The following is a 57389-nucleotide window of genomic DNA, read 5'->3' as shown; positions in this document are numbered from 1 at the left end:
TGCATTGCTTATCTGTTTTTTTCTGGTCGTCGCTGTGCGCTTCAACCGAAATGATTTGTTGGTAAAACGTTCGCTCGGAGATGCGGCCTTTTACATCGGGAACGTAGAATTTTTGAGAGGTGCCCCCGTGGCCTTTCATTTACAGGCCCCTTTTAACGAACGCCTGCTTGTGACCATCGCAGCTGCGCCACTTCCGTTCGATCCGATGACATCCATCAATATCGTCAATGTCGTTTTTCTGCTCGCCTCGATCTGGTTTCTTTACAAGCTTTTGGAACACTTCGGGCTGGATAGTGACCTGGTTTGGGTGGGACTGTATATGTTCGTATTTTCTTTCCCGACATTTTATTACAGCACAATCGGCTATGTCGATTCCGGAGTCCTGCTAATGATATTCGTCGGAACGTATGCTATTTATAAAGAAAATCACCTGCTTTTTCTGCTTGCCGTGGTTCTCGGAGCCATCGCTAAGGAAGGAATCGCACTCCTGATCCCTGTGGCGATGGCCTACGCCTTTGCCCGAAAGGACAACCGCTGGTACTATTCGGCGGCAGCCGGGCTATTGCTGTATCTGGTGACCTGGGGCCTTGTAAAGAAATATATTCCTAATGGTCATGGCGATACCCCCGTGCTTTTCTGGCAACCGATTACCTGGCGTATCGTCGATAACTTCACGCGCCTGCACGCTTACCTGAGTTCGGTCCTGAGTTTCGGTATTCCCGGCGTCTTGTGCTGCTATTACCTGACCAGGTTCAGCGGGGCGGTAAAAAGTGCATGGAAAGAAGAATTGCCTCTCTGGGTCGGGACGATAGGAGGATATTTACTCTGGTTTTACACTCTTTTCTCGGCGCACACCGACGGCAGGTTTTTCTGGGTCGCCTATTGCTTTCCCATCGTTTTGTCGACGCTATGGTGGCGTCGTTTCGGGAAACCATATAACATATAGCCCCGCCCTCACGCCCAAATCAGCAAGTCGCTATTTCTTAACGTTTTATTGATCTGCATTTCCCAGAAATGTGTTGAATTAATTGTAATTTTAGAGGAATGCTTTATACAAATCTTTCAACTTAACCCAATAAAACCAAATGATGAAAGTTCTATGCAAATTTGGATTGGTATGGCTGCTCATTGCGCTGTTTGCAGGATGCGACGACCACGATACCCCGCAGGATGTTGTAAGACAGGACGGTTTACCGCTCAGCGGTTCGCAGGAGCTCCCGGCAAAGCAGACACAGGCGACCGGCTGGGCCAATGTTTCTTATAATAAAACTACGCACATGCTCACATTTACGCTTAACTGGGCCAATTTGTCCGGCATTCCCACAGGCGCGCACATACACGGGACGGCGGCGCGAGGTACCAATGCTGGCATTAAATTCGATTTCTTCTCACTAATCCCCAAAACCCAGACGGGCACCTTTTCATCGTCGGTACTGGTAGACGGGGTGAGTATCAATGAAAACGACCTGCTCAATGGGCTGTATTATTTCAATATCCACACACCGGCTAACCCGGGCGGTGAGATCCGCGGCCAGATCGAGTTTTATGACCAGCCGCATATTGTGGTTGCCAAAGGTTTGCCGCTCCAAGGATCGCAGCAGGTGCCACCCGTGGTTACTAGCGCGACGGGAACGGTGGATGTGATGTATAACAAAACGACCCATCTGCTGAGCTATTTCATTAAATGGAAAGACCTCACGGCAACACCGACCGGCTCGCATATTCATGGAACGGCCGCTCCTGGCGCCAATGCGCCTGTCAAACACGACTTTTTTACGAATTTCCCTAAAACCCTCTCCGGCGAATATTCGAATTCGGTCATAGTGGACGGAGTGATGATCAAGGAAACGGAGCTGCTCAATGGGCTGTATTATTTCAATATCCATAATATCATTCATCCGGGCGGAGAAATCCGCGCGCAGATCGTGTTCTGATTTTTGTAACAAGCCACAACACAATCCCGCCCGCTGTATCCGGGCGGGATTCTTTATTTAAAAGCAGAATACTAAAGACGAACGGCGTAATCTGAATTATTAAGACGTTTTTATGCTACAAATGGAATTGGCCGATAGCAACGGTCGTTGGTCGACAAGCCGACGTGCCTGCTTTTGCAATTCCGTAAGATGCTGTATCATTGTGTAATAACTCCTGACTAGATCGTTCCGCATGTTCCGACCCGTACATATTCTCCATGCTATTGCCCTGTATTTTTCCAAAAGCGGGCTGCTTTGCGTTGCATTGTGCCTGGGTTGCGTATATAGTGGATGGTCACAGCAGATCGATCCTGATCTTTCTTTGTTGATCCGGGAAGAAAAAGCGTTCGCCGCAAAAGCGGTGGAAACGGATGTACCGACCGCCTTTCTGGCCTATCTGGACAGTTCCGGAGTCATATTCAATGGAGAGAGCGCGGTGAACGGCATCGCACAATACGGCCAGGCGCCCAAAGGCGGGAAAGATCTTTTGAAATGGTACCCGGTTATTGGTCACGTTTCCCCGGGAGGCGATATGGGTTTTACATCGGGCCCATTCCAGTTTTTTGCCGATCGCGCACAGACTGCGGCAGGTTCTGGCTACTTTTTTTCGGTGTGGAAGAAGAATAGCGCCGGGCAATTCAAGGTGGTGCTGGATGGCGGGGTGATCCATTCTCAAAAAAATGCAGCCGAAGCATTCCAGCGCGATCCCGAACCGAAGAGTAATACGGCATATGCCTATATTTTACCGATTCCAAAAGTTGACGATCGCGACCCGCAACCCTGGAAGGCCGAAGATGCGTTTTCGGTAGCGGCGGCAAAGGATGCCGATCAGGCCTATAAGCAGTATTTGGCTGAGGAGGTCGTTTTGCTGAGAAGCGACCGGCCATTTGGCAAAACCAAAGCAGAGGCTCTTGGTACACTAGCGCAGCAGCAAATTCAATCATACCAATTTATCAGATCTGGACAAGGGATTTCCACAGCGGGCGACCTTGCTTATTGTTTCGGCAAGACAAAGTCCGTGAAAGACGGCAAAGCTGTTGTGGGATTCTTTACCCGCGTCTGGCAGCACCGGCCCGAAGGCTGGAAGATCGTTGCCGAGCAGGTTAGTCTGTTTCGTTAAAATTTAACGCATTCATTTTCACACCGGCCGTACAGCCGGTGAACGGAAGCATTGCGCCCGCTGCATTGCTTCGCCCACTTGCCGCGTCCCGTCCGCCGGCAACACATGCGTATTTTTTATCAATCCATATATTCCATGAAAAATATCTATTCACTATGGTGCATGTTTTTGCTGCCGGCAATGCATGCGATCGCACAGGACAGGATGGTGACCGGCTCGGTGACCACCCGGGACGATGGAACCGCATTGGCGGGTGTCAGTATCAAGGTTAAGTACGCGAATACCGGTACGCAGACCGATGGGAGCGGGGCGTATGCGATTAAGGTAGCGAGTGATACTACCGTTTTGGTTTTCAGCTACATTGGTTTTGAAACACAGGAAGTAAAGGTGGGCAACCGCTCGCAGCTGGATGTTGGACTGGCCGAGGATACGCGGCAACTGGGCGAAGTGGTGGTAACGGCCCTGGGTATCAGGCGCGAGGAAAAGTCGATCGGTTTCGGCGCGCAGAAACTGGATGGGGGAGAACTGAGCAACGTGCGTGAAGCCAACCTCGTCCACTCGCTTTCAGGCAGGCTCGCAGGCGTGCAGGTGGCGGGCAACACGGGGTCGATGGGCGGCTCGGCGAAGATCAATATCAGGGGCATCAATTCGATTTACGGTAATAATAACCCGCTTTTCGTCGTGGATGGAATGCCTATGGAAAACCGGAATACCAATTCGCTTGAACAGCAGCGGGGCGCGGGCGGTTATGACTTCGGCAATTCTATCCAGGATTTAAACCCCAACGACGTTGAAAATGTGACAGTCCTGAAAGGCGCCGCAGCCACGGCCCTGTATGGAAGCCGCGGCTCGAACGGCGTGATCGTGATCACTACCAAAAAGGGCGGCAAATCCAGAAAGCCGAATCTGAGCTACACATTTGGGTATAATATCGATAAAGTTTACAAACTGCCTCGGTATCAGAATAAGTATGGCGGTGGCTATGAATTTGAGAAATTGTACTACAAGGAGAATCCCGATGCATTTCCGGCCGATCGCAAGGGTAGTTACGACGATAATGACGGTCTGGGACCATACGACCTGTTGCCGCAGTACGCCACGGACGAATCGTGGGGGCCGAAATTCGAGGGACAACTTTACCGGCCCTATTGGAGCTGGGACAAAGACAGCGGTAACCCTGACTTTGGCAAAGTGGCGGCATGGAACGCGCAGCCGAACAATATCAAAAGCTTTTTTGAAACCGGAGGCACCTTTAACCACAACGTCTCGCTCGACGGTGCTACCGACAAAGGCTCTTACCGCATTTCCTATTCAAACTTTGATCAAAAGTTTATCCTACCCAATTCCAAACTCGTGCGTCATAATGCGAGCATTAATGCGAGCTACGAGGCGATCAAAAATCTGACGATTTCAGGAGCCGCGAACTTTGTGACGCATTCGGCCAAGGGCAGGCCGGGGACTGGGTACGGCGATGACGGCGGGAATGTGATGGTGCAGTTTACCCAATGGGGCCAGCGGCAGATCGATTTTAATAAAATGAAGGAGTATGAACTCCCTGACGGTACACAGCTTACATGGAACCGCAGCTCGTGGTTCAACCCTACGCCCCGCTACTCCAACAACCCGTATTGGGTAAGGCACAAAAACTACGAGAGCGACGGCCGCACGCGGGTTTTTGGAAACCTGGCTGCAAGCTATAAACTGGCCGAAGGACTTACCGCGGAGGCAAAATACATGACGGATACCTACTTTGAAACGCAAGAGGAGCGGGTCGCGATCGGCTCGCAGTATACTTCGCAATATTGGCTGAGTAAATACAGCCATCTTGAAAACAATGTGCAGGGGCTGCTTTCCTATAATAAATTTTTCAACAAAGACTTTTCCTGGAATGCCAACCTCGGTGTGAACCGCATGACCCGTACCGGCTCGACGCTCATTTCAAAGACTGTCGACGGACTGAGCTCAAATGTATTCAGTCTCGAAGCATCGATAGGGCGTCCGGATATCACGGATTTGAAGACGAGAAAGCGCATTAATTCGGTATTTGCCAGCTCGTCGCTGGGTTACAAGGATATGATCTTTCTCGACCTGGGCGCGCGGAACGACTGGTCGTCTACCTTGCCTTTGAAGAACAATTCGTATTTCTATCCCTCGGGGTCGGTGTCCTGGATCGCATCCAGCCTGATGGATGCCAGCTGGCTGAATTTCCTGAAACTTCGCGGGGCACTCGCGCAGGTGGGTAACGACACAGACCCTTATAATGTGACGCTTGCATACTTGCTTTATCAGCCTTTCGGGACCTATTCGCGCGTTTCGGTACCTAACACATTACCTAACCCGGATTTGAAGCCGGAAATCACTTCGGAATATGAGCTAGGCACCGAAATGAAGGTGTTTAACAACAGATTAGGGCTGAACTTGTCGTATTACAACCGGCGCACGAAGAACCAGATCATCCCCCTGAGCCGCTCGGCCGCAACGGGTGCCACTTACAAGTATGTAAATGCGGGCTTACTGGAAAACAAAGGCATCGAGCTTAGTTTGAATGCATCACCTGTTTTGACCGAGCATTTCAAATGGGACGTGACCTTCAACTGGGCGAAGAACAACAACAAGATCGTCCGGCTGACCACCGACCAGAAAACCATGGTGCTTGCCAACGCGTCGTTCGCCGTACAGCTCGAAGCGCGTGAAGGGGAGTCGTTCGGCTCCATTGTAGGTTATGATTTTGTGTATAATGAAAAGGGACAGAAGGTGGTGAACGAAGAGGGCGTCTACCTGCGCTCGGACGAGCAGAAGGTACTTGGCTCGGTGCTGCCGACGTTTACGGGTGGCCTTATCAATGCATTCCGTTATAAGGGTTTCAATCTTTCGGCGCTGATCGACTTCCAGAAAGGCGGCAGCTTTTTCTCGACCACGCAAATGTTTGGTCGTGAAACCGGTATCCTGGAAGAGACCGCAGCAGGAAGTATCCGCGAAGACGGCATCATTGCCGAAGGCGTGAAAGAGGACGGTACACCCAACGACGTGGTGATTTCAGCGCGCGATCATTACAGCAGCAATGGAAACGGCGGGTATAATATCAATTCAATCGACGTGGTGGATGCCGGGTATATTTACCTGCGCGAAATCAGCCTGGGTTACAGTTTCCCGGCCGGATGGGTTTCCAAAACACCTTTCACCAAAGTGCGTGTTTCGCTTACCGGCCGCAACCTGTGGTTGATCAAGTCGAATTCCAAGCATGTCGACCCGACTGCGATCACGAACTCCATTTCCAACTGGCAGGGGCTTGAAGGCGGCGCATTGCCTTCCGTGCGCTCGATGGGCGTGAATGTTTCTTTTGGATTTTAAATGAAAACAGCAATGAAAAATATCAGGAAAATAACCACGGCAATGCTGCTCACTTCGGCACTGGCTTGTACCGACGGTTTTGAGGAAATCAACACAGACCCTAACCGTGCCGACGAGGCCACATCGGCACAGCTGCTCACCAATGCCCAGTACAATTTTTCTACCAATATTACCGACGAGTGGAACAACGGCCGTTTCGGAATGTATTACGCGCAGTATTGGTCGTCCACCTACTATTCCGACGAGAGCCGCTACCAGATCAGGGAGAATGTCAACCAGATCATGTGGAACACCTTTTATACCGATGTGCTGAATGAACTGCATGAAGCGCAGAAGATTGAGAAGGGCTCACAATTGCCAGGCCAAAAGAACCGCCTTGCTATTGCGGAGATCATGAAGGCCTATACCTATCATTTCCTCACCGACATCTACGGCGGGCCCATTCCCTATGCCGAAGCATTGAATACCGATGACGTTACGCCTTCGTACAGCACCGGTGAAGAGGTTTATGGCGGTCTGCTGGCTACGCTGGACGAGCAGGTGAAAACGCTGGACGCAACCGAGCCAGGCTATGCCACGGGAGATGTTTTGTATGGAGGTAACGTGGATTCCTGGAAACGCTTCGCCAACTCATTGCGGCTACGCATTGCCTTACGGATGATCGACGTGAAGCCCGCTGAGGCCACCGAAGCTATCAAAAAGGCGCTCGATCCGGCCAATGGGGGCATCATCACTACGCAGGATCAGAGTGCGCTGTTCCGTTGGCTGTCGTCGCCTCCGAACAACAACCCTATGAACCAGTCCTTCAAGGTGCGTGTGGATTTCTCGATGTCGAAGCCCTTTATCGATTATCTCAAACAATATGGCGACCCGCGACTGCCGGTTTTCGCCCAGCCGCTTCTCAATACCAACAATTATGTAGGAGAAGTATACGGCCAGGAAAGCAGCAATGCCAGTTCTAACGGTGATCCGACGCTCGTGAGCCTGCCAGCCGATTATGCCGTGGGAGCCACCGCCCCAACGATCTGGCTCGATCTGGCCGAGGTGAAATTCATGCTTGCCGAGATACAGGCCCGCGAGCTGAAAGTGGGGCTCACGGGAACGGCGGCGCAGTATTATCAGGAAGGTATCGCGGCATCCATGCGTTTCGCAGGCATAGGTGAAGAAAACATCACTGCCTACTTGAAAAAAGTGCCTTACAATGCCGCCAAATGGAAGGACAGTATCGGCTCGCAGAAATGGATAGCGATGTACACCCAGGGCATCCAGGGCTGGCTGGAACGCCTGCGCCTTGATTTTAAGGATCCAATCACTGGCAAGGCCATCTTCGCGCTCCCCGCCGATGGCTCCCTGGACCCGGACGTTGCCGACATTTCAAAACGCATGAGTTACCCGCTCGTCGAAGCATCTCTCAATGGTGCCCATTATCGCACCGCATTGGAGAAGTTAGGAGGCAGAAATAGTAAGGGGGTGAAGAATTGGTGGGATAAATACTGATTATCAAACGGTCGCAACCTCTCTTTTCGTTGCGACCGTTTTGGGTAATTTTATCGCATGAAAAAAATATACACACTATCATCAGCTTTTACCTTCAATGCAACCGGCGAAAAAGTAAATGCGGTGGCATCACCTGCGACTCGGCCAGAATTAGTAGCTTCAAGAGCGGACTTTCAGTTTGATTTTCCGACCCTCAGCAAATACTATTCAATATATAAACTTCAAATTCGGAACGACCATAGGATACAGGGCTTGGTCGCTTTCAGACCGACGCCTGGTATTTTAGAATGCGCAAACATGGAAATTTGCAATGCGAACAAGCATGGAAAACCCGCATATAACGGTGTTGGAAAAGCTATCGTTGCGTTGTGTTGCAAAGTATCTCAGGACGAGGGCCTGGACGGGTTCATATATTTTGATGCAAAGAACAGATTGATGCCTTACTATCAGCGACTCGGCGCAAGAAATATCTTCGGGTTGAGAATGACTATTGAGCCTGTCGCAGCAAAGAAATTGATTGATTTATACTTTAAAAATGCTTAATTTTAGGTATGGAACCAGAATTGAAAAAGACTAAACGCAGGACAGTTTTATCAGAGGATGAAGATCCGAAAGGTCCGATGATGATATGGAACGGTCCCAGATCAGAAGAAGATATTCAATGGATGAGTAGTTGGGCCCTAGCTAGAAAGGCCGAACTTGAAAAAGAGAAAGCCCAATCGATCGATAAGACCGAGTAGGCTTTCATTAAATCAAAAACTCTTCAGGTACCGCACCGACAACGCCCGCCCGGGTAGGTTATAGCCGCGTTTTTCGTAGTAATTTTCGTCGGTCAGATTGTTTAGTTTCAATGTAATGGTATGGCCGCCTGAAATTTTGAATTGGGCGACGAAATCCAGCACCATGTATTGCGGATATTCGATTTCAGGATTGATGGGGTCGGTGTAGTCAATGTCCGTTCTCGTTCCGATAGCCCTTCCTGAAAGCCTCAGTTGCAGCCATTTTAAATTATCATAAGCCAATCCAAAATTGAAAGTATTACGGGCAACGTTTTGAATGTCGCGGCGTATTTCGGATGCGTCCGTGCCAACGATGAGCTCTTTTGCTTTGATTATGGAATTACCGTTCCAGAATGCTTTCAATGAATATCGATAATCGCTTTTTGCCCCAAAATCATAAGACAGCTCGGTTTCAAGACCAGTGATTTCCGCATCGGCCGCATTCACAAACGTCGCACGGGAGGTGATAACATCTCCGTTTTCCAACGGTTCGTTCACGACTTTGATAATTTTGGCAATGCGGTTTTCGACTTTCGTACTGTAAAATGTCACGTTGGCTGCGAAACCGGATTGCGGCTTATTGAAATCCAGTCCCAGATCCCAGCTCAGGCTGCTTTCGTTTTTCAGGTCGGGGTTGCCGGCCGTGATGGCAATGCGCCCTTTTGAATCGCGGATTTCATTGTACCCGGCCACGCTGTATGCGTCGGTAGTGACGAATGCCCGCCCGATGTTTGCTTTTACCCGGAGCGATGGCAGCAGGGCATAGGTAATACCGAGACTTGGGCTGGTGAATGGGGTCGTTTTTTTACCGGCCTTGTAGGTAGGCAGCAACGGCGTTTCCCGGACGTCGAACGTAATGTGATCGAGGCGGATGCCGGGTTGCAATGTGAGATTGCCGAAATGTAGCAATGCCTGGCCGAAGAATGCGTTGGAAATCAATGCGTACTCGGGTTGGGTAGGGGCACGCTCGGTGGTATCGTTGGTCCAGCGGCGGCTGTTGGTGGACGCGTTGAGGTAATCGTAACCTAAAATCACCGAATGCCGGCCGAGCTTCCATACATCCTTTACCTGGACGCCTTTCCATGCATTATGCCCTTGTGCGGAACGGAACGGTATAACGGCCTTGCCTGATACATTCTGCGTGTAATTCCGGGTGTTTTCCTCCGATGTATACACCTTTACGCTCGGACTGTGCTGCCCGATCTGCCCGGTTAAGGCAATGTCCAGGGCCTGGCGGTCAACATCTTTGGTGCTCGCTTCCGTACTTCCCGACGAGAGCTCACCGGGTGATTCCACATCCCTCGCCTGGAATTGCTCTCCGCGCACGTCCACACGCCAGTGCTCACTGATCTGATAACCCAGCCTCAGTGCACCCGAGAAGTAATGCAACTTGGTGAATGGCCGCCGTGAACCGTCACCAGTTGTTTCATCGGTTTTTGTCACGGGACGGTCAGCGTAGTTCTTCTGGCCATGTTTGTAGCCCAAAGCATTGCGTAGCCAATTGTCTTCTCCGATTTTGTAATCTTTGGACCTTTCGAGATAGCTGAATGACAAATCATAATCCAGTTTCGGGGTAATATTTCCACCGGTATTGAGCCCTGCCTGCAATGTTTTAAAACTGCCATATTCCAGAAATGCATTTCCTGTGGGCGTACCTTTGGAACGCTGGGTAATAACGTTGATCACGCCGCCCATCGCTTGTGAGCCATACAGCGACGATGCCGGCCCTTTCAGAACTTCAATTCTTTCAATGCCATTTAAATTGATCTGCGAAAGGTTGGTAGCGCCGGCAGGACGTCCGTCGATGAGCAGTAGTGTCCTCTGGTTTAAACCCGAAAATTGCGGGCGGAAACCCCTGATACCGATGCCCGAAGACAAGTTGGGGTACTGGATTACATCCACAGCCGCCGTTTTCCTGACAATGTCGGTCAGGTCCGCAGACGGTGTCATTTGAATATCTTCTTTGGAAATAATGTCCAGCTTTTGAGCAATCTTTTCCTTTTTGGTGTCAAAACGGGTAGCTGTTACGACCACCGGATCGAGCAGTTTCCGGTTCGAGGAGTCGGGGATGCTTTCTTGTGCGAAGGCGGCTGAAATTCCTAAAATTGAGAGAATTGTCCCGCTGGCGAAAGTGCGGGCGGTTTGGTAAAACTGGATATGCATTGGTTAAAATTGAAATGATTCAAAAAGGGTTATCATGCCGATCAGGATTGAGAATGCGCCGACCAGATAGTTGACGATCATCAGAAAACGCTCACGTTTTCCGGCAAAACGGCCGACGGAAAAGGCAAAGAAATAGCCGTAGGCCGACATGGAGAGAATAATGCCGACGCTTTGCAAAATGATGATCCATACGGCGGTCATCGCGTCGCGCGCGGCGAGCGTGAGCGCCACCGTGCATGCCCCGCCCGTGCCTGCGAGGCCATGTACCATTCCTACCCAGAATGACCTGCTGACTTTACGTTCCGCAGGTATTGCGGCAGGCGTCTCAGTTTTGAAATTTCGCCGGATCGCCAGCACTCCCAGCCAGATCATCAGCGGGCCGACCAGCAACTCGACGCGGTCGGCGATATGCAGCGACGTCGTCGATTTGAGCAAGAGCACGAGAATAGCGAACAAAATCAATGTAAACGAATGGCCCAGCGCCCAGTGCGACGATCGCCAGATGAGTTTCCATCGGAGCGCCGGGCGCCGGAGCGCCGGTCGCCGCCGATCAGGATTTTTGTTTTCTTCCGTGGCCAGAACCGAAACCGCGGCCATATGGTCGGGTTCAAAGGAATGTTGCACGCCAAGGAGTAGGGAGTCAATAAGCAGATAATGAATCATTTGGATTTCCGCATAAATAAAAAAATAACTTATGGGAGAATGCAGGGAGTAGCGCGGCTGCGACGCAACCTGCCGTTTCCTCTTGCCTTTCTTCCCGAAAGCAAAACCGGATGATTCAATGGCAGGTCTTCTGGCTCGTTCAGCTCTTGCGCCTTCCCGGGAGTAATGATTGAATGATTGAATGACTGAATGACCGAATATTTTTTATTCAATCATTCAGTCATTCAGTCATTCAAAATTCGATCCCAGTGACATCTTACAAGAGTATCTTTTTGAACTTACAGCAGCGGGTACTGCTCCGGATTTAAACCGGATTCCCTTTTAATCACGCCCGGAGGCGTAAACCAATGAATGTGCAAAGCTATGTGTTTTTGTCGGAGATAAACCAGAAAAATAGCCGAATACCGCTAACTTTACGGCACAATAAGTTCTTTAACATACTTCTCCAACAGGAAAAGGGATTGCGTACCAACGCATTCCAGGGGAATCGTGTGAGAATCACGAGCTGTCGCGCAACTGTGAGGATAATGATTGACCGGGTCGCCGGTGCGATGATGGGATGACCGAATGACTGAATAGAAAATATTCAGTCATTCAGTCATTCGGTCATTCAGTCATTGAACTAAGCCAGAGCACCTGACCTTTCCTTGTTGACAATGCTTTCGCGGTATGAAGCAGGGTCTGGTTTGGATATTCGTCGGGTTTTCACCCGCATCGGCGGTCCGACGCATCGGCGCTCCGACGATCGCCCGGTGGCATTGCTGCCTGGGAATGCCTTTCTTTTTTCTGCTGATTATTTTAACGATCTGTCATCGCACGTCAAATCCTAATTTTTCTGACAGCCTTGATCCTCGAAGGGCTGCGACTGCTGTGGATGATGTTTAGGACTTCGATGCGTTCCGGCTTGATATGGTAGATGACCAGATATTTGCCGTGTTGCAGGTTTCAGTATATACCAGTTTTAGTTGGAATAAAACGACAAATAGGATGATGGAGATATTCGGAAGAACGCTGGTTGATCCGATTGTAAAGTTCCTCTATGAAGACTGTCGCGGAAGAATAGGAGAAAGTTTCGAGGCCGTAAGCGTAAATGTTTTCCAGGCTTTCAACGGCCAGATCGCCAATGACTACCGGGCGAATTTCGACTTCCATTCAGCGATTTTCTGTTTTAAATCCTGCATAGAATGAAATTTACCTTGTTGAGCTTCTTGGACCATACTTTTTACTTCCTCGTCGGTCATCGGTTGACCGGGAAGTGCGTAGTTGGTTTTAAGTGTTTTGGTTTTCCCCATAATCAAAAAAATAAGGATTTAACTCAAAGGAAAATACTTACCCGGAACAAAGCTGCCCAATGAATAATCCAAAATCCAGTTTCCTGATCTCAGCGCCGTCGAGCAATTCGGGCAAAACTACCGTGACCTTGGCATTGTTGCGCGCGTTGCGGGAGCGGGGGCTTGGGGTGCAGGCTTTCAAATGCGGGCCGGATTATATCGATACGATCCACCATAGCACTGCGGCAGGTCGGCCGGGATTAAACCTGGATACTTTTATGGCTTCGGAAGCGCATATGCGCCATGTGTATGCCCATTATGCGTCGCAGGCGGATGTGAGCGTGACCGAGGGTGTGATGGGATTATTCGACGGGGCTGATAGGATGAAGGGTAGTAGTGCGGAGATCGCGGCATTGCTCGATATTCCGGTCGTGCTGGTGATGAATGCGCAATCCATGGCCTATTCGGCGGCGCCGTTGATTTATGGTTTGAAAAATTTTTATCCCGGCATCCGCGTCGTGGGGGCGATTTTCAATTTCGTGAATACCGAATCGCATTACCGGTTTTTGCAGGATGCATGCGCCGATGCGGGCGTGGAGGCTTTGGGTTATTTGCCCAAAAATGAAGCACTACACATCCCGTCCCGGCATTTGGGATTGCACATTTCCGGGGAAACGGATTATGAACAGATTATCAATAGGCTGGCAGAAACTATTCCGCGAACTGTAAACCTGGACCGGCTATTGGAAATTACTTCTGTGAGTGAAGAGCTTGAAAATGAGGGTGTTTTAAGTCGGCAAAATCATTTACCCAAAACAAATAATAAACCGCAAAACCTGCGCATTACGATAGCGCGAGACGAGGCATTTTCCTTTTTGTACGAGCAAAATGTCGAATCCCTGCGTGCCTATGGAGGTATTCAATGGTTTAGTCCCTTGCATGATAGTGTTTTACCTGAAACCGACCTTCTTTACCTGCCGGGCGGTTATCCTGAATTGTTTGCCAGGCAATTGTCGGAAAATCAGACGATGCTCGACAGCATCCGGCAGTACTGCGCAAACGGAGGATTGGCCTACGCCGAATGTGGGGGGCTGATGTACCTGGGCAGGGAGATCACCGACAGCCTGGGCAATGCTTTTAATATGGCGGGAGTGCTCGATCTGGCTACAACGCTCCAAAGCTCAAAAATGACGCTAGGCTACCGGGTAATGCATTGGGACGGGTTGGAAATCAAAGGCCACGAATTCCATTATTCCACTTTGAAAGATGATTCTCTGCAAAACGGGTTTGCCCGGATCACCAATGCGAAGGGTATTCCGGTCGATACGCAGTTTTTTAGGATGCACAATACGTTTGCCTCCTACATACACTTTTACTGGGCCGATAAGCCCGGATTTATTCAACACCTCATCAACGAAACCAACAAGAGTGCCGAAAGCCGAGTGCCGACAGCCGACAGCCACCTATGAAACGCCAGCGCATTACCCGGTCCGACGGAAAGGCCATTAATCTCGTGCAGCGGCGCGGGCATCTTTCCTATTGCTATAATGCATGCTGCTGCGGTCGCGTCGATCGTGGATACGCGCCCATCCCGGTGGAATTGTACAAAAACGAGTGGCTGCGCCGGAAGTTGCGGAATGTGGTGCATATGACCAAAGGTGGTTGCCTGGGCCCGTGTACACTTGCTAACGTGGTAACGTTGCTGTTCGATGGACATTCGGTATGGTTTCATTCCATTAACTACGATTGGCAGATCGTTGCCATTTTTGACTATATCGAAAGCATGGTCAAGGCCGACAGGTACCTTGTGCCGCCTTCGGATCTGGCCGAATATGTATTTCAATTTTACACCTGGAAAGGCTCGGAGCAATCGACAGAACTCGGGCAAACGGCCATCCCGACCGACGGCATTGTGTTCCTCACACACGCGGACACGGACCTGCTCACGCTCGATCGTGCCATGCAGCTCCTGCCGGAAGATTTTCCCAAAACGACGGGCATCAGCCTGATGGCCATCAAAAGCGAAGAACAGATGCAACAGCTTTTGCAAAGGGAAATCGCAGAGGCGAAGATCATTATCATCCGCATTCATGGCAGGTTAAGTGGTATTCCGGGATTCAATGAACTGGTGAAACTGGCCGGGCAGCAGGGCCAGCATCTGATCGTTGTGAGCGGAACAGGTGAGTTAAACCCTGATTTTGCGGCGGTATCGACCGTTTCGCCGGCCATTTTACACGAAACGCTCGCCTATCTGCAAGCCGGAGGTTATAGCAACCTGATTTCGCTGTTGAGCTACCTGTCCGATCATCTGCTGATGACGGGATTCGGGGCGGAAGCGCCCGTGCATTTGCCGGAACACGGTATTTACCATCCCGATTTGCCCGAGTTTGCCGACAAATCCGACTGGTTGAAATACTGTGATCCCGCGTTGGCGACAGTAGGCATTACATTTTACCGGGCACACTGGCTTAGCGGAAATACCAGTTTTGTAGATGCGATGATTCGCTCCCTTGAAGACCGTGGCGTGAATGTCCTGCCCGTCTTTACTTCCTCGTTCAAATCCCTGAACACTGAGACAAACAAGCCGGAGGCGTTCGGATATTTCGACACCGGGGCGGGAATGGGCATTGATGTGCTGGTGAACACGATTTCATTCGCGATGAGCGAAATTCAGTCGTCGGGACAGCGCAGCGACCCTTCCAAGGCATTGCTCGATTTGAATGTACCGATATTGCAGGCAATCACCAGCGGTATGGGCCGCGGGCCGTGGGAATCATCCTCGCATGGGCTTAACCCGCTGGATACGGCCATGAATGTTGCTATTCCCGAGTTCGATGGGCGCATTATCACAGTACCGGTTTCCTTTAAAGAGAAAGGAAAAGAAACGCGTGGCTATGAACCACTGGATAACCGGATTGATCGCGTGGCTGCCCTGGCTATCCGGTTTGCACGTCTGAGACATTTGAAGAATGCCGATAAGAAGATTGCGTTCATCTTGACAAATTCCAATACGAAAGCCTCCCAGATCGGGAATGCTGTGGGGCTTGACTCTCCGGCTTCGCTGCTGACTATCCTGCGGGCAATGCAGGCCGAAGATTACCGGATAGAAAACCTGCCTGCCACCGGAACGGAGCTCATCCATTCATTGATAGACCGTTGCGCCTATGATGAGGAGTTCCTGACGCCCGGCCAGCTTGCGCAGGCTGCGGCGCGCGTTCCTGCCGCGCAGTACGCGTTGTGGTTTGAGGAATTACCTGAAACTGCCCGGCAAAAGATGCTGAAACAATGGGGGCCAGCGCCGGGAAAAACTTATGTGCATGAAGGCTATATCGCGCTAGCGGGGCTCGATCTCGGCCACGCATTTGTGGCATTGCAGCCGCCGCGTGGCTATGGAATGGATCCGGATGCAATCTATCACCAGCCCGATTTGCCGCCTACCCATCATTATTATGCATTGTACCGCTGGCTACGGGATGGCTGGGGTGCCGATGCCATTGTGCATGTAGGGAAGCACGGGACATTGGAATGGCTCCCGGGAAAGGGTATTGGGTTGTCGGAAAACTGCTTTCCTGATGCTTTTCTGGCTGATTTGCCATTGTTTTACCCGTTTATCATCAATGACCCCGGAGAAGGTTCACAGGCCAAACGCCGCGCCCATGCCGTGGTTATCGACCATTTGACGCCACCAATGACTTCGGCCGATACGTACGGCGAACTGGCACAGCTCACGCAGCTGGTCGACGAATACTATCAAGTGGAGAGCCTCGATCCTTCCAAATTGCCTTTGCTTCAACGACAAATATGGGATTTGATTAAACAGACCAACCTGGATGCCGATCTGTCGGCCATGCTAAGTCGGGACCATGGCGACCATAAGCATGAATGGGACGAGGAAATGACGCCCGAAGGGGTGCCAGTGAGCCTTACAGAAATGGATGGGAAGGATATTGCGCATCTGATTGAAGACATCGACGGTTATTTATGTGAACTCGGTGCCGCGCAAATCCGTAACGGCCTGCATACGCTGGGGGAAATGCCTGAGGGCGCCGCATTGATCGACATGCTGCAAGCGCTTACACGGCTCCCGAATGGCCCTGTGCCGGGAATGCAGGCCGTTTTGGCACATTTATATGGTTTTGATATTGAAACACTTCATCAACAAAAAGGGCAGAAATTGTCCGAGCCGGCTGAAAATCTGTCGGCCTTGGCCGGTCGGCCGGTCGTGACTGCCGCCGATGCGCTGGAAGTGCTGGACGAAGCGGCGGCGCATATCATAAGGCTTTTCGAACATTACAGATTTGATAGGGCGGCGATTGATCGGGTCGTATTTGAATCAATCGATCAGAATCCAGGCGCGCCTGAGCTGGTGGGCCTGCGCAGGATTCTGACCTTCCTGTCTGAGGAGCTCGTCCCTAACTTGGCTCGTACCGACGACGAAATTACCAATCTCCTGCATGGTCTCTCGGGCGGGTACGTGCCTGCGGGGCCGAGCGGTGCGCCTACGCGTGGGATGGCGCATATTCTGCCGACCGGACGGAATTTTTATGCAGTAGACCCAAGGGTACTGCCTTCCAAAGCAGCGTGGGAGGTAGGGCAGCAACTTGCCAAAGAGGTACTTGACCGCCATTGGAAAGAAACGGGCCGGTATCCCGAAAGTGTCGGGATCAGCATTTGGGGCACCAGTGCAATGCGGACGCATGGCGACGACGTGGCCGAGGTACTGGCATTGCTGGGGATCAGGCCGGTATGGCAGGCGGAAAGTCGGCGGGTCAATGGTTTGGAAATCATATCATTGAGCGAACTTGGCCGGCCGCGTATTGACGTAACGACCCGAATCAGCGGTTTTTTCAGGGACGCATTTCCCCACTTGATCGAGCTCATGGACGAGGCAGTACAAATGGTCATCACCGCGGACGAGCCTTTGGAAGAAAATTATGTGAGAAAGCACTATTTGAAAGAGTTGGCTGAATTGCAAAAAGATGACACATTATCTATTGAAGAGGCGGAAGAGCGTGCCGCTTACCGCATTTTCGGCGCCGCGCCCGGGAGTTACGGAGCTGGTATTCTGCCTTTGATCAACGAAAAGAACTGGCAGAATGATAGTGATTTTGCCCAGGCTTATGTTAACTGGGGCGGCTACGCGTATTCGCGCAACGCGCAGGGCGTAGATGCCCGTAAGGAATTTACGCAGCGGCTAGCCGGTGTCGAAGTGGCATTGCATAACCAGGATAACCGCGAACATGACCTGTTCGACAGCGACGACTACCTGCAATTTCACGGAGGCATGATCGCAACGATCCGCAACCTCACAGGCCAGCAACCGAAGCATTATTTCGGTGATTCGCAGGATCCTTCTCGACCGGTGGTAAGAGATTTGAAAGAAGAGACCTTGCGTGTTTTCCGCTCGCGGGTCGTGAATCCGAAATGGATCGAGAGCATTAAAAAACATGGCTATAAGGGGGGACTGGAACTCACGGCCACGGTGGATTACCTGTATGGCTACGACGCTACCGCTCACGTGGTGGACGACTGGATGTACGAAAAAGTAGCCGAAACCTATGCATTGGATGTCGCGATGCAGCAGTTTTTTGAAGAAAACAGCCCCTGGGCGCTTCACGCCATCGCCGAGCGCTTGCTGGAAGCCGCACAGCGTGGACTTTGGGAAAATCCTTCGGAGCAGATGCTGGAAGGCTTGAAAGACCTGTACCTTAAAAGCGAAGCCTCGCTGGAATCCAGAACCGGGTAACGCTTACCGGGTATCGCATACCGGGTAACGCTTACCGGTTTGGAACAATGAATGGTGTTTTGAAATAGATATTGAAATGACTTTATACCCGTTTTCCGCAATCGTCGGGCAAGATAAATTGAAAAAGGCGCTACTGTTGTGCGCGATCAATCCTGGCATTGGCGGGGTGTTGATCAAAGGTGAAAAAGGCACGGCAAAAACTACGGCGGTACGCGGATTAGCACAGGTGATGCCTCCATTGGCGGACACGGGGGAGCCAGTCCCGTTTGTCGATTTGCCGCTGGGCGCTTCGGAAGACCGTGTACTCGGAAGCCTGGACATCGAGGCCATTCTTTCCAGCAAAACAAAAAGGCTGCTCCCAGGCCTGCTCGCCAATGCGCACGAGGGGGTTTTGTATATCGATGAAGTGAACCTTCTGGCAGACCACCTGGTGGACGTTTTGTTGGACGTTGCGGCATCGGGCATCAATACAGTTCAACGGGAGGGCCTGTCTGTAAGCCATCCGGCGCGGTTTGTGCTGATCGGCACGATGAACCCGGAAGAAGGAAATCTGCGGCCGCAGTTTCTCGACCGTTTCGGTTTGATGGTGGAAGTGGAAGCACAGACAGATGTACCGGCCAGGACCGAGGTGGTGCGCAGGAGAATTGCATTCGAAAGCGATCCGGCGGCATTCGGGGGCCAATGGACGGATAATCAGGAGATGGTCGGGAAGCAAATAGCTGAGGCGCGGCGCTTGCTGCCATTCGTGCAAATGCCTGATGGATTGCTCAAAATGATCAGTCAGCTTTGTATTGAATGGGGTGTGGGCAGTCTCCGTGCTGATATTGTGTTATACAAAACGGCGATCACTCTTGCGGCATTGAACGGCCGGCAGGTAGTGACCCCGGAGGATATACGCGAAGGTGCCGATCTGGCCTTGGTACATAGGAAAGGTAAAAAAGCAGCACCTCCTCAGTCTGGTCAGTCGTTTGGTGATCAGGGAAATGCAGATGGGCAAAACGAAACACGATCTTCGACTCCCAAAGAAATTGCGCCAGATAACCAGAAGGAAGGTGAATGTGGCGAAGGTAGCTGCGACACAAAAGCTGACGATAGTATTGCGGGAATTGATTTTAGAATGAATATTCCAGAATTAAAGAACACAGCGCCTGTTGCATTGCCTGAGATGCTGAATGGAAGGGGGATGAAAGCCAGACAAACTGAGAAGGGCTTTCAGGTCAACGCTTTCAAAAGCGAGACAGCCACCGATATTGCGATGGCTGAAACTGTGCTACATGCATTGGTGCGTGATCCGGATCAGTTGCGTGTAGGGAGGCAGGACCTGCATCAAAAAGTCAGAAATGGGAAAGCGGGTCACTTGATATTGTTTATCGTGGATGCATCCGGGTCGATGGCGGCGGGCAAGCGGATGGAAGCTGTAAAAGGCAGTGTGCTCAATTTGCTGCAAGATGCTTACCAGAAACGTAACATGGTGGCAGTGATCGCTTTTCGAGGTGTGGAAGCATCGGTACTGCTGGAACCAACCCGGAGCACCGAGCTGGCCGAACAGGCCCTGGAAAGGCTGCCGACAGGTGGCAGGACCCCGTTACCACATGCATTGCAACTAGCGGAGAAAATGCTGGCCTCTTTCGTAAATGACGGTCGTATCCAGCCGTTTCTCGTGATATTGAGCGACGGAAAGGCAAATGTGCCTTTGCCGGGAGCTGGTGGAGATGCGTGGCGGCAGTCGATGCAACTGGCTGAAAGTTTCAGGTATCCTGCGTTGGTGATGGATACGGAAAGCGGCTATGTGCGGTATGGAAAGGCACGTGAGCTGGCGGCGGCGCTTGGTGCAGAGTATTTAACGCTGGACGAGCTTTCGGCAAATGAAATTACAGGGACAATATCGGAGCGGATTGATAGATAAATCGAATGAATACTAAGAAAATGCGCCCGATCATGTTCGTCGGGACGGGCTCGGATGTGGGCAAAAGTGTAATTACAGCCGGTTTTTGCAGGATATTCAAACAGGATGGCTATGAGCCTGCGCCATTCAAGGCCCAGAACATGTCGCTCAATAGTTATGTGACGTCCGATGGCCTCGAACTTGGGCGCGCACAGGCTGTGCAGGCCGAGGCCGCACAAATTCCATGCGAATCGGATATGAACCCGGTCCTGCTGAAACCTACGAATGACAAGACCTCACAAGTGGTTCTGAACGGCAAACCGGTAGGGAACCAATCTGCCTACGAATACTTTATGGCCAACGACCGGCATGAATTGTTTTCAGCCGTAAAAGATGCCTTTGACCGTCTGGCAGCAAAATACTCCCCGATTGTAATGGAAGGCGCCGGCAGCATTTCAGAGCTTAACCTCAAACACCGGGATATTACTAATCTAAGGATGGCTGCCCATGCTGGTGCGGCAACATATCTTATCGCCGATATCGATAAGGGAGGTGTTTTTGGAAGCGTTTACGGTACCATCGCATTACTTACGCCCGAAGAGCGCGCATGTATGAAGGGACTCATTATCAATAAATTCAGGGGAGACGGGCGGTTGTTCGAGGACGGCAAGAAGATGCTCGAAGCCTTAACAGGGCTGCCAGTAGTGGGCATTTTGCCCTATTTTAGAGATATCCACATCGAGCAGGAAGATTCGGTTGCGTTGGAGCTGAAATACCGGTCGGCTGCGGAAGGGAAAGTGAACGTGGCGGTGATCCTGCTGAAAAGGCTCTCCAATTTTACCGACTTCGACCGGCTTGAAAAGGATCCCCGGGTTAATTTGTATTATACCAATGAGCCCTCTGAGATCGCCAAAGCATCGATAGTGATCATTCCCGGAAGCAAAAATACGATCGGGGACATGCTCGCACTAAAAAACAACGGTGTTGCGAAGGCCATTTATGATGCGCATAAAGCCGGAAGGACGGTGATCGGGATTTGCGGCGGCTACCAGATGCTCGGCGAAAGTATCATCGATCCGCAACATATCGAAAGTGCTATAGAAGAATTGCCCGGATTGGGACTTTTGCCTGTAAAAACCGTTTTGCAACCCGAAAAAACGACATTGCAATGTACTTTTCGTTTCAGGGAAGCTGAGGTGGATTGCTCTGGTTATGAGATCCATATGGGAGATACCATCGCTTTGCAACCCGGGGAGCCCGTCGCGACATTCACGAATGGGCGTAAGGACGGCTATTTCCAGGATGCCCGTACCTGGGGGACCTATCTGCACGGGATTTTGGACAATCAGATTGTAATCGATAGCATTCTGGCACCTTACACCAGCGAGGAAGGCGTACAGTACGATTATCGTGAATTTAAGGAGTTGCAATACAACAAGCTAGCGGATCTGTTGCGCGCAAATATTGATTTGGAGTTGATTTACAATAGTATAGCTGAGTAGATTATGTTACATGGCCATGGTGACGATGGTTACCGGTACGGGAAGCGGATTGTCGCGGATTTCAGCACGAATGTCTGGTATGGAGGTGAACCGGCTGGTTTGAAAGCGTATGTTTTCGGAAAGTGGCATGAAATAAATCGATATCCCGAAGTGCTTGCGGAGAGTTTGAGGGAAAAGATCGCGAAGCACCATCAACTGCCGGCAGGACAAGTGCTGGTGAGCAGCGGGACTACAGAAAGCATTTACCTGATCGCACATTTGTTTTCAGGAAAGCGGACGACGATTGTTACACCTTCCTTTGCCGAATATGAAGACGCTTGTCTGTCGTTCGATCACGAAATCGCTGGCCTAACCTGGCAGGATGCAGCGGAATTGCCCAGATTGAAGAGCGACCTGGTATTTATTTGTAATCCTAATAATCCAACCGGGCTTATTTTTAAAGATTTACAATATTGGCTTAAACTGAATCCGCAATGCATGTTCGCCGTCGACGAGGCGTTTATTGACTTTACATACGGGGCTGAGTCAGCGATTTCTCTGATGGCGAAGTTTCCCAATTTACTAATCATGCGTTCGTTAACGAAAACCTACGCTATCCCCGGGTTGCGGTTAGGCTACTTGCTCGCCCGCGAGGAATTGGTTGATTCCCTGATGAATATCAAGCAGCCATGGACCGTCAATACGCTGGCGATGGCCGCTGGGCATTATATTTACGACCATTTCGAAGAGATTCAGCCGCCGCTAGCGCAGCTTTTGGAAGATAAAAGAACGTTCGTTCAAGAATTGTGCAAACTGGAATGTCTGGAAGTGCTGGAAAGTGACACACATTTCTTTTTAGCCAGAACATTGGTACGGAATGCGGCTCAGCTTAAAGATTTTTTGATCGAAAGGTATGGCCTCCTTATCCGCGACGCGGGCAACTTCCGCGGACTTACGCGGCAACATTTTCGCCTTGCTACCCAACGACCGGAGGATAACGAAAAAATGGTCAACGCATTGAAAGAATGGCAGACGCTCTACTACTGATCTTTCCGTTGATCGCGGGTTATTTGCTGGACCTGTGGCTCGGCGATCCCGACAGTTGGCCACATCCTGTCCGGGTGTTCGGTAACGCTATCGCGAAAGGTGAAAAATGGTTGAATCGTGGCCGGTTTCGTTTTTGGAAAGGGATGGTAATGTCAATAGTCTTGGTGGCGACAGTGTTCTTATTCTTTTACGCCTGCAATGCATTGCTATTGAAAGTACCCGTATCGTATTTGGTCGTTAATAGCATCTGGGTTTACTATGGACTGGCCAATCATTCGCTCATTGCGGAGGGTAGAAAGGTGTTCTGGGTGTTGGAAAATGAAGGACTGGAAGCAGGTAGAAAGCAGCTTTCAAGGATAGTAGGTAGGGACACTTCAAAATTGAATGCGCAGCAAATACGTATTGCCGTGCTGGAAACGATGTCCGAGAACCTGAGCGACGGCGTTATCGCACCGCTTTTTTATTATGCGTTGGCCGGCGTTCCGGGTATGATGGCCTACAAAATGGTCAATACGATGGACTCCATGCTTGGCTATCGCAGCGAGCGGTATGAATGGTTCGGAAAATTCGCCGCGCGGCTGGATGATGTGGCAAACTTCCTTCCCGCGCGCATAACCGCGTTGCTGATGGTTTTGGTGACCGGAAGCAGGCGGGGGTTATTGTTTATATTCAAATTTGGCAGTAAGCATAAAAGCCCGAACGCCGGCTACCCCGAGGCAGCATTGGCCGGGATTCTCGATTGCCGTTTCGGCGGCCCGAATGTGTATTACGGGAAATTGGTAGAGAAACCTTTTATCGGAGAAAATGAGCGGATAATTGAACCATATGAAATGGAGAGAGCGGCACGTGTGAATCAGCGGACGTGTTTGATAGCGGTGCTGATGGTTAGCTTAATTCACCTGGGTGTGGCCCACTTCCTTTGAGTTTTTCGACAAACTCTGGTGATAGTTTCACCAATAGCGCAATTCGTCTTCCATCAAAATCTTCGAAAATATCTTCCAGGATCGATTTCCAGAGGGTGTCGTCTCGTTTCATGGACAGTGTGTGTAATTGAATCTTTACAATGATAAGCAATAAAATATTGCTAGTTTTGCGGCCATTAGGTTCGCGCATTACGCGTGATTAAAAGGGAATCCGGTGAAAATCCGGAACAGTCTCCGCTGCTGTAAGTTCATAAAGGAGCTCTTGTATGATGCCACTGGGATATAATTTTGAATGATTGAATGACCGAATGATTGAATAGAAAATATTCGGTCATTCAATCATTTAAATCACTCCCGGGAAGGCGCAAGGGTTGAACGAGTCAGAAGACCTGCCTGTAAACGCTGTTAATATGGCTTTCGGAAGAAAGGCCGGTGACTACATGATTATTAGACAAATACTTGCAGCCTTGCTGCTCTCCGGCTTGTTGGCTGGTTGCAGCACTTCTTCTTCGCTTTACGAAAAAAGCGATACGCATTACGCAGGTCCCGATCTGTTTCCTGAAAAGGCAAGTGTGTCGCATGCCAAAGGCTTTAAAATCACCTATCACAAACATTTCAAGGTCGTCAGGATCATGAGCCCGTTCGAGAAATCGACGGACACGCTTATGTATGTGCTGGTGCAACGTGGTACGCCGCGGCCTATCGGGTACAAAGACAGCCAGGTGATCGAAATTCCGGTTAGGAGCATGGTGGCCATGTCATCGCTACACATCGGGTTGGTCGGTTTCCTGGGGTGCGAGGATATTCTCACAGGCATGGGAAATCTTAAATATGTTTCTTCCGAAAAAGTGCTCGCCCGGATCAAGGCGGGCAAAATAGCGGAAGTAGGGAAGGACCAGGGACTTAATGAGGAGTTGCTGGTGAGCATGCATCCGGACCTGATTATGGCTACCGGCAGCCCGGTTTCAAAGGTGAGCCGGTACGAGTCACTGCATCAGGCAGGGATTCCGGTGATGGTCAATTCGGAATGGGTGGAAACAACCCCACTTGCCAGGGCGGAATGGGTTAAATTACTGGCGGCCCTGATCAATAAGGAAGGAGAGGTAAACCGGAAGTTTGCGCGGGTAGAAGAGGAATACAAACGTCTGGTTAGGTTAGCAGAAAAAGTTGCCTTGCGGCCGAGCCTGATTACGGGAATGAACTCGAAAGATGCCTGGTATGTCCCGAACGGCGATAGTTATGTGAATTGCTTCTTCCGGGATGCGGGGGCCTCGTACCATTGGTCGGGCACAAAGGCAACGGGAAGTCTGCCGTTGAGTTTTGAAACCGTCTATCCGGTCGCATTGCAGGCGGATTTCTGGCTTAATGTGAGCATTGGAAACGTTCAGACCAAGAAGGATGTGCTCGCACGCGATGTTCGGTATGCGGATTTCAAGTCATTCAAAACCAATCATATTTACAGCTACAACAACCGGATGAACGCCCAGGGAGCAAACGATTACTGGGAGTCCGGTGCCGTGAACCCGCATCTGGTGCTGGCCGACCTAATCCGTATCATCCATCCCGAGCTGTTGCCAAAGCATGAGCTGATCTATTATAAATCAATCAATTAAATGAAAATATACACTAAAAAGGGCGATAAAGGTACCACCGGGTTGTTTGGCGGGAGCCGGGTGAGCAAGGACGATGTTCGCATTGAATGCATCGGGACGCTGGATGAGGCGAATTCCACGATCGGATTGCTGCGCGTAAAGTTGGGCGCCGAACACGAATGGCAACCCAATCTGCACAAAATCCAAAAAGACCTGATGGATATGATGTCCCATCTGGCGCGGCCATCCGACGCCAAAAAGGAGAACAAAAATCCAATGCCGGTCGACGGTGCAACTTTTTGTGAGGAGTGGATCGATGCGCTGGAAGCTGCAATGACTTCGCCGTCCGACTACTTTTTGCTGCCGGGTGGAAATGAAGTGTCTGCGCTTTGTCATGTCGTTCGGACGCAAATGCGCAGGGGCGAACGCAGATTAGTTTCCCTGATCAAAACCGACGAGGTCAACGAAGCAATTCCATCCTATATCAATCGTCTTTCCGATTTGTTTTTCACCCTTGCCCGTGCCGAAATGGACAAGGCGGGTGTTGCGGAGGAAAAGTGGCAGCTTTTCCTGTACAAGCGTTTCAAGACTGCGGAGCCGTCATGATCATCTATGTCACAGGTGGCGTTCGCAGCGGGAAAAGCAGGTTTGCGATGGATCTCGCTTTGCGAAAAAGCCCCAATCCGGTGTATGTGGCCACTTCGAGAATCTGGGACGAAGATTTTGCCAGGCGCGTAAAACGGCATCAGGACGAGCGCGGGCCGGAATGGACATCGCTCGAAAGCGAAAGGGACATTCATTTACTGCCCCTCGCAGGAAAAGTAGTGGTGATCGACTGCGTCACATTATGGCTGACCAATTTATTTGTCGCTTTCGAATATGATATCGAAAAATCGCTTGCAGCCTTTAAAGCAGAAATCGACGCGCTGGCTCGTCTCAACGCGACTTTAATTGTCATATCCAATGAAATAGGTATGGGCGTTCACCCCGAAACAGAAGCGGGCCGGAAATTTACCGATCTGCAGGGTTGGGCCAATCAGTATGTGGCCGCAGCTGCATATGAAGCAATCATGATCGTTTCAGGGCTACCATTTATATTAAAATCAAAAAATTAACTATGCATACTACCACTCTGACGAGCCGGGAAATTCAGGCGAAAATTGATTTAAAAACCAAGCCGTTAGGCGCATTGGGTGCACTCGAAAAGCTGGCGTTTCAGATTACGTCGGTGCAGAATACCTTATCGCCGCAACTTGAGAACCCATATATCATCGTATTTGCAGCCAGTCATGGCATTGCCTCGGAGGGCGTGAGCGCCTATCCGTCGGAGGTGACGCCGCAAATGGTGCTTAACTTTATCGGCGGCGGTGCGGCGATCAACGTTTTTACGCGGCAGCACGGCATTAAGCTTTTGCTGGTAGACGCAGGAGTGGACTATGACTTTGGTAAAAATGAAAAACTGATCGACGCGAAGGTCAATTTCGGAACTAAAAGCTTTACACGGCAGCCTGCCATGACGGAGGCCGAGTGCACCCAATGTCTGGAAAAGGGGGCGGACCTGGTTCGGCAGGTGCGGGCAACCGGATGTAACGTCATCGGGTTTGGTGAAATGGGCATTGGTAACACGTCATCGGCATCGGTAATTATGAGCCGGTTACTGAACGTTCCTGTTTCCGAATGCGTAGGCAAGGGCACGGGCCTGGATGATACCCAGCTTGCCAGAAAAATAGCTGTATTATCCGATGCGTCGGCGTACCACCAGCATATAGGCAATGCGCCCGAGTCGGTGCTGGCTACATTTGGCGGCTTTGAAATTGCAATGATGTGCGGGGCCATGCGTGAAGCTGCGCGATTGGGCATGCTGGTGCTTGTGGACGGTTTTATCGCATCCGTCAGTTATCTGTCCGCGTTAAAAATGGATCCGTCCATTCAGCGAAATGCAGTTTTCTGCCATCAATCCGACGAAAAGGGACATCGTTTGCTGCTCCAATCACTGGAAGCAGAGCCGCTGTTGAAGCTCGATATGCGCCTGGGCGAGGGTACTGGCTGCGCACTCGCTTACCCGCTCTTGCAAAGCGCCGTCGCATTTTTGAATGAAATGGCAAGTTTTGAAAGCGCAGGCGTAAGCCAGAAAACGGAAAACTAAACCGAAGCCGAGAGCCGATGACCCGCATCCGTCACCACGTTACCCTGTTTTTCACGGCTTTACAATTCTATACGCGCCTGCCTGCGCCTGGATGGGTGGTTTACCGACCTGAAAACCTCAACCTGGCCACGGGTTATTTGCCGTTTGTCGGTTGGATTGTGGGTGCAGTCGCTGGCGGTACCTGGATTGCGGCAGATTACCTGACAAACCCCTCGATAGCCGTGTTGTGTTCGATGATCATTTCCATATTGTTGACAGGCGCTTTTCACGAAGATGGTTTTGCGGATGTTTGCGATGGTTTCGGAGGCGGGTGGACGAGGGAGAAAATCCTGGAAATCATGAAGGACAGCCGCGTAGGTACTTATGCTACGGTGGGATTGATATCGATACTGGCTCTGAAATTCGCGCTCCTGCAGTCCATTGCCGGCGGGGCGGCAACAATCGCGGGCGTGCTTGTCAGCGGGCATGCGTTAAGCAGGCTCATGCCGGTTTTCGTCATTTACATGCTCCCGTATTCCCGTGATACCGACAGTAAAGCGAAGCCTGTTGCCCAAAAACCGCCTTTTGGCGTATTGATAGGTGCCATCATTGGCGGAGTACTGCCGCTGTTTGCGATGGTACTGCATCTTGGACAGCCATTGCTGTTGGCTGCAATCCTGCTCCTCGGATTGATTACGCTCCTGCTGGCGAACTATTTCAAAAAGTGGATCGGCGGGTACACCGGCGATTGCCTGGGCGCGATTCAGCAGGTCTGCGAAGCGGCATTTTACTTTTTCATAGTGGTGCTATGGAAGTTTTCCTGATCCGGCACACGACGCCGGTCTTCGAACCGGGCCTGATTTATGGCCGGAAGGAGCTTGTGCTGGATGCTGGTTTCCCGTTGGAACTGGAAGCTGTACGATCGGAATTGAATGGAGGTTTTGAAATACTCTATTCCAGCCCCGCACTGCGCTGCACAGAGCTTGCCAGGGCGCTCTCTCCAGAATTTATCGTGGATAACCGCCTGCAAGAACTTGATTTTGGTGAATGGGAGGGGAAAACATGGGACACCGTCGACCAGCCGGCATTACAAGCCTGGATGGATGATTACGTGAACGTGAGTACGCCCGGGGGCGAGAGCATGATGCAAATGTATGCACGCGTAAGCGAGTTTTGGGAGGAACTGGGACAATCGGACTACGAAAAAGTGGCGATTGTGACGCATGCGGGGGTTATCCGTTTGATCCTTTCGATCGTAAACCAAATGGTGCTTACCAGTATTTTCGACATTAAAGTAGCCTACGGGGAAGTGGTCCGTGTTCGTTTTAATGGGTAGCAATTTGTAATTTGGATAATCAGAAGTCAATCCAAACCACAGTGCCATGGACCAGGAATATATCGATAGCGTCAGAAAGCAATTTGAATACTATAAAATGCTGGGCGAAAAGACGATCGCACAGCTGAGCGATGAGCAGCTTTTCTGGAAATCTAATGAGGAAAACAACAGCATTGCCAGCATTGTCAAGCATTTGTGGGGCAATATGCTTTCCCGCTAGACCGATTTTCTGACGACCGACGGGGAAAAGGAATGGCGCGATCGGGAGGCGGAATTCGACAATGATATCAATGGCCGCGAGGAGCTTCTCGCTAAATAGAACGAGGGCTGGAATTGCTTGTTGAATGCGCTGGGTACATTAAATGAATCGAATTGGGATACAGTAATCTATATTCGAAACCAGGGACATTCCGTCATGGAAGCTATTAACCGCCAGCTGGCACATTATCCCTACCACGTCGGGCAGATTGTATTTATCGGGAAAATGGCGCTCGATGACAAATGGTCGTCACTGTCGATCCCGCGCGGTAAATCACAGGATTATAACAGCGAGAAGTTCGCTCAGCCCAAGGCGAAGACGCATTTTACGGATGAATACCTCAAAAAGTAAAGAGGTTTCGTCTATGTCGTAAGCCAGTAAATGCCCAGTGCGACCAGCACTATAACCAATGCAACGATTGGTATAAAACTACTTTTACGGTAAAAAGGCAGCGGTTGCGCATTGGCAGCTTCTTCAGCAACGATGTTTTGTCGTAAGCGCCCCAGCAACCGGCTGGACACGGCTGGTTCTATTTCTTCGTTTTTTGTAAAGATTTTACCCGCTTCCGAAGTCATTACTTCATCAAAAACCCACCTGCCCGCCGGCGTTTGGAGGTGCCTGAGCAGCTCATCCTGCTCACGACCATCGCATTGGTTCGAGATGTATTTGTAAACGAGGTTCCTGATATGAATTTCTTTATCCATTTATCTGGCCCGGTTCGGATTGTTCAAAGTTGCAGTACGGCCTGCTCTTTACCTGCACGTAGGAGTGTATGGAAAATGTGGCTTTTGCAGATTTTGAGTAGGTAGCATTTCAGGGAAGACTCATTATTCAGTCCATCGCGGTTCTCCCATAATTTCAGGAATACATCGTGTACAGCTTCTTCGGCGCGTTCTGTGGATTTCAAAAACCGTAGTGCAAAGCGGAACAAATAGGCGTGGTAGGTCTCATAAACCCTTGTGAAAGAGGGGATGTCGCCATTGCGGATACTTGCTGCGAGGATGTGATCCTGCATGATCGGTTCTTTCATATTTCAGTTTTTGCGGGCTACGTTTGAATTTCAGTTATAAGCAAGTTACTAATAATTTCTACTTTTTGTAACCTAAAACGCAATACAAACGCTTCGATTGTGTATTTCGGAGCGTAGAACATTCTGCTGGTGGCGCAAACGCCCCCTAACAATGCCGTATTTACACAGCGCCCATCCTTTTGGTACCCGTTAGTTTTGTATCAACCAATCAGTCAAACAAAAACTATATAAACCAAAAGAAATCATGGAAGCTACATTTGTTACCCCGGAGGCAAAACCCCGTACCGACAAAGCCGCACTCGTTGGCAAAATCATCAGTGCATTGTGCATTTTGTTCCTGCTTTTTGATGCCGGTGGAAAAGTAATTATGGAGTCGCACCACGTCGAGGGTTCGGCGGCGCTGGGCTGGCCTGCGGATCAGGTTCAAAGCATCGGGATTGCCTTGTTAATCTCTACCATTCTTTACATTATTCCCCGTACGGCCATTTTGGGTGCGATCCTGATCACCGGTTATCTGGGCGGGGCCATCGCGGTTATGGTGCGTGCCGGACAGCCATTGTACTTTGCAGCAGTCTTCGGAGTGCTGGTATGGGCAGGATTGTATCTCCGCGACGAGAAAATTCGCGCATTGATCCCGTTCAGAAAATAGCATTCAAATTACACTTCATCGGCAATGAATGGCCGGGACGTGCAGAGCGTTCCCGGCCATTTTCTTTGGCTACACTACGCCACCCATTAACGGATCCGTTTTCGTAACAGTCCCGGTTTCAACATGCCCGGCAAAGCGCTCCTCGTAACCCTGGTGCCCTTTTACCTTCACGCTGAAATCATACCACTGAAATGATTTTCCAAGATCCAGCACAAGCGAAGCCTTAGCGCCTGCGGCGAAAGTCTTGTTTTTGACACCGGTTTTGTAGCTATTATCTTCAATGCTCACTGAATGCGTTTTCGAATCGAGGTTTTGAATGGTTACCAACACATTACCAGTCGGTTTGGAAGCTTTTGTTTCGTATTCGCAGCTCACTTTCAGCCCTGGATTGGAGGCATTTCCGAGAAACTCGCGGTAAAAGCCGTTGGGACCGTATACACGCAGGTGGTATGAATTGTTTTCAAAACCATCCAGTTGCCACGAATCAGTCAGCGTGTCGCCGGCGGCTGCACTGTAATCCCATGAGCGAAGAGTTTCGTTGTGATACGGTTTCATGGCATAAACGCGGAATGGTATACCGCTGGCTTTGGAACCAAAAAACTGATTATCAGCCTTGAATGACACTTCAAGAGCGTTTCCGGATTTGTTGAGCTGCGCATTCACCAAGGGCTCGTACGGCAAAGCGCAGGCTGGGCGAATCCCTTTTTCCTGAGCCGGAAACAGCGCCGATGCATGCGGGCCTTTATTCAGTTCCGCCAGTTCCGAAGGATCCAGCTTTTTGAAATTCTCCGGTGCTTGCTTGAATTGTGCCTGGTGAATGCTTTCTATGAATGGCTTTTGTTGCAGGAAAACCGGCTTTTCGATCTTTTCGCCGTTATAGGGCCGGAAAACCGACGTCAAGTCGCCGCAAATCGTCCGGCGCCATTGGGTAATGTTCTCTTCGTGTACTTTTTTGTTGAATTTCTTTTGAAGGAAATTTTCAAGGAATTGCAGCGAAGAGGTATGGTCGAAAACTTCCGAATTGACATAACCACCCCTAGACCACGGCGAAGCGATGATCATCGGCACACGATAGCCAAGCCCGATAGAGCCTTCCCGGATGCTGGCAGGGTTGGCCGACGGGTTCGTCTGCTGATCGGCCAATGCGAAGTCCAGTTTCGGGTCGATGCCCGCCGATACTTTTCCCGTATTTTCTTTGTAAGGATTTGGAACGGTAAAAGGTGGTACATGATCGAAATAGCCGTCATTCTCATCGTAAGTCACAATAAAAATGGTCTTTTTCCAAACCTCGGGATTTTGCAGCAAAATCTCCATCGCCTCGCTCACATACCATGGTCCGAACCAAGGCTCGCCCGGATGGTCGGAGAAATGCGCAGGCGGCATCAGCCATGAAACCGTTGGTAATGTACCATTCTTCACATCCTCTCGAAATTGGTGGAACACATCACCTTTGGGTACCTGCAATGTCCTTTCGGCACCATTGTCGGAGTACTGCATCGAGGTAAGTTCGTGGAAATGCGGGTCTTTGATATTGGTACTGAACGCCTTGTCATTCAGATTTTTAGCTTTGTCTGAAAGGTTGGCGTAAGTGTTTTTGTTAAACTTCGTCTGGGCCGTTTCAATGTTTTTCAAAAGCCTTTTGGCTGCAGCAACCCGCGTGGCAGCGCGCTGATCGGTGGCGGCTTCCTTATCAAGATCAGCAATCGTTTGAATGACAGTCTGTCTCTTGCTTTCAAGATTGGCAATCCCGCCTTCATGGAACCGCACATTGTAGGCTTTGAAATATTCCAGAACATTCGTTCCGAAATTGCTCAGCCACGCGCTTTCCTCACCTTTTAGGCCATAACCCATGGTCAACTCATTCTGGTATACTTTCCAGTTGATACCATTTTCTTCCAGGCGTTCGGGATAGGTCTTCCATTCCAGCTCCGGATATTCGTAATTACTGATATTCCACAAATGCGCAATGCCGGCAGGCTCGTTTTTCTCACGGACGGTGCCGGTCATCCAGTAATAGCGGTTGGGATGTGTGCCTGTAATGCTCGAACAGAAATTGTGGTCGCAAACGGTAAATGCGTCGGCGAGCGAATAGTAGAACGGAAAATCGTTACGGTCGCAATAGCCCATTGTGAGCGGGATATGCGCATACTCCTTGTTGCGGGGTGCTTTTACATCGAGCCAGCGGTCGTATCTGCCGTTGTTCATGGCATCGGTCTGATCGGTCCAGCCGTGGGGGATAGAGCCCATCCAGGCTACTTTGGTATCTTTTACGTTGAGGCGAAAAGGTCCATATGTTTCGCCCGCCTTGTTGGTTTGAAACCACACTTTGTTTTTGCTCGGCAGATCAATTGCCCGAGGGTCGTTGAAGCCACGGACACCCTGCAACATGCCCAGTTGGTGATCAAACGAGCGGTTTTCCTGCATGAGGAACACGATATGCTCGGCATCATAAAATGTACTGCCTGGCGCCGGATCGATGGCCAGGGCCTTTTGTATAACAGGTGGGAGTGTATTTGCCATTGCGCCCGTACCTGCGAGCAGAGCAGCTTTTTTAAGAAAATCTCTTCTTGAATCCATGAATGCTGGTGAGTTTAGGACTTCAAAATTATCCCCGGCGTCTTTACCGGCTGTTATCCTGGGATTATCATTTGATCATTTTTTATATCATTATATTTGAAAAAGCACTTTCAACAACAGTTCTATGGCAGCCATCGAAATAATTAAAGAGAAACCGCTCAACCCAACGGCCCGGCAATTCGCTGAACACATTGAAAAATTCCGTTCACCGGCAGAAGCGATCAAACTGATGCGCTATTTCAAAACCGGCGAAGGGCAGTATGGGGAGGGTGACGTCTTCATGGGCGTGCGCATGGGGCAGATTTTCGAGATGGCGAAGGCCTACATTCACATGCCGTTGGAAGAGGTCGAGTTCTTGCTGCAAAGCCCGATACATGAGATCCGTACCGGTGCGCTTAGCATTATCGACAAGCAGGCCAGAAGCAAAAAGACGACGACCGATCGCCGGAAACTGCTTTACGAGCTCTATTTGCGGAATACACACCGGATCAACAACTGGGACCTGGTCGATATTTGTGCGCCGTACGTGGTGGGAGGGTATTTATACATTAGCGGCGAGCCGCGGGATGTACTCTTTGAACTCGCTCATTCCGAAAGCATCTGGGAACGCCGCACGGCCATCGTAGCCACCGGATATTTTATCAAAAAAGGGGATATTGAGGATACATTCCGGATAGCCGAGCTGCTTTTAAATGACAGGGAAGATCTCATTCACAAAGCCACCGGCTGGATGCTGCGAAGCGCCGGGCAGGTAAACCGGGCGCAGTTGCAGAAATTCCTGGATAAATATGCCGCTACCATGCCCCGGACGTTGCTGCGGTATTCAATCGAGCATTTCGATAAACCCTTGCGCAGTCATTATATGGGTTTAAAAAGGGCAGGGTAGCGGCTGGCTAAGCGCGGCTTGCGAAGCGCAGCTTGCGAAGCGATTATTTCGCCGGCGTGATCACAATGTTGCGGTATTCAACCGGTCCGTGGTCGCCCTGGATGTAGAGCGGGCCGGCTTCGCCTTCGTTGCTGTCCAAGGCGCCGCCGGTGATGCCGGGGATTTCCTGGTTACTGATCACCGTTTTGCCGTTTGCAACGAGCGTGAGCATGCGGCCGATTAATGTAATGTCAAATGTATTCCATTCTCCGGCTTCCTTGGCGACCATTTCGCTTGGTGTAATGAAACCGTAGATCGCGCCCATCTGGTCAAGGGCGGGCTCCATGCCCTTGCCATCGGTGATCTGTACTTCGTAACGGCCACGCAGGTACACGCCGCTATTACTGCCTTTTGGAATGCGGAATTCGATGTGCAGTTTGAAATCGCCGAATTTCTGGTCTGTAACCAGGTTAGCGCCGGATTTCGGGCTGCGCAGAATGCCGTTTTCGGCGATCCACTGGTTTTCGCCCGCCGCATGCCAGCCTTTGATCTCGTTACCAGCCGTCAGTTTGATCGGCGTTCCCCAGGCTGGCGTGGCTTTCCCGCGTAGTGACGGGGCGCGTACGCCTTTGTAGCTGTAAGTTTTGCCATCGGGCGTGGTTAATGAGCCTGTAATCGCATCGCCGGAAACGGTTCCTTCCACTTTGAGATCGCTTTCGCCGCGTTCCCACTGCGGCGGGATCGCGAAATCGAACTTGTTGTCCTTGAAATGCACCACGGAAATAGGCCGGGCACTACCAGAGAAGCCCGTAAACTGGCCTACGAGTGTTTTGGTACCCGAGTGCCGTACTTCCAGCCAGGATGGGAGTGTCTTGCCATTTGCATCTACACTAATGTCCCAGCGGCCTTCAATGGAAGAAGCGAAAGGAGCATTTTCAGCTTTTGTCGAAAAGGTTGCAATCAGCAGCGTAGCCGCCGAGAGCATCAGGTGCCGGGAAGCCCGGTACAGGTTGGTTTGGAATACTTTCTTCATAAATTTTTTAGGTATTAAAGGTTGGGAAAGTTAAGAGATAAAATTCAATTGTCGCTTGTGTGGGCGAAAAGCAATCACTCGAAAGTGTTTTGAAGAAAGGGAAGCTGATAGCTCGTACTACGGCCGCCGCCGGAAGCAATGAGGCATTGAATCTCGGCCAGATGTTGCAGATCGCGCGTCGCTGTGGCTTTCGAGGTTTTGGCTATCGACATATATTTTTTCGCAGTCATGCCACCCTCGAAGTCGCCCGGGCCTGTTTCTAGCATTTTTTGGACGACTTTCGTTTCCCTTTCGTTGAGCGAATCCTTAAAACGATCTAAAAAGCGCGTTTTCTGCAATGTAAAATCCAGCATGTCTCGCGTCTCTATTTGCGCGTCCACGATGGTTTGAACAAAATAGCGGATCCAATCGGTGATATCGATATTCTTTTGGGCAGTTTCAAGAGACTGGTAGTACTTTTTTCGCTCCGCTTCAATCTTGCGCGAAAGACTCAGCATCACCGGGCGGCCGAGCGTTTGCGATAGCGCTTTTTCAGCGATCACACGCCCTATCCGCCCGTTACCGTCCTCAAAAGGGTGAATTGTTTCAAAATACAAATGTGCAATGGCCGACCGGACAGGTGCTTTGGTGATTTCCTTCGCCCCTCCCGGCGCGGTAGCGTTGAACCATTCGATGAATTGTGCCATTTCGACAGGCACCCGCTCGGAAGGAGGTGCTTCGAAATGTACTTTTTCTCTGCCAACCGAGCCGGAAACGACTTGCATTGGAGCCGAATCCTTTCGCCACGCGCCGATGTTGATGGTCTTGCTTTCTTTTAGTATTGTTTCATGCCATGCGAAAAGCATTGCTTCCGTAAGTGGTTCTGCGTAAGAATTGCGTGCAGCCACCATGAGTGTGGCGGCTCCCTGCGCCTTTCGGTCTTTGACAGGTTCCGGTTTCTTTGCAATACCAAGGTTGTTTCTGATGGAGGAGACTACATCCTGCCGGGTTAGAAATTCACCTTCGATGGCAGAGGTTTTGATGGCTTCCGCAACGAGCGTGTCTATCAGCGCTTCTACCTGCAGCGCATCGGGCGTGCCTTTCAGTATCCCGCTTACATGCCCCGTTTCTTCTGCGAAAACAAACAGAATGTCATCAACACCGGCAAGATTGTACTGGAATTCGGGCCATTCGGGATGTTGCCAGATATAGGTCATGAGCCGATTAGAAGTTTTATTCGGCTCAAATATAGTTAAATTTTGAGCCGAATAGTTTCATTATTCGGCTCAAATATTTGCAGTTATGGGCAGTAATTTCACTATCGGAACACAACACCTGACCATTTCTGACCCAATGACCACATTTCTCGGCATTGGCACGTTCGATATCACGTAATTGGATCAGTTATTGCAGCAGTTTTCTGGCATAATTTGGAAAACGAACTGACAACTATGAAAAGGATTGCGCAGATAACGGATATTCATTTGATGGAAGAATGGTCCGCGAAACACGGGGCGGATACCGACACGAATATGAAACTGATCTTGCAGGACGTGGGAGCGCGAGGAATCAGGGAAGTGATCTTTACGGGCGATATCGGCCATTCCGACGCTTACCAGCGTTTTTTTGCATTACTCAAAGATTTCAATTTTACGGTCATACCTGGCAACCACGACCAGTTTGCTAACGTCCGGCCGCATTACCTGCCCGGGTATCTGGAAACGAAAAGCGAAATGTTCCATTCCACGGAGGACGAGCATTTCAAGTACATTTTTCTCGATTCCTCCTCCGATTCCATCAGCGAAATGCAATTGCAGTGGCTGGAAAATGAGCTGGTTACGGTCAAACACGTGCTGCTTTTTATCCATCACCCGGTTTTACAGGTGCTCACAGCAGTCGATTTTAAGTATCCATTGCTGAATCGGGAAGCAGTGAAAGAAGTGCTTGGGCGCAGCGGGCGTGAGATCACAATTTTCAGCGGGCATTATCATACGGATGATTTTACGAAGGAAGAAAACGTTACCCAATATGTAACGCCGGCCGCTTCTGTGCAAATGGAGAAGAACCCGTTGGAAATTGTGATCCACAGTCGCTATTATGGTTACCGCATTATCGAGCTGGAAGGCCGTACGGTCAGCACGCATGTGGTGCTAAATCATGGGAAGGGGTTTGATATGGTGTATTAAACGTAACGTATTTGGCGCTGAGAGAAGCCGTTTTCTGATTGTTCTACATAGTCGTAGTGTTATATCCATCAGGAGGTTAACGGGGACTATCAACTGCCGTGCAGACCATTTTCCAGGCTGAGAAAGAATACGTAAATTGCCAGTATAAAAGACAATGAATATGAAACTGCAGGGTATTAAGAGCGAGTATACGCCAAAAGGCAAGCTGAAAAAAGTGACGATCAACGCGGCTTCCCGATCGGAGTTCGTTGAAGATTTGCTCGACGTGATTGCGGTTGAAGCAACAAAAAACGACTCAACAAAACCGTTTGATGAAGTAGTTGAAAGGCTAGATAAAAAACACGGAATAAAGCGTTGAAATACAAGATCACTATCACACACACTGCCGAAAAGTATTTGAATAAGTTAGCTAAAAAGAATTATGACCTGGTAGTCAAAGTCATTTATTCCCTAGCCGACGATCCTTGTCAACCGGGAGTCAGGAAACTTCAAGGCGTGGACGGCACTTACCGGATCAGGGCCGGGAACTATCGTGTTTTATACAAGATAAGTAATGGTGAACTGACAGTCACGGTTATCAAAATTGGTGATAGGAGGGATGTGTACAACTGAGTTGGCTACCTTTTTACCCGAACCATCCCCGTTATTCATGCCGCTCACTAACTTCAATATTCATTAATATCCTGGTTTTTAGGTAATTATCTTTTTGGGGCTGCTTCTTTACAATACACGCTTTCAGAATAATCCTAATTTTGTGACGTCAATACAAAGAGCCCTTTTCAGAACGATGAGTTCAGGTTATCAGGAGTTTAAACCATCCGGCGAATTGCAGCAATATGTCGAGTACCACTGGTTGCACCGGTTTCGGGATGATAGCGGGTCGCCGTCGTTTAAATATTTCACCGACCTTGAAAACTAGCTGCTGAGATAGAGGCCGGCGTTACTGACGTATATGGAGTATAGGTATTAAAATTCAGGTTACCCGCCCAGCTGATGAGGTTCGCCTGACCCAGTTTTTAACTTTAAATATATTTTCACCATGAAACTTGTTTACCTGGCCGCTTCCGCGGCTCTATGGACTATTTGTGCGTTTACAAAGCAGCCCGACGTACCCCAAAGGGACGCTCTTACCTCTTTCAAAACTACTTCGGGGCATCCCAAAGCCCTTGTCGCTTCGAAAGAAGATGTCGTCAAGAGGGGAGAATACCTCGTCACCATTATGGGCTGTGCGGATTGCCACGCTCCCAAAAAAATGACGCCGCAAGGTCCTGCGCCGGATATGGATCGCTTTTTGTCGGGGCACAATGGCTCCCAGAAACTGGGTACGTTTGATAAAAGTATCCTCAAAACCGGCGAGTGGGTTGTGTTCAACGGGCAGAGCACTGCTTTTGCAGGACCGTGGGGGATGTCGTTCGCAGCCAACCTGACGCCCGACGAAACGGGAATTGGCAGCTGGACATTCGAGCAGTTCAATACGGCCATGCGCAAAGGAAAATTCAAAGGACTCGAAAACAGCCGCCCGCTTATGCCGCCAATGCCTTGGTTCAACTACGTCAATATGGCCGAGGAAGATATGCGCGCAATCTTTGCATACCTGAAATCCATCAAACCGGTTTCAAACGTGGTTCCATCATACATCCCACCGGCACCCTGAGCGGTGTCAGGGCTGTTTTACGGTCATTACTTCCAGAACGGAATCTTCTTTTAGGTAAAGATATTGTTCGCGGGTCTGGTCGGTCATATATGCGGCCAGGTCCGCCTCCGATTCGAAACTGACCAAATGGACTTCATAAGGCGCTTCCAGTTCGCCTTCGATCAACTGCTCCGGGCCTGTACGCAGCCTCAGGAGCAGTTTTCCGTTATATTGGGGTATCAGCGGCAGCACCAGCGACTCGAATTGCTGGAAAATTTCCTCCTTACCTTCTTTGACATAGACAAATTGTGTGATCGTTACCATGGTCGTGCGGTGGTTTTGTTACCCAATCTCGAAAAGAATTTACATTCGCTGCAACTTTCATATTTAGAACATCCTCTTTGAACCAAATTGATGGCCGTCAATAAAGGAATGGAAAAGCCCTTCCCATTGAGTACTTTTTGTGTTTTTATCCAAAAAATATTTCACCCCTTGATAGCCATGAAAACGAAAAGAATCCACTTTGCCTTCACGCTGGCACCCGCCCTCTGGCTGGCCATCTTAGCGCCGGCAGCAGCGCAGGTCGCCGCCGCGCAACCCGTAGCATACGTAGCATCTCCGCAGGCGTATGTTGAATCCGATAAAGGTTACTGGCAAGTTCACACCGACCCGAACTCCCGTAGCACCGTGGTGCAGTTCTTTGATGGCGCTAACAATTTGCTATACCAGGAATCAATGGCGCGTAAGTACATTAAGCTGACCAAGCGGAATGTCAGGCTTTTTGATGAATTGCTGGCGAAATTGATGGCGCGCGAGTTATTATCCGAAAAGGTGAAATCCTATGATATCGTCGCCGACAGCCGGACAGATTACCGGAGCGTTTCAGAACCCGAGTGGTATGCACCGAGCGTGAACATGAAAACGGCCGTGTCTAATGTGTATGTTGTACAAAAGGGAAAAATGAAGGTTATTCTCAAAAATCCCGCGCAGGAAAACTACGATATCCGCATCGTCGACAGCGAGCTGCGTTCGATTTATCACGAACAGATTAAAGAGCCGACATATGGACGTTGGTTCGACATATCGAAACTCGGACAGGGAACGTACAGTGTGCATATCAGCAGCCCGAGAAAAAAATTGAATTACAAGCTCGTCATTGATGATTTCCTTGGTTACCGGCTTGAAGATTTAAAATGATGTTTTAGTCAGGTTTGTGAGTCGCTAAACGGCCTCCGGTTTTGGGGGCCGTTTTTATTTGGCCCGTTTGACCCGGTAGATGTTGTTTATTTCAAAATCGTTAATTTACTTTGCAATACAAAGTACTTTTAAAGTTAAGGTATGAAAGTAAAGATGATCCTTCCGGCACTGACAGAAGCGGAAAGCCCGCTATGGAGGCCAATCAAGTATTCGCTGTTTCCGCCTCTTGGGCTGGCTACCCTCGCGGCCTACCTTTCGCCGGAAGATGAGATCGACCTGCAAGACCAGCATGTGGAGGTGCTAAGATTGGACGATATACCCGACCTGGTCATTATCCAGGTTTATATTACCAATGCTTTCAGGGCATATCACATCGCGGATGAGTATCGGAAAAAAGGGAGTTACGTCATCCTGGGCGGCTTGCATGTGACCTCGCTTCCTTATGAGGCCATGGCGCATGCCGACAGTATTTTCATCGGACCGGGAGAGGATACATTCCCGCAGTTTCTGATGGATTTCAAAAATCGTATTCCACAGAAAATTTATACCTCATCGGTGAGAACGCTGGCAGGCATACCGCCTATTCGCCGGGATCTCATCAAACGCAACCTGTACCTGGTCCCCAACTCTATTGTCGTTACCAGGGGATGCCCGCACCATTGCAGCTTTTGTTACAAAGACGCGTTTTTTGAGGGAGGCAAAACTTTTTATACACAACTGGTGGATGATGCCCTGGCGGAAATAGACCGGTTGCCGGGACGGCATTTATATTTTCTGGATGATCATCTGCTGGGTAATGCAAGATTCGCGGAATCGCTTTTTGAAGGAATGCGGGGAATGAACCGCGTGTTTCAGGGGGCTTCCACGGTAGATGCCATATTAAGGGGTAACCTGATTGAAAAGGCCGCGGATGCTGGTTTGAGAAGCCTTTTTGTAGGTTTCGAAACATTCTCACCTGAAAACCTGAAACAGAGCAACAAAAAGCAAAACCTGGAAAAAGACTATGCGAAGGCCGTGAGCCGGCTGCATTCATTGGGGATCATGATCAACGGCAGCTTCGTATTCGGTCTGGATGGGGATGATAGCGATGTGTTCAAACGAACCGTCGACTGGGGAGTCGATCAAGGTATTACAACCTCAACCTACCACATACTGACTCCTTACCCCGGCACGGAATTGTACAAAAACATGGAGGCGACCGGCCGGATACTGACCCGCAACTGGGATCGCTACGATACCCGGCATGTGGTGTATAAAACGGTTGGGCTTAGTGCCGAAGCTTTGGAAAAGGGTTACTGGTGGGCCTATGACGCATTTTATAGCTGGAAAAACATCTTTAAATCAAGTTTGCAGCATGATTCGTTAAAGCACATTGTCAAGCACTTTCTATATACAGGCGGCTGGAAAAAATTTGAACCACTTTGGAATTTTATCATTAAAACGGAGGGGCTGAATACAATGCTGCCATTGTTGGAATCGATATTGTCGAAAGTGAAAACAGGGGACGGCCGTGAAAGACGACCCAATAGTCCCGAGCTAACCATTGCTGACCCCTTAATATTGAATTGAATGAGCAGGAGGAACTATCTGATTATCGCGCTGGTGATTTTGATGATGGAAGTATTGATAGCATTATATGTACACGATGAACTGGTGAGGCCATGGGGCGGCGATGTGCTGGTGGTCGTGTTGCTGTATTGCTTCGTGCGGGGTGTTACACGATTGAAAGTATTTGCAGCAGCTTGGGCAGTTTTAGTGTTTTCGTGGTTTATTGAGTCCTTGCAATACCTTCAAATCATCAGAATACTTCGTTTGGAAGGTAATGCGATTGCGCGGACGATCATTGGGACGACCTTTTCATGGTCGGACATCGTTGCTTATACATTGGGCATTGTGTTGGTGGTGGTTGTAGAGGCTGGTAAAAAACATGCATTATGAAATGGTTTGTGAATGAAGGTTCGATCGTGCGTGAAATCTGGGGGAAAGCGGATACAATCCTGTTCATTTTTGCGGGAGCGTCGGCTGAATTTGCGCTCAACAAGTCGGTGGACTGGCTTTATTTTACGGGAAAATTACCTGCAGATCCGCTGGGGAGGCTTTTCTCCACGGTCAGTTACGCGAGGCAGATCGTGTTCTCGGAATATGACGACGCTATGCGGGCCATTCGTCAGATTGCTTCGATTCACCAGGGTGTGGAACGAAGCCGCAATGCACGAATTCCCGACAGCGCCTACCGCGACGTGCTTTTTATGCTCATTGATTATTCCATCAGATCATTCGAACTACTCGAAAGAAAACTCACGCTTACCGAAAAGGAGGAACTATTTAAAGTTTTTCATGCGGTAGGCGAGGGGATGGGCGTGCCCGGCCTACCTTCGGACCTGCACACATGGCAGAGAATGCGCGCGGAGCATTTGCAGGAAAACCTGATCAAAAGTCATTTTACTATTGACCTGTACAAGCAATACAGGAAACACCTGGGCTGGTACCGGTATCATTTGCTGACGAATGTACAAATGCGGCTCGTACCCGAGCGGGTGAAAACATTGCTCGGCCTGGGATATGGCCGGCTCCTTGGCTTCTTGCTTCCTGTCTACAAAGTGAGCCGGCGGTTGGGTGTAGGAGCGTTCCTTCGCAATATGTTCCTACCGGAAAACTATAAAATGCAGGTGGTCGATCTCGATATGGTTGTGCATTGATCACCGGAAATCACGGGATGCCGGGAATATCTCTGCCTGTACATTTTTACGGGGCTGCAACTTCCGCGCTTTGGCCAGCGAGTCGTATTCATCCTTTTCATCGGCCCGCGATAATGTGAGCACATCTGGTTCCTGCTCTTCGTTTGCCGCAAGTTTCCGAAGTAACCCGGAAGCATTCATGCATTTGCTCACTACTACATGTATTACAGAGCCTTCCTTTTGCACTTTTCCTTCGACCATCAGTAATTTGGATCGCAGCACTTCCTTGCGATAAGTGTCGAAAAGATTTTGAAAAACCACCAGGTTAGCTGTTCCGGTTTCGTCTTCAACGGTGATAAAGCAGATACCGCTGGCTGTTCCCGGCCGCTGCCGCACGAGCACCAGGCCTGCTATTTTCACTATTTTACCATCGCTGATGGTTTCAAGCTCTTTGCTGGGCACCACGCCAAGCGCATTCAATTGCTCGCGTACAAAGCTGACCGGGTGTTGCTTCAACGAAAGTGACGTCGCAGCATAATCATGAATGACGTGCTCGGATAACGTCATTTCCGGCAATCGCACATTCTCCTCACCGGTATTGTCCGGGCGTTGCCCTTGGAAAAGGCCGATCGGCCTGTCGGCCATTGCGGAAGCCTCCCAGAAAGCCTGCCGGCGGTCGAAGCCGATCGACCGGAACGCATCAGCATCAGCCAGTTTTTCCAACGCGGTGTGGGAGATGCCGGCTTCCAGCAATTGATGAATATGAGTAAATGGCTGGGTACGGGCAGCGGTCAGCATTTGCATTTCCTCCTCACGCAACCCTTTCACCTGCCGGAACCCAAGCCTTAACGCGCAACGTTCACCAGGGATATTTTCAAGCGTATTATCCCAATAAGAGTGGTTAATATCGACCGGCCTCACTTCCACCTTGTGGTTTTGCGCATCGATCACGATCTGTGCCGGGCGGTAAAAGCCCATGGGTTGGCTGTTGAGTAATGCCGCCGCAAAGACATCGGGATGGTGGTATTTGATCCAGGAAGAAACGTAGACCAGCAATGCAAAGCTGGCCGCGTGGCTTTCCGGGAATCCATAACTTCCGAAGCCCTCGAGTTGTTTGAAGATGCGCTCGGCGAAGTCTTTTTCGTAACCGTTTTTGACCATTCCGGTGATGAGTTTGTCCCTCAATTTTGAAACAATACCCTTGGATTTGAAGGTCGCCATACTTCTCCTCAGTTCATCGGCTTCCGTTGGCGTAAAACCAGCGGCTACGATTGCTATTTTCATCGCATGTTCCTGGAAAAGAGGGACTCCCAGTGTCTTTTTCAGGATGTTTTCCAGCTCTTTTTTGGGATATTCCACTTTCTCTTCTCCATTTCTCCTGCGTAAATAAGGATGCACCATGTCACCCTGGATTGGGCCGGGGCGTACGATCGCGACTTCAATCACAAGATCATAAAAACATATGGGTTTAAGCCTCGGGAGCATCGACTGCTGCGCCCGGCTCTCTATTTGAAAAACACCGATCGTATCGGCTTTGCAGATCATGTCATAAACTTTCGGGTCTTCCCGTGGGACATTCGCCAGGTCATAATCCTTGTTATAATGGATTTTTAGTAAATCAAACGCTTTGCGAATGCACGTAAGCATACCCAGCGCGAGCACATCTATTTTGAGAAAACCCAATGTGTCAATGTCGTCCTTGTTCCATTCGATGCAGGTACGATTTTCCATTCGCGCATTAAGGATGGGACAGAGGTCGGATAATTTGCCTTGTGTAATCACAAAACCACCGGTATGCTGGCCCAATTGTCGAGGGAAGCCCATGTACTGCTTGGTGAGTTCAAGGATTTTGATCAGATGTGGGTCATTGGGATTAAAACCGTGATCTGTAATCAGCTTACCATCAAACCATTCATCTGTAAACTCCCATAACGAGCTTGAAAGCTTATTAATGGCATCCATAGACATGCCCATTGCCTTTGCTACGTCCCGTACGGCACCCTTTTGATGTACCTGCGTGACAGTCGCAACAATTCCAGCCCGGTCGCGGCCATATTTATTATAAATGTATTGCATAACTTCCTCACGTCGTTCGTGTTCGAAATCCACATCGATATCTGGTGGTTCTTTCCGGGCGGAGGAAATGAAGCGTTCGAAAAGCAGGTCGATTTCAATCGGATCTACCGAGGTAATGCCGAGACAGTAACAAACCACAGAGTTGGCAGCAGAACCGCGCCCTTGACAAAGGATTTTTTGCTCGTTTGCAAAGCGGACAATATCGTATACCGTTAAAAAATAGGCAGCGTAATCCATTTCTTCAATGAATTTGAACTCATGCAAAATTTTGTCCCGTATATCTGGGCGAATACCATTTGGAAAGCGCTTTTTGGCTCCTATCCAGGTAAGATGTTTCAGTTCCTCCAACGGCGTCCGTCCCTCGGTAGTCAGCTCCTCCGGATACACGTATTTCAAACTATTCAATGAAAACCGACAGGCATCCGCAATTTCCTGCGTTCGCTCGATGGCTTCCGGGAATTTTAAAAACAGCCGCTGCATTTCTTTGGCGGGTTTCAGGTAGCGTTCGGCATTTTCGTGCAGGCGGAAACCGGCATTATAAATGGTGCATTTCTCACGGACGCAGGTAAGCACGTCCTGTAATTCTCGTCTTTGCAGATTATGGTAATGTACGTCATTAGTGGCCACCAGGGGGATATTGAGCCGTTGGGAAAGCTGGTCGAGACGGTAGAGCTTTTTCATGTCATCGCCCTGGTAAGAGCGTATGGCGCCGAGGTAAAGGTTGGTGCCAAGCGCTTCACGATATTCTCTCAGGTTCCGGGCAAAGGAAGGATCGAAATCGAAGGACTCATTCAAAGACGAGGGCGGAACTGCTATGAACTTGAGACCCGACGCATCGCGGTAAACATCGGCCTTGTACAGGTCGCATTTACCTTTTTCGGTACGGAGGTTTCCCTCGGTCAGCAATGAGGAAAGACGACTGTATGCATCCCGGTTGGTAGGATAAGCAAGCAGACTCGGCCCGTCGAGCAAATCCAGACGGCAGGCAGGGATAATGCGGAAATCCTTACCCTTCGTGGCGGCATGTGCGCGTACGATGCCCGCGAGCGTGTTGCGATCGGTAATGGCAATGCATTTGTAGCCCAGCTCAATGGCATGCCCGACCAGCTCCTCGGGATGGGATCCGCCCCGGAGAAAGCTGAAATTCGTCGTGACTTGTAATTCAGTATAATTCATGATGACGAAGTGTAATTTGGATGCCTCTCAGTATTTCAGGCAAAAAATCCATGTATGAACCATTCGGGCAGCTCTTTTTCCTCCTCCTCGTGGTATGGCCCGAGCCTGAAAACCCAATAGCGCCGCCCCTCCCGGTCTTCAACAGTATAATAGTCCCGGAAGAAGCCCTGTTCGAGCCACCATTCTTGTTCGATACGCTCCGGTCCCTCGGATTTATCGATATAATGTACTTTCCCTTTATATCTGAAAACGGTAGGAGGGTAGTCCGGAACGGGCGCGGTCACTTCAATGCTTTCGGGCTTGGGAAGCAGGAAAACGGGCCTTTGCCGGTCGCTGCGCCATTCGGTTGTAGGTTTTTCGTGCAGGGATGTGACTATTTTTACGGACCTTTCCGGCCAGTGATGTTCATCAGGTAAATACCGGTGAATGGTGTCTATACCAGTCCGCCCTGTAATGGAATCCAGCAATTCAGTAATGGCCGCACTTTCAAAGCCACCGGTCACGTCCCACATCGTTTCCTGCGTCGCGTCCATGTCTTCCACCTCGGGCGCTTCGAGCAGGAACAGTTCGATGCCAAAACCCGGAGCAATTGTTTTGATTTTTAATTCGAACAGTCTGAAAAGATGTTTAACATGATGGGAAGCCCGGTTGGTTACAATGTCGATTTGTTGTGTCTTACCATCCACACGAAAGCAACTTAGAATGCCTTTCCGAAGTCCTTTGCCTTCTTTTACCAAGCGGCCGCAAAGTGTTTCCAGTAGTCTTTGTAGGGCTATTTCAATGCCTCCGGCGGTCACGATGGGTTCGAGGCAGGGAAGTCGTTCCTGGTAAGGAATAGCCTGGCGGACAGGTTCTATAAATTCCTGCGCATACCCCAGTGCCTTGTTGAGTTTATCCAGTAAATCTTCCCCGAAACGCCTGCGCAGCATTCTTGCGGGTATCTGGATGAAACTGCTGATATGATAGAAGCCCAGTTTCTGCATTTTTTCCAGGGTTTCGGGCGGAAGGCGCAGTGAAGCGGGCGGAAGTCTTAATAATGCATTACGTTGCTCGCCGGGTGGGACAATCGCCCCGGAACGGCCGAAATGCGCATGCGCCCAGGCGGTACCAATTGTATCAGCCATTGCAGCACGTATTGTGTAACCGGCATCAGTGAGCCTGTCGGTAAGGTCGTTCATATATGTGCGCTCGCCGCCCCACAGATATGCGCATCCGGTCACGTCCAGGATAAGGCCATCAGGCGCATTCAGCGCGACTGTCGGGGTGTAGCGAAGGCACCATTCCGCAAGGGCCTGCAATGCCTGCCGGGTAATTTCCGGTTCGTCGTCCAATACAATCAGGGAAGGCAAAATAGCCCGGGCATCCGCTACTACCATACCGATTTCAATGCCTAATGCTCCTGCCTCGGTACTTACCGCCGTCACGATCATCCGTCCGCGTTCGGGGGCTGCAAGGGCAAATTCGAGCCCATAAAGCTCCGGTCTGACGCGGATCTGGTGATCCGTTGCCAGGTTTGGAAACCATATGGTCACGAAGCGGGATGTCATTTTAATGTGTTGTTGATGAGGTTGCTATAAGTTATTGATATTTTTAATATCTCAAAATAGATTACAATAATATCAAAAAGCTTTGAAATGTTCCAGCAATTTTTTTGCTTTGTTCAAATCATTTTACACACTTAAACATTGAATACCATGACTTCACAACAAGGCCCCTCGCTCTTCGAGCAAATCAGAAAGTCAGACGACAACGGCAACGAGTTCTGGAGTGCCAGAGACCTGGCAAAAGTGCTGGAATATACCGAGTACCGTCACTTCAAACCGGCTATTGAACGTGCAAGGGAGGCATGCGTCAACAGCGGCCAGGATGTCAGGGATCATTTCGAGGATATGCTCGGAATGATCGAACTTGGAAAAGGAGGTAAAAGAAAGGTAGAAGATGCCAAACTGAGCCGTTATGCGTGCTACCTCATCGTCCAGAATGCAGATCCGGCGAAAGAGGTTGTTGCATTAGGGCAGACCTATTTCGCGGTACAAACCCGTTTGCAGGAAATCAGGCAAATGGAGGAATACAATCAATTGAATACGGAGCATGAAAAGCGCGTTTTTTTACGAGGTGAATTGACCAGAAATAACCTTTTACTGGCGGATGTAGCTAAAAAGGCTGGTGTTATTGAGCCTATCGACTATGCGATATTCCAGAATCACGGCTACATGGGGTTGTATGGCGGCCTCGATGCGAAGGCAATCCGAGAGAAGAAGGGTTTGAAAAAGAGTCAGAACCGCCCGATCACATGGGTAGCTCCGAACTAGCGGCAAATGTATTCCGCGCTACACAAACGGACGATAAGTTGAGACGAGAAAATATCGTCGGGAAGGACAAAGCAAATCAAACGCATTTCGAAGTAGGGCGAAGGTGCGTCAGACTATCCGGGAATTAGGCGGTACCATGCCCGAGGAACTTCCGATGGTTGAAAATATCAAGAAGCTGGAAAGAGGTAAGAAAAGGATTAAATAGCCGTTTTTTCGGGTTTTCTAAAAAGTTTTGATAAATCTGCCTGGGAAATTTGCGTAAGTAAATGCTTACATATAATATTGTGTAAGTAAATACTTACACAATATGTCCGTTGAAGCAAGAAGAGATGTTTTTCAGGCGATTGCAGATCCTACGCGCAGGCAGATCATCAACCTGATCGCCTTCCAATCCATGAACCTGAATGCCATAGCTGAGAATTTTTCGATCAGCAGGCCGGCTGTTTCCCAGCATATTAAAATTTTAATGGAATGCGGGATGGTAGTGGTGAAGCAGGAAGGGAGGGAGCGGTATTGTGAGGCGAAGCTGGATGCTTTGAAAGAGGTGTCCAATTGGGTGGATCAGTACCGGCAATTCTGGAACATGCAATTCGACTCTCTCGATAATTATCTGAACCGAATTCAAAACAACAATCAATCCGATCAGTAACATGGAAAACCAGGCAAGTAAAAAGGCGGAGCTTAAAATCGTACGTCAGTTCAGAGCGCCGCAATCACTCGTATTTAACGCTTATGCTTCCAAAGAGGCTTTTGCTGAATGGTGGGGGCCGGCGGGGTCGACGCTCACACTCCTCAGTTTTGATTTTCGTGAAGGAGGAAGGACCCATTACAAGCTCGACAGTAACGGTATGCGTATGTGGGCGCTTTTTCGCTATCAGAAAATACAAAAGCCGGATTCTATCGAATTCCTGAGCTCCTTTACCGATCCTGATGGCAATATCACCTCGTCGCCATTCCCGTTCGATTTCCCATTGGAAGTATATAACCACATTACGTTGAGTGAAACCAACGGCATTACCACGCTGACACTTTATGCAGAGCCGGTAAACGCAACAGCTGAGCAGGAAAAAGCCTTTGCCGACCTCAATGCGAGCATGAACCAGGGTTACGAAGGCACATGGGGGCAACTGGATGCTTACCTTGCCAGGGTACAGGGGCAGTAGTGCATTAGGAGTATGCCGTTAACTCAAAATATTGTGGATCAGGGCAGTTGTAATGCGGTTGCAGCCTTTTGTGCTTTGTGTTTGGGAGGATGACATGATAAGTTTGCGGTCCGGTTCGAATAGTACGCCGGACATTATATTCTTCTTTCGCAAATTCATCCATACACGCATGAAAATGATAATTCAATTGATCCCGATCGTCGTGGCCTCGCTGTTATTGGCGTCCGTACACGGTTTTGGCCAGAGCAACAAGCCGGCTGTCAATTACCTGGGTATTCCCGAGCCTATTGTGTTTCAGAAGAAGAGCTACCGGATGGTATGGTCCTCGCATCCGGATGCTTCACTTTACAAGCAGGAATACCTCGTAGCGGGCGATGCATTTCCGAATTACAAGTCCATGATTACCATTGATTTTGTGATCGCAGCCGCCAGCGTTGATGACGCTGTTCGGACCAAGCTTCGTGAATTGGAGCAGATGAAAAAGACGCTGGATGTCAACTATGAAGTAATTGGTAATGCTGCTACCGGAGAAAAGATCATCGATTGCCTGCTCGGGCAGAAGGCGACCGATGATTCAAAGAGCATTTACGAACACGACGTGTATCGTTTCAAAGCGGTTACGGCGAAATCCGGACAAAAAGGCATTTTGCTGTATGCGATTAGCAACCGTGCTTACGGAAAAGATATTCAGCCCTTTCTGACACGACTGAAAACGGAAAGAAAGGTGCTCATCGCAGAGGCTGCCAAGGCACCGGTTCCTGAAATTACCATCAAGAAGTAAGCCACAGCGAGCTAAATGGAAAGTGAAGTCGATCGTTATGTAGGCCCGCCCACCACGCGCTACGCGTACGCAAAAGAGTTTTGGGTTAAATGCCCCAAATGCTCCAAAGCCGCGCGGGTGATCAGGAAGGAACTGGTGGCTACCGGAGACGATAAGCTGGTGTGCCATCACTGCAATTATTCCGAAATGGCTGACGAACGTTTGCGTTATACCGCCACCATCAACCGCGCTTGCGGCAGTTGCGGTGAACCGATCCAGGTGAGCATTCCGAACAATAAGGAGAAAGTCGCTGAGCTGAAATACTCCTGCCCGCATTGCCATGTACCCGAGATTTATAAACCCGGTAATACACCATATCGCCTGAGGTACAGCATGGAAAGGCTTGCGGACCCTGTGTTTGGTTTACCCCTGTGGTTTCAGGAGAATGTAAAAGGAGAGACGCTTTGGGCCGGTAACAAGGAGCATTTGCTTGAAATCCGCAATTACGTGACCTCCAGGCTGCGGGAAAGGCAGACTATGCGGATTACGACAATGGTTGAAAAGCTTCCGCAATTTATCAAGGCTGCCAAGAACCGGGAAACGGTTTTGAAAGCGATTGAGCGGATGTTGAATAGATAGTAAAGGAGGAAGGAGGAAGGGGAACAATGTGGCTTTTAGGTATTACAAATGCAAAATCATTACTATGGAACCAGTTACTCCGATTTTTGCGCCTGAACTTTACATCCCGAATGGCGTGAGGGATGTCGATTTTTACATCAAAGGCCTTGGTGCTGTGGAGCTCCGGCGTTTCAGCAATGACGATGGGACTATTCATGTTTCGGAGTTATCGCTGGGAGGAGCTATTTTTCATTTACATGAAGAAACAAAAAATCCAGCCTTGTTTAGCCCGGAACGTCATCAGGGATCGACGGTGATAATCGGGCTGTTTGTGAACGATGTAGACGCTTACATGGCAAGAGCGGTCGCGGCCGGTGCGAAAGTGACCTCGCCGGCACAGGATTATGATTATGGCTACCGGCAAGGCGATGTAGTTGATCCATTCGGGCATATCTGGATGTTTGAGCGCAGGATTTGAATGTGTTTAAGTAACTTGCATGGACAAAAAAACAATTTCAGCGTCCATGTTCAAGCAGCTTCTTTCCATATTTCTGATCCTCTCCGCGTTTACAGCCCAAGCACAGCATGTGCTCGATTCTTTGCTGATCGAAGGCCACTACCGGGTATATGCATATAATCCGTCGGTGAAAGTGAAGCCAGGTGCCAGTCTGGTATTTGTGATGCACGGGTCGGGTGGGGAGCCGTTGGGGTTTGTACGGCGCGGTGCGAAGCTGGAATCGCTTTCGGAATCGGATAATGTGCTGGTTGTGTATCCCGGCGGTTATAAAAGGTATTGGAATGAATGCCGTAAGGCTTCCACAGCGGTAGCCAATGTGCAGAATGTGAATGAAGAAGCCTTTTTCGATGCGCTGATTGACCTTTTTGCTTCGAAGTATAAAATCAATAAAAAGCAGGTTTTTGCAACGGGCTTTTCGGGTGGCGGACATATGTCTTACAAGCTGGCGCTCACGATGCCGGGCAAAATCCGGGCGGTTTCGGCGGTGGTAGCGAACCTGCCAACCGATGAAAACATGGATTGCACGCCCATGAATATACCTTTGCCCGTCATGATCACGAACGGAACGGCCGACCAGACAAACCCCTACAATGGCGGAGAGGTGAAAACGCCCGGCGTTACACTGGGAACAGTGCGGTCGACGGACCAATCATTTTATTACTGGGCGAAGCTGGATGGCTATACCGGCGAGCCGGAGAAGTCGATCATGCCCGATGGCGATACTTCCAACAACATCACGATTGAAAAATACACCTATCAAAAGAAAGGCAAGCCGGAGGTGACCCTGCTAAAAGTCGTAAACGGCAGGCACGAGTTTGTGACCGATTTTGATATGTTTGAGGAGTCGTGGAAGTTTTTTAAAAGACAAATGAGGGAATAGGCCTCCTCCGGGCCATTATTTGCTGCTTGCTGCAAAGTCGTCCGGCAGCTTTTTGAACCATAAATTCACCACGCGGCCGTTTGATATTTTGATGCCGGTAATAGCGCCGGAAGCATTGCGGGCGACCTCGATATTCTGCACGAACCACCAGGGAGCATTCAATTTGTCTTTTCCGACGATTTTCAGGTCTGCCTCGCCGTGGTGTACGTGGACGAGTTTCAATGCTCCTCCCTTTTGGGCAATGGTATAGATGGTTTCGAGCTCGGGACTGTAATACTGGCCGACCAGTTGGGCGGGATCAATGGCTGTGGAATCCTGCTTATCGACCCTGGTTGCCGGATGTTCGCCGTTTTGTTTCAAAGTAATGCGGTTTACTTTACCGTCCTTTGCCTTATGAAAGACGACGGATGCCTCCACAACTTTGAGGAAAAATGTCGAGTCCGACGATGGGAAGATAGCTGCCGATGGTTGGCCTGTGGCCTGGGTATAGTAGTTGTTGCCGTCGCGCCAGAATTTTAATACAAAACCCGGAGCCTCATCCAATGCGTAAGAGCCGGCATAGGCGCGGAACAAGGTCGAGTCAAATGCATAGTTACCCGATGTAACTGGTTTCGGGGTTGCAGCGGCAGGTTTATCTTCTTTTATAAGAGAGGATAAATATAAATCGGCCATTTCAAAATTCTTTTTAGGCGGGTTAAATTCGGCCTGGTTACTGAGAACGATGAAGCCATAGTCTTCCTTTGGAAAATAAACCAGCGAAGAGCGGAAGCCGGCGTCGGCCCCATCGTGGCCGTAATATGCCAGGCCCTTGTACTTGCCATGCATGAGCCCGGATGCGTAGGTAAGCGTATCACCTTTGGTAAGGCGACCGCGTTCGAGCATTTGTTTCATGATCGCCGGGCTACCTACTTGCGGGTTACGGAAATTGTTGATCCACAGCGCAAGATCGTTGATCGTAGTAAAAAGGCTCGTAGCCCCGACATTGCCGTAGCTCAATATGCTTTTGCTGAACATGGTCGGTCCGATGGCGCCCGGTGTGCGGTGAAACGAATAGGCACGTCCCTTTACAATACCTTCCTGATTGTCGAAGAACTGTGTATTTTTCATGCCTAGTGGTTTAAAAACATTACGCTCCATCCAATAGGCAAAAGGCTGTTTGGTCACCCTGCTGGCAACTTCGGCCAATAAAGTATAGCCGGTATTGCAATAAGCAAAGGCACTTCCCGGTTCGAAATTCAGCTCTTTCTGGCGGGTTACGAGGTTCATCACATGTTGTTTGGTGATCACGTCGTCGAGCTGCCAGCCTGCCATCACCAGCAGGTTCCATTGGTCGCGGAGACCGCTGGTGTGGTTGAGCAAGTGCCGTATGGTGATGGTTTTGCCGAAATCAGGCACTTCGGGAATGTGTTTGCGAATATCATCGTCGAGCGAAAGCTTGCCTTGTTCGGCCAGAAGGACAATAGCATATGCCGTGAATTGTTTGGAGACTGACGCTACATGAAAAATCGTTTCAGGGCCTATTTTAGCCCCTGTTTCAACATCCGATTCGCCGAATCCTTTAGCGTAGATTAGCTTACCGCCATGCACCACGCCCACGGCCGCACCTGGCATTCCGGGCTTGTTCCATTCTGTAAATAGCGAATCCGTTTTGGCGGCAATCCGGGACGATTGGCATTGAGCCGATTGAATGCTCACAGTAAATAGCAGAGCGGGAATCAGGAGGCGTAATGATGCTTTCATAAAGCGATTATTGATTAGCGATCGAATGTGTCCTAATATAAGGCTTGGGGATACAATAATGCGAATCGTTCTGTATGAAGGCTGCGATAAAATGATAAGTGGTAATGCTAATGTTTCCGGTAGTCGAAAGGTATTTCGAGATAATGCCGGACACTGACCGGGCTTCCGCCCTTGATCGCGGGTTTCCACCTGGGCATATGGTTGATCAGCTCCAATGCAGCCTGATCACATTGGTATTGCAGACTTTTAACCACCGTGGCTTCTTCTATTTCACCCGTTTCCGAAATGATAAATGACGTGTATACTTTACCGTTTACTTTGAGCAGACGGACGGCATGGGGTATTTCAAGGTACTTGCTCATGTATTTACGCAGCGCAAGCTGCCCGCCGGGAAACTGAGGCTGTACGTCCACGTCGATAGGGATGAAGTCGTTGGGAACCATGATCGTCTCTGTACCTTCAAGTGCGTTGGGCATATCGTCGTAGAATTCGGGATTGAATACTTCTGCGCGAAGTTTTTCCTCGACACTTACCTCGGTCGTATCAGGTGCCTTGTTCTTGCTGATGTCGGGAGCCGGTTTTTCACAGGTCAGAAGTGCTGCATGAAAGACGAAGGCAAATGGAAGCAATAGGTAATTCGTCATGGCGGTTCATTCATTTATTTAATTCATAAATATAAAACAAAATTATATATAGAATTAAATAATTAAAATAGAACTGCTGATCGCTAAGCTCTTTGAGCGATGTAAACAGAAGGGCTGTCCGCCACTTCTTTGGAGGTCTGTGGAATCTCTATTGGAAGGTATTCAAACCGCCCCGCCGTCCATTGCATTTCCCATTCTCCCGGCTCGCCATTCCGGATTTTTTGCAACTGCACGCGCCAGCACGGGTGGCCGACACCGGGCATGCCTTCTTCGAGCCGGCTCGCCATAGGAGTTATCTGCCAGCGTGAGACGCAAGCAAGGGTATTTACGGCACGTGGATTGTTACGGTGCAGAAAACCCGTAACCCGGCTTCGCTCTACGGCTAGTTGGAGCCGCCTCGATTCCGTAAAAGTAATTTCACGAAGTTCTCCGACCACCGCTGCCAGTGATTCGCACTTTAAGGCTTCTTCGACAGCCCAGATCACATCTTTCTCCCTGGCTAGATCGATAAAAATAACCCGGTGCGGTTCTAGGCCAAAAGTTTTGAGTGCCGTGGCGAATACCATGGGACGAATGCCGATCCACAGGCTGACCCCATATTCTCCCATCAGTTTACCCAGCAATCCCGCTATAAAACCGGTAGTTGCCGCAACGCTTTCGGGATCGTTGCTGATGAATTCGTGCACGGCTCCGGTCGGAAAAGAATGGTTCGGAAATGAGGCATCCATAACCCCCAACCCGAAATCGATCCTCCGGGCCCCAACGGGCGTTCGAAACCCCTGCAATGCAAGAATATCTTCTTGCAACCTGTCGAACATGCCGTTTTTCAGGAGCGGGAGAGCCATAAGGAACGTTTTGAGTAGATTATTGATATTTTTAATATCAATAATATGATCCCAAAAATAACTTATATTTGCTATAAGGGCAAGGATGTGCAGGTAATAAAGGTCATTTATTTTAACAAAAACTCCTCGACCCAGTTAGGTAGCGTTTCGCTTATTTGCGTTACAGTTTGTCCGCTTTCAACTTCAAGGATTAGCTCCGGTGATTGCTGAGAATTATCCCAGAAGGATCGAAAGGTATTTTTGACGGCGGGTTTCAAAAGCTGTAACGAGGCCTTGTATCTCTTACGTATTTTTTCTTCCAATACGTCATGCCCGCCTTGTCCAACCCGCTGCAAAACTCTGGCAACGTTAATATCAGCCGACTGCGTGCATACAAAATAGAGGTACACCTTATACCCATTCCGGATCGCTAATCGCAGAATATCCAGCTTCGATGGATGGGACATGACAGTTTCGAAAGTCATTTTTTTGCCTCTTTCGATCAATTTAATTCGGAGAAAATCAGCAATCAATGCGGCTTCGTATGAATAAGTGCCCTTTGTCAAATTTAAATCGACGATAGAATTGTCAGTACTTGAATAAGTCAGATTCAGCTCGAAACCACTTTGCTGTGCTTTTTGTAAGATGGAGTGATTGCTCTGGAAATGAGCAAATTCATTCTCTTGGAGGTCGGTTAGTCCAAATGGAGTTAGCCCGATCTTTTTGGTATTGACCAATTGGGCTTCCAGTTCATCAGCATTGACATAATATCCAATGTCGAATGTCTCGGCTATTTGCTTGAAAATGGTTGTCTTACCAGAGCCGTTGGGACCGGCAAAGACGCGTAGTCGTCGTCCTTTAAGATAATTGGAATTTGACACCGGGTCTGGTCTTTCGAGGTAGTTTCTCAATTTTGGAAACCTTGATCTGGTTACCTTTCGGATCTTCGCGGACGATCCAGCCATCTTCTACAAAAGTTACGGGCAAATTATGGGCTTTTGCGTTGGTGATTGCCTTTAACGCAGCTATCTTAGCCAAATCACGCAATTCACTATAATGCTTCGGAGTTTCCTCGATGTAGCTCAGATATTTTGTTTTGACCCGTTTCATAATTACCGAAATTAAGGATAAATATCGAAATTAACAATCAGCAAAGTCCCTGCAACCACATCACCACCTGCCGTGTCACACATTCAAATCCAATTTCCTATGAAGAAATTCCTTGCCTTGGCGGCTATTGCATTGGCTTGTTCCGAAAAGAAAGTTGATAAACGTGATGATTGTGTGCCTGTGGAGCAGGTAACGGTTTCACAGGATTGCTATGAGGGGTCAGCAGGTCTTTTGCTGACAGCGGATACGCCTTCTTCCATTAGTCTCGATTGGGTTATTGCACCGTTGAAGGATACTTCTGGCGCGCAGACGTACGTGCCTTACTATGCGAGCACGACTTCAAATCAGCTGATGGTGCCGGATAGCATTGTGCGGAAATACCCGAAAATAGGCGTCATGTTCGTGGGCGCTTATGGATGCCCTTCCGATATGTATTTTAGCTTCGTCCGCAGGATGGACAAAGATTCGTGTGCCCGCTGGTATTTGCAGGAGCGCTTTTTGAAAGGCGACTAAAAAAGCCGGAGCGTTGCC

The 57389-nt window shown here is 49.6% G+C and carries 53 protein-coding genes, 1 pseudogene and 3 riboswitches (1 of these 57 running past the window's edge); of the genes and pseudogenes, 39 read left to right on the top strand and 15 right to left on the bottom strand.

Annotated elements, in window-relative coordinates; translation table 11 throughout:
- From AAHB90_RS23135 to AAHB90_RS23105, 7 genes are all read left to right on the top strand, one after another.
- Positions 1-946, top strand: partial view of a hypothetical protein gene (locus tag AAHB90_RS23135; RefSeq protein ID WP_342087617.1) — the 3' portion only. 29 nt of this gene lie to the left of the window's left edge; the window shows 946 of its 975 coding nt (coding positions 30-975); its start codon lies off the left edge, out of view; it ends in the stop codon at positions 944-946.
- Positions 947-1085: 139 nt separating this feature from the next.
- A complete protein-coding gene (locus tag AAHB90_RS23130) occupies positions 1086-1934 on the top strand; it encodes a CHRD domain-containing protein (protein WP_342087616.1) in 849 nt (282 codons plus the stop codon).
- A 232-nt stretch (positions 1935-2166) separates the two neighbouring features.
- Entirely contained in the window at positions 2167-3093 is a 927-nt protein-coding gene (locus tag AAHB90_RS23125; RefSeq protein WP_342087615.1) for a nuclear transport factor 2 family protein, read from the top strand.
- A gap of 135 nt (positions 3094-3228) precedes the next feature.
- Positions 3229-6444 (top strand): SusC/RagA family TonB-linked outer membrane protein, encoded by a 3216-nt coding sequence (locus AAHB90_RS23120; protein WP_342087614.1) that lies wholly within the window; start codon positions 3229-3231, stop codon positions 6442-6444.
- Between the two features lie 12 nt (positions 6445-6456).
- Entirely contained in the window at positions 6457-7941 is a 1485-nt protein-coding gene (locus tag AAHB90_RS23115; RefSeq protein WP_342087613.1) for a SusD/RagB family nutrient-binding outer membrane lipoprotein, read from the top strand.
- 57 nt (positions 7942-7998) lie between these two features.
- Positions 7999-8484, top strand: coding sequence for a hypothetical protein (locus AAHB90_RS23110; protein ID WP_342087612.1), 486 nt, complete (start codon positions 7999-8001; stop codon positions 8482-8484).
- 8 nt (positions 8485-8492) lie between these two features.
- Entirely contained in the window at positions 8493-8681 is a 189-nt protein-coding gene (locus AAHB90_RS23105) for a hypothetical protein (protein ID WP_342087611.1), read from the top strand.
- A gap of 12 nt (positions 8682-8693) precedes the next feature.
- On the opposite strand, the gene AAHB90_RS23100 is transcribed toward AAHB90_RS23105, so the two are convergent.
- The gene (locus AAHB90_RS23100) at positions 8694-10883 is read right to left on the bottom strand and encodes a TonB-dependent receptor plug domain-containing protein (RefSeq protein ID WP_342087610.1); all 2190 of its coding nucleotides are present in this window, start codon (positions 10881-10883) and stop codon (positions 8694-8696) included.
- Between the two features lie 3 nt (positions 10884-10886).
- Positions 10887-11546: a hypothetical protein gene (locus AAHB90_RS23095; RefSeq protein WP_342087609.1), complete on the bottom strand. Its 660-nt coding sequence runs from the start codon at positions 11544-11546 to the stop codon at positions 10887-10889.
- Between the two features lie 103 nt (positions 11547-11649).
- Positions 11650-11910, bottom strand: a riboswitch (cobalamin riboswitch).
- A gap of 75 nt (positions 11911-11985) precedes the next feature.
- Positions 11986-12205, top strand: a riboswitch (cobalamin riboswitch).
- A 328-nt stretch (positions 12206-12533) separates the two neighbouring features.
- On the opposite strand from AAHB90_RS23095, the gene AAHB90_RS23090 reads away from it, so the two are divergent.
- The 14 genes and pseudogenes from AAHB90_RS23090 (at position 12534) to AAHB90_RS23025 (ending at position 29562) form a co-directional block, all read left to right on the top strand.
- The gene (locus AAHB90_RS23090) at positions 12534-12734 is read left to right on the top strand and encodes a hypothetical protein (protein WP_342087608.1); all 201 of its coding nucleotides are present in this window, start codon (positions 12534-12536) and stop codon (positions 12732-12734) included.
- Between the two features lie 163 nt (positions 12735-12897).
- Positions 12898-14286 (top strand): cobyrinate a,c-diamide synthase, encoded by a 1389-nt coding sequence (locus tag AAHB90_RS23085; RefSeq protein WP_342087607.1) that lies wholly within the window; start codon positions 12898-12900, stop codon positions 14284-14286.
- Positions 14283-18563 (top strand): cobaltochelatase subunit CobN, encoded by a 4281-nt coding sequence (gene cobN / locus AAHB90_RS23080; RefSeq protein WP_342087606.1) that lies wholly within the window; start codon positions 14283-14285, stop codon positions 18561-18563. Before AAHB90_RS23085 ends, cobN begins: the two co-directional genes overlap by 4 nt.
- 76 nt (positions 18564-18639) lie before the next feature.
- Entirely contained in the window at positions 18640-20469 is a 1830-nt protein-coding gene (locus AAHB90_RS23075; RefSeq protein ID WP_342087605.1) for a magnesium chelatase subunit D family protein, read from the top strand.
- Positions 20470-20474: 5 nt separating this feature from the next.
- Complete coding sequence (locus AAHB90_RS23070) at positions 20475-21950, top strand: cobyric acid synthase (RefSeq protein WP_342087604.1); 1476 nt, start codon at positions 20475-20477, stop codon at positions 21948-21950.
- 3 nt (positions 21951-21953) lie between these two features.
- On the top strand, positions 21954-22976 hold the full coding sequence (locus AAHB90_RS23065) for a pyridoxal phosphate-dependent aminotransferase (protein ID WP_342087603.1): 1023 nt from the start codon (positions 21954-21956) through the stop codon (positions 22974-22976).
- Positions 22955-23899, top strand: a complete 945-nt coding sequence (gene cbiB / locus AAHB90_RS23060) for an adenosylcobinamide-phosphate synthase CbiB (protein WP_342087602.1) — start codon at positions 22955-22957, stop codon at positions 23897-23899. Before AAHB90_RS23065 ends, cbiB begins: the two co-directional genes overlap by 22 nt.
- A gap of 160 nt (positions 23900-24059) precedes the next feature.
- A riboswitch (cobalamin riboswitch) is annotated at positions 24060-24310 on the top strand.
- Positions 24310-25512, top strand: coding sequence for an ABC transporter substrate-binding protein (locus AAHB90_RS23055; RefSeq protein ID WP_342087601.1), 1203 nt, complete (start codon positions 24310-24312; stop codon positions 25510-25512). Its footprint overlaps the riboswitch before it by 1 nt.
- Complete coding sequence (locus AAHB90_RS23050; protein ID WP_342087600.1) at positions 25513-26097, top strand: cob(I)yrinic acid a,c-diamide adenosyltransferase; 585 nt, start codon at positions 25513-25515, stop codon at positions 26095-26097. It abuts the gene before it with no gap.
- Positions 26094-26606 carry a bifunctional adenosylcobinamide kinase/adenosylcobinamide-phosphate guanylyltransferase gene (locus tag AAHB90_RS23045; RefSeq protein WP_342087599.1) on the top strand — a complete coding sequence of 171 codons (513 nt, stop codon included), beginning with the start codon at positions 26094-26096 and terminating at the stop codon, positions 26604-26606. The genes AAHB90_RS23050 and AAHB90_RS23045 overlap by 4 nt, the downstream gene beginning before the upstream one ends.
- Positions 26607-26608: 2 nt before the next feature.
- Positions 26609-27637, top strand: a complete 1029-nt coding sequence (cobT, locus tag AAHB90_RS23040; protein ID WP_342087598.1) for a nicotinate-nucleotide--dimethylbenzimidazole phosphoribosyltransferase — start codon at positions 26609-26611, stop codon at positions 27635-27637.
- Between the two features lie 17 nt (positions 27638-27654).
- A complete protein-coding gene (locus AAHB90_RS23035) occupies positions 27655-28440 on the top strand; it encodes an adenosylcobinamide-GDP ribazoletransferase (RefSeq protein ID WP_342087597.1) in 786 nt (261 codons plus the stop codon).
- Complete coding sequence (gene cobC / locus AAHB90_RS23030; protein ID WP_342087596.1) at positions 28425-28952, top strand: alpha-ribazole phosphatase family protein; 528 nt, start codon at positions 28425-28427, stop codon at positions 28950-28952. The genes AAHB90_RS23035 and cobC overlap by 16 nt, the downstream gene beginning before the upstream one ends.
- A 46-nt stretch (positions 28953-28998) precedes the next feature.
- Positions 28999-29562, top strand: a pseudogene (locus AAHB90_RS23025) (DUF1572 family protein).
- Between the two features lie 11 nt (positions 29563-29573).
- Here AAHB90_RS23025 and AAHB90_RS23020 read toward each other — a convergent pair.
- Positions 29574-29915: a hypothetical protein gene (locus tag AAHB90_RS23020; RefSeq protein ID WP_342087595.1), complete on the bottom strand. Its 342-nt coding sequence runs from the start codon at positions 29913-29915 to the stop codon at positions 29574-29576.
- Between the two features lie 23 nt (positions 29916-29938).
- Positions 29939-30241 carry an RNA polymerase sigma factor gene (locus AAHB90_RS23015; protein ID WP_342087594.1) on the bottom strand — a complete coding sequence of 101 codons (303 nt, stop codon included), beginning with the start codon at positions 30239-30241 and terminating at the stop codon, positions 29939-29941.
- A 244-nt stretch (positions 30242-30485) separates the two neighbouring features.
- On the opposite strand from AAHB90_RS23015, the gene AAHB90_RS23010 reads away from it, so the two are divergent.
- Positions 30486-30890 (top strand): DoxX family protein, encoded by a 405-nt coding sequence (locus AAHB90_RS23010; RefSeq protein WP_342087593.1) that lies wholly within the window; start codon positions 30486-30488, stop codon positions 30888-30890.
- Positions 30891-30959: 69 nt separating this feature from the next.
- Here the strand turns inward: AAHB90_RS23010 and AAHB90_RS23005 are convergent, their stop codons facing one another.
- A complete protein-coding gene (locus tag AAHB90_RS23005) occupies positions 30960-33467 on the bottom strand; it encodes a phosphocholine-specific phospholipase C (RefSeq protein ID WP_342087592.1) in 2508 nt (835 codons plus the stop codon).
- 124 nt (positions 33468-33591) lie between these two features.
- Between AAHB90_RS23005 and AAHB90_RS23000 the strand changes: the two genes are divergently transcribed.
- Complete coding sequence (locus AAHB90_RS23000; protein ID WP_342087591.1) at positions 33592-34353, top strand: DNA alkylation repair protein; 762 nt, start codon at positions 33592-33594, stop codon at positions 34351-34353.
- 43 nt (positions 34354-34396) lie between these two features.
- Here AAHB90_RS23000 and AAHB90_RS22995 read toward each other — a convergent pair whose 3' ends face one another.
- Both AAHB90_RS22995 and AAHB90_RS22990 read right to left on the bottom strand, forming a co-directional pair.
- On the bottom strand, positions 34397-35365 hold the full coding sequence (locus AAHB90_RS22995; RefSeq protein ID WP_342087590.1) for a 3-keto-disaccharide hydrolase: 969 nt from the start codon (positions 35363-35365) through the stop codon (positions 34397-34399).
- A gap of 74 nt (positions 35366-35439) precedes the next feature.
- Positions 35440-36561 (bottom strand): Fic family protein, encoded by a 1122-nt coding sequence (locus AAHB90_RS22990; RefSeq protein WP_342087589.1) that lies wholly within the window; start codon positions 36559-36561, stop codon positions 35440-35442.
- Positions 36562-36795: 234 nt separating this feature from the next.
- Between AAHB90_RS22990 and AAHB90_RS22985 the strand changes: the two genes are divergently transcribed.
- From AAHB90_RS22985 to AAHB90_RS22975, 4 genes are all read left to right on the top strand, one after another.
- Complete coding sequence (locus AAHB90_RS22985) at positions 36796-37530, top strand: metallophosphoesterase family protein (RefSeq protein ID WP_342087588.1); 735 nt, start codon at positions 36796-36798, stop codon at positions 37528-37530.
- A gap of 160 nt (positions 37531-37690) precedes the next feature.
- Complete coding sequence (locus AAHB90_RS22980) at positions 37691-37888, top strand: hypothetical protein (RefSeq protein WP_342087587.1); 198 nt, start codon at positions 37691-37693, stop codon at positions 37886-37888.
- Positions 37885-38142 (top strand): type II toxin-antitoxin system RelE family toxin, encoded by a 258-nt coding sequence (locus AAHB90_RS32845; protein WP_446717920.1) that lies wholly within the window; start codon positions 37885-37887, stop codon positions 38140-38142. Before AAHB90_RS22980 ends, AAHB90_RS32845 begins: the two co-directional genes overlap by 4 nt.
- Positions 38143-38569: 427 nt before the next feature.
- Complete coding sequence (locus AAHB90_RS22975; RefSeq protein WP_342087586.1) at positions 38570-39184, top strand: diheme cytochrome c-553; 615 nt, start codon at positions 38570-38572, stop codon at positions 39182-39184.
- A 6-nt stretch (positions 39185-39190) separates the two neighbouring features.
- On the opposite strand, the gene AAHB90_RS22970 is transcribed toward AAHB90_RS22975, so the two are convergent.
- A complete protein-coding gene (locus tag AAHB90_RS22970; RefSeq protein ID WP_342087585.1) occupies positions 39191-39487 on the bottom strand; it encodes a DUF1330 domain-containing protein in 297 nt (98 codons plus the stop codon).
- Positions 39488-39664: 177 nt separating this feature from the next.
- Here AAHB90_RS22970 and AAHB90_RS22965 point away from each other — a divergent pair, with 177 nt between their 5' ends.
- From AAHB90_RS22965 to AAHB90_RS22950, 4 genes are all read left to right on the top strand, one after another.
- Positions 39665-40360 (top strand): hypothetical protein, encoded by a 696-nt coding sequence (locus AAHB90_RS22965; protein WP_342087584.1) that lies wholly within the window; start codon positions 39665-39667, stop codon positions 40358-40360.
- 141 nt (positions 40361-40501) lie between these two features.
- Positions 40502-41929 (top strand): B12-binding domain-containing radical SAM protein, encoded by a 1428-nt coding sequence (locus AAHB90_RS22960; RefSeq protein ID WP_342087583.1) that lies wholly within the window; start codon positions 40502-40504, stop codon positions 41927-41929.
- Positions 41930-42298, top strand: coding sequence for a ribosomal maturation YjgA family protein (locus AAHB90_RS22955; RefSeq protein ID WP_342087582.1), 369 nt, complete (start codon positions 41930-41932; stop codon positions 42296-42298). It abuts the gene before it with no gap.
- On the top strand, positions 42295-43059 hold the full coding sequence (locus AAHB90_RS22950; protein WP_342087581.1) for an oxygenase MpaB family protein: 765 nt from the start codon (positions 42295-42297) through the stop codon (positions 43057-43059). The genes AAHB90_RS22955 and AAHB90_RS22950 overlap by 4 nt, the downstream gene beginning before the upstream one ends.
- On the opposite strand, the gene AAHB90_RS22945 is transcribed toward AAHB90_RS22950, so the two are convergent.
- Positions 43060-46290: an error-prone DNA polymerase gene (locus tag AAHB90_RS22945; RefSeq protein ID WP_342087580.1), complete on the bottom strand. Its 3231-nt coding sequence runs from the start codon at positions 46288-46290 to the stop codon at positions 43060-43062.
- 35 nt (positions 46291-46325) lie between these two features.
- Positions 46326-47837 carry a Y-family DNA polymerase gene (locus tag AAHB90_RS22940; RefSeq protein WP_342087579.1) on the bottom strand — a complete coding sequence of 504 codons (1512 nt, stop codon included), beginning with the start codon at positions 47835-47837 and terminating at the stop codon, positions 46326-46328.
- Between the two features lie 147 nt (positions 47838-47984).
- Between AAHB90_RS22940 and dinD the strand changes: the two genes are divergently transcribed.
- The 7 genes from dinD (at position 47985) to AAHB90_RS22905 (ending at position 52540) form a co-directional block, all read left to right on the top strand.
- Positions 47985-48602: a DNA damage-inducible protein D gene (gene dinD / locus AAHB90_RS22935; RefSeq protein ID WP_342087578.1), complete on the top strand. Its 618-nt coding sequence runs from the start codon at positions 47985-47987 to the stop codon at positions 48600-48602.
- A 307-nt stretch (positions 48603-48909) separates the two neighbouring features.
- A complete protein-coding gene (locus AAHB90_RS22930; protein ID WP_342087577.1) occupies positions 48910-49251 on the top strand; it encodes an ArsR/SmtB family transcription factor in 342 nt (113 codons plus the stop codon).
- 1 nt (position 49252) lies between these two features.
- Entirely contained in the window at positions 49253-49765 is a 513-nt protein-coding gene (locus AAHB90_RS22925) for an SRPBCC family protein (RefSeq protein WP_342087576.1), read from the top strand.
- 169 nt (positions 49766-49934) lie between these two features.
- Positions 49935-50546 (top strand): hypothetical protein, encoded by a 612-nt coding sequence (locus AAHB90_RS22920; RefSeq protein WP_342087575.1) that lies wholly within the window; start codon positions 49935-49937, stop codon positions 50544-50546.
- Positions 50547-50561: 15 nt separating this feature from the next.
- Entirely contained in the window at positions 50562-51164 is a 603-nt protein-coding gene (locus tag AAHB90_RS22915) for a hypothetical protein (RefSeq protein WP_342087574.1), read from the top strand.
- 64 nt (positions 51165-51228) lie between these two features.
- A complete protein-coding gene (locus tag AAHB90_RS22910) occupies positions 51229-51621 on the top strand; it encodes a VOC family protein (protein ID WP_342087573.1) in 393 nt (130 codons plus the stop codon).
- A gap of 19 nt (positions 51622-51640) precedes the next feature.
- Positions 51641-52540, top strand: a complete 900-nt coding sequence (locus AAHB90_RS22905; RefSeq protein ID WP_342087572.1) for an alpha/beta hydrolase family esterase — start codon at positions 51641-51643, stop codon at positions 52538-52540.
- 15 nt (positions 52541-52555) lie between these two features.
- On the opposite strand, the gene AAHB90_RS22900 is transcribed toward AAHB90_RS22905, so the two are convergent.
- The 5 genes from AAHB90_RS22900 to AAHB90_RS22880 form a co-directional block, all read right to left on the bottom strand.
- Positions 52556-54280 (bottom strand): serine hydrolase, encoded by a 1725-nt coding sequence (locus tag AAHB90_RS22900; RefSeq protein WP_342087571.1) that lies wholly within the window; start codon positions 54278-54280, stop codon positions 52556-52558.
- A 107-nt stretch (positions 54281-54387) separates the two neighbouring features.
- The gene (locus AAHB90_RS22895; RefSeq protein WP_342087570.1) at positions 54388-54924 is read right to left on the bottom strand and encodes an energy transducer TonB; all 537 of its coding nucleotides are present in this window, start codon (positions 54922-54924) and stop codon (positions 54388-54390) included.
- Between the two features lie 83 nt (positions 54925-55007).
- The gene (locus AAHB90_RS22890; protein ID WP_342087569.1) at positions 55008-55769 is read right to left on the bottom strand and encodes an ImuA family protein; all 762 of its coding nucleotides are present in this window, start codon (positions 55767-55769) and stop codon (positions 55008-55010) included.
- A gap of 107 nt (positions 55770-55876) precedes the next feature.
- Complete coding sequence (locus AAHB90_RS22885) at positions 55877-56659, bottom strand: hypothetical protein (RefSeq protein WP_342087568.1); 783 nt, start codon at positions 56657-56659, stop codon at positions 55877-55879.
- Complete coding sequence (locus tag AAHB90_RS22880; RefSeq protein ID WP_342087567.1) at positions 56607-56858, bottom strand: hypothetical protein; 252 nt, start codon at positions 56856-56858, stop codon at positions 56607-56609. The genes AAHB90_RS22885 and AAHB90_RS22880 overlap by 53 nt, the downstream gene beginning before the upstream one ends.
- A gap of 99 nt (positions 56859-56957) precedes the next feature.
- On the opposite strand from AAHB90_RS22880, the gene AAHB90_RS22875 reads away from it, so the two are divergent.
- The gene (locus AAHB90_RS22875) at positions 56958-57371 is read left to right on the top strand and encodes a hypothetical protein (protein WP_342087566.1); all 414 of its coding nucleotides are present in this window, start codon (positions 56958-56960) and stop codon (positions 57369-57371) included.
- The last annotated feature ends 18 nt before the right edge of the window (positions 57372-57389 follow it).

Origin of the sequence: Dyadobacter sp. OTU695, assembly GCF_038440355.1 — a bacterium.
Lineage (GTDB): Bacteria > Bacteroidota > Bacteroidia > Cytophagales > Spirosomataceae > Dyadobacter.
The sequence above is the reverse complement of the archived record's forward strand: the minus strand, read 5'-3'. Positions and strand labels throughout refer to the sequence as shown.

What these genes read in the sequence shown, in the direction of transcription:
- AAHB90_RS23115 (WP_342087613.1), top strand. Translation starts at nt 6,457, where the DNA reads ATGAAAAATATCAGGAAAATAACCACGGCAATGCTGCTCACTTCGGCA.
- AAHB90_RS23075 (WP_342087605.1), top strand. Translation starts at nt 18,640, where the DNA reads ATGACTTTATACCCGTTTTCCGCAATCGTCGGGCAAGATAAATTGAAA.
- AAHB90_RS23100 (WP_342087610.1), bottom strand. Translation starts at nt 10,883, where the DNA reads ATGCATATCCAGTTTTACCAAACCGCCCGCACTTTCGCCAGCGGGACA.
- AAHB90_RS23035 (WP_342087597.1), top strand. Translation starts at nt 27,655, where the DNA reads ATGACCCGCATCCGTCACCACGTTACCCTGTTTTTCACGGCTTTACAA.
- AAHB90_RS22910 (WP_342087573.1), top strand. Translation starts at nt 51,229, where the DNA reads ATGGAACCAGTTACTCCGATTTTTGCGCCTGAACTTTACATCCCGAAT.
- AAHB90_RS22985 (WP_342087588.1), top strand. Translation starts at nt 36,796, where the DNA reads ATGAAAAGGATTGCGCAGATAACGGATATTCATTTGATGGAAGAATGG.
- AAHB90_RS23045 (WP_342087599.1), top strand. Translation starts at nt 26,094, where the DNA reads ATGATCATCTATGTCACAGGTGGCGTTCGCAGCGGGAAAAGCAGGTTT.
- AAHB90_RS22900 (WP_342087571.1), bottom strand. Translation starts at nt 54,280, where the DNA reads ATGAAAGCATCATTACGCCTCCTGATTCCCGCTCTGCTATTTACTGTG.
- AAHB90_RS22980 (WP_342087587.1), top strand. Translation starts at nt 37,691, where the DNA reads ATGAAACTGCAGGGTATTAAGAGCGAGTATACGCCAAAAGGCAAGCTG.
- cobC (WP_342087596.1), top strand. Translation starts at nt 28,425, where the DNA reads ATGGAAGTTTTCCTGATCCGGCACACGACGCCGGTCTTCGAACCGGGC.
- AAHB90_RS23015 (WP_342087594.1), bottom strand. Translation starts at nt 30,241, where the DNA reads ATGAAAGAACCGATCATGCAGGATCACATCCTCGCAGCAAGTATCCGC.
- AAHB90_RS22890 (WP_342087569.1), bottom strand. Translation starts at nt 55,769, where the DNA reads ATGGCTCTCCCGCTCCTGAAAAACGGCATGTTCGACAGGTTGCAAGAA.
- AAHB90_RS22970 (WP_342087585.1), bottom strand. Translation starts at nt 39,487, where the DNA reads ATGGTAACGATCACACAATTTGTCTATGTCAAAGAAGGTAAGGAGGAA.
- AAHB90_RS23070 (WP_342087604.1), top strand. Translation starts at nt 20,475, where the DNA reads ATGAATACTAAGAAAATGCGCCCGATCATGTTCGTCGGGACGGGCTCG.
- AAHB90_RS23085 (WP_342087607.1), top strand. Translation starts at nt 12,898, where the DNA reads ATGAATAATCCAAAATCCAGTTTCCTGATCTCAGCGCCGTCGAGCAAT.
- AAHB90_RS22960 (WP_342087583.1), top strand. Translation starts at nt 40,502, where the DNA reads ATGAAAGTAAAGATGATCCTTCCGGCACTGACAGAAGCGGAAAGCCCG.
- AAHB90_RS22955 (WP_342087582.1), top strand. Translation starts at nt 41,930, where the DNA reads ATGAGCAGGAGGAACTATCTGATTATCGCGCTGGTGATTTTGATGATG.
- AAHB90_RS22995 (WP_342087590.1), bottom strand. Translation starts at nt 35,365, where the DNA reads ATGAAGAAAGTATTCCAAACCAACCTGTACCGGGCTTCCCGGCACCTG.
- AAHB90_RS22990 (WP_342087589.1), bottom strand. Translation starts at nt 36,561, where the DNA reads ATGACCTATATCTGGCAACATCCCGAATGGCCCGAATTCCAGTACAAT.
- AAHB90_RS23105 (WP_342087611.1), top strand. Translation starts at nt 8,493, where the DNA reads ATGGAACCAGAATTGAAAAAGACTAAACGCAGGACAGTTTTATCAGAG.
- AAHB90_RS22930 (WP_342087577.1), top strand. Translation starts at nt 48,910, where the DNA reads ATGTCCGTTGAAGCAAGAAGAGATGTTTTTCAGGCGATTGCAGATCCT.
- AAHB90_RS22945 (WP_342087580.1), bottom strand. Translation starts at nt 46,290, where the DNA reads ATGAATTATACTGAATTACAAGTCACGACGAATTTCAGCTTTCTCCGG.
- AAHB90_RS23125 (WP_342087615.1), top strand. Translation starts at nt 2,167, where the DNA reads ATGTTCCGACCCGTACATATTCTCCATGCTATTGCCCTGTATTTTTCC.
- AAHB90_RS22950 (WP_342087581.1), top strand. Translation starts at nt 42,295, where the DNA reads ATGAAATGGTTTGTGAATGAAGGTTCGATCGTGCGTGAAATCTGGGGG.
- cobT (WP_342087598.1), top strand. Translation starts at nt 26,609, where the DNA reads ATGCATACTACCACTCTGACGAGCCGGGAAATTCAGGCGAAAATTGAT.
- AAHB90_RS22875 (WP_342087566.1), top strand. Translation starts at nt 56,958, where the DNA reads ATGAAGAAATTCCTTGCCTTGGCGGCTATTGCATTGGCTTGTTCCGAA.
- AAHB90_RS23120 (WP_342087614.1), top strand. Translation starts at nt 3,229, where the DNA reads ATGAAAAATATCTATTCACTATGGTGCATGTTTTTGCTGCCGGCAATG.
- AAHB90_RS22880 (WP_342087567.1), bottom strand. Translation starts at nt 56,858, where the DNA reads ATGAAACGGGTCAAAACAAAATATCTGAGCTACATCGAGGAAACTCCG.
- AAHB90_RS23000 (WP_342087591.1), top strand. Translation starts at nt 33,592, where the DNA reads ATGGCAGCCATCGAAATAATTAAAGAGAAACCGCTCAACCCAACGGCC.
- AAHB90_RS23090 (WP_342087608.1), top strand. Translation starts at nt 12,534, where the DNA reads ATGATGGAGATATTCGGAAGAACGCTGGTTGATCCGATTGTAAAGTTC.
- AAHB90_RS22920 (WP_342087575.1), top strand. Translation starts at nt 49,935, where the DNA reads ATGAAAATGATAATTCAATTGATCCCGATCGTCGTGGCCTCGCTGTTA.
- AAHB90_RS23010 (WP_342087593.1), top strand. Translation starts at nt 30,486, where the DNA reads ATGGAAGCTACATTTGTTACCCCGGAGGCAAAACCCCGTACCGACAAA.
- AAHB90_RS22915 (WP_342087574.1), top strand. Translation starts at nt 50,562, where the DNA reads ATGGAAAGTGAAGTCGATCGTTATGTAGGCCCGCCCACCACGCGCTAC.
- cbiB (WP_342087602.1), top strand. Translation starts at nt 22,955, where the DNA reads ATGGCAGACGCTCTACTACTGATCTTTCCGTTGATCGCGGGTTATTTG.
- AAHB90_RS23130 (WP_342087616.1), top strand. Translation starts at nt 1,086, where the DNA reads ATGATGAAAGTTCTATGCAAATTTGGATTGGTATGGCTGCTCATTGCG.
- AAHB90_RS23050 (WP_342087600.1), top strand. Translation starts at nt 25,513, where the DNA reads ATGAAAATATACACTAAAAAGGGCGATAAAGGTACCACCGGGTTGTTT.
- AAHB90_RS23055 (WP_342087601.1), top strand. Translation starts at nt 24,310, where the DNA reads ATGGCTTTCGGAAGAAAGGCCGGTGACTACATGATTATTAGACAAATA.
- AAHB90_RS22925 (WP_342087576.1), top strand. Translation starts at nt 49,253, where the DNA reads ATGGAAAACCAGGCAAGTAAAAAGGCGGAGCTTAAAATCGTACGTCAG.
- AAHB90_RS22975 (WP_342087586.1), top strand. Translation starts at nt 38,570, where the DNA reads ATGAAACTTGTTTACCTGGCCGCTTCCGCGGCTCTATGGACTATTTGT.
- AAHB90_RS22895 (WP_342087570.1), bottom strand. Translation starts at nt 54,924, where the DNA reads ATGACGAATTACCTATTGCTTCCATTTGCCTTCGTCTTTCATGCAGCA.
- AAHB90_RS23095 (WP_342087609.1), bottom strand. Translation starts at nt 11,546, where the DNA reads ATGATTCATTATCTGCTTATTGACTCCCTACTCCTTGGCGTGCAACAT.
- AAHB90_RS23110 (WP_342087612.1), top strand. Translation starts at nt 7,999, where the DNA reads ATGAAAAAAATATACACACTATCATCAGCTTTTACCTTCAATGCAACC.
- AAHB90_RS23065 (WP_342087603.1), top strand. Translation starts at nt 21,954, where the DNA reads ATGTTACATGGCCATGGTGACGATGGTTACCGGTACGGGAAGCGGATT.
- AAHB90_RS23020 (WP_342087595.1), bottom strand. Translation starts at nt 29,915, where the DNA reads ATGGATAAAGAAATTCATATCAGGAACCTCGTTTACAAATACATCTCG.
- dinD (WP_342087578.1), top strand. Translation starts at nt 47,985, where the DNA reads ATGACTTCACAACAAGGCCCCTCGCTCTTCGAGCAAATCAGAAAGTCA.
- cobN (WP_342087606.1), top strand. Translation starts at nt 14,283, where the DNA reads ATGAAACGCCAGCGCATTACCCGGTCCGACGGAAAGGCCATTAATCTC.
- AAHB90_RS22905 (WP_342087572.1), top strand. Translation starts at nt 51,641, where the DNA reads ATGGACAAAAAAACAATTTCAGCGTCCATGTTCAAGCAGCTTCTTTCC.
- AAHB90_RS22940 (WP_342087579.1), bottom strand. Translation starts at nt 47,837, where the DNA reads ATGACATCCCGCTTCGTGACCATATGGTTTCCAAACCTGGCAACGGAT.
- AAHB90_RS23005 (WP_342087592.1), bottom strand. Translation starts at nt 33,467, where the DNA reads ATGGATTCAAGAAGAGATTTTCTTAAAAAAGCTGCTCTGCTCGCAGGT.
- AAHB90_RS22965 (WP_342087584.1), top strand. Translation starts at nt 39,665, where the DNA reads ATGAAAACGAAAAGAATCCACTTTGCCTTCACGCTGGCACCCGCCCTC.